The 57,671-nt window shown below is 39.8% G+C and carries 56 protein-coding genes and 1 tRNA gene (2 of these 57 running past the window's edge); 25 read left to right on the top strand and 32 right to left on the bottom strand.

The window, feature by feature from the left end; genetic code table 11:
• From J4856_RS08750 to sucD, 4 genes are all read left to right on the top strand, one after another.
• On the top strand, positions 1 to 223 hold the 3' portion of the coding sequence (locus tag J4856_RS08750; RefSeq protein ID WP_025838620.1) for a phosphate acyltransferase. Its footprint begins 713 nt before the window's first position; 223 of the gene's 936 nt are visible here — the last part of the coding sequence; the start codon falls outside the window, past its left edge; the stop codon is at positions 221 to 223.
• A gap of 6 nt (positions 224 to 229) precedes the next feature.
• Positions 230 to 1,294, top strand: coding sequence for a butyrate kinase (gene buk, locus J4856_RS08745; RefSeq protein WP_025838621.1), 1,065 nt, complete (start codon positions 230 to 232; stop codon positions 1,292 to 1,294).
• A 76-nt stretch (positions 1,295 to 1,370) separates the two neighbouring features.
• Positions 1,371 to 2,510 carry an ADP-forming succinate--CoA ligase subunit beta gene (sucC, locus tag J4856_RS08740; RefSeq protein ID WP_025838622.1) on the top strand — a complete coding sequence of 380 codons (1,140 nt, stop codon included), beginning with the start codon at positions 1,371 to 1,373 and terminating at the stop codon, positions 2,508 to 2,510.
• Between the two features lie 12 nt (positions 2,511 to 2,522).
• Positions 2,523 to 3,395, top strand: a complete 873-nt coding sequence (gene sucD / locus J4856_RS08735) for a succinate--CoA ligase subunit alpha (RefSeq protein ID WP_025838624.1) — start codon at positions 2,523 to 2,525, stop codon at positions 3,393 to 3,395.
• A 653-nt stretch (positions 3,396 to 4,048) separates the two neighbouring features.
• Here sucD and J4856_RS08730 read toward each other — a convergent pair.
• The 7 genes from J4856_RS08730 to dnaN form a co-directional block, all read right to left on the bottom strand.
• A tRNA-Arg gene (locus J4856_RS08730) sits at positions 4,049 to 4,123 on the bottom strand.
• An 88-nt stretch (positions 4,124 to 4,211) separates the two neighbouring features.
• The gene (locus tag J4856_RS08725) at positions 4,212 to 5,894 is read right to left on the bottom strand and encodes a tetratricopeptide repeat protein (protein ID WP_065367809.1); all 1,683 of its coding nucleotides are present in this window, start codon (positions 5,892 to 5,894) and stop codon (positions 4,212 to 4,214) included.
• 21 nt (positions 5,895 to 5,915) lie between these two features.
• Positions 5,916 to 7,586, bottom strand: coding sequence for a DNA repair protein RecN (recN, locus tag J4856_RS08720; protein ID WP_065367810.1), 1,671 nt, complete (start codon positions 7,584 to 7,586; stop codon positions 5,916 to 5,918).
• A 62-nt stretch (positions 7,587 to 7,648) separates the two neighbouring features.
• On the bottom strand, positions 7,649 to 8,545 hold the full coding sequence (gene porD, locus J4856_RS08715) for a type IX secretion system protein PorD (RefSeq protein ID WP_172823687.1): 897 nt from the start codon (positions 8,543 to 8,545) through the stop codon (positions 7,649 to 7,651).
• A complete protein-coding gene (gene coaBC / locus J4856_RS08710; protein WP_025838627.1) occupies positions 8,511 to 9,722 on the bottom strand; it encodes a bifunctional phosphopantothenoylcysteine decarboxylase/phosphopantothenate--cysteine ligase CoaBC in 1,212 nt (403 codons plus the stop codon). The genes porD and coaBC overlap by 35 nt, the downstream gene beginning before the upstream one ends.
• Before the next feature lie 4 nt (positions 9,723 to 9,726).
• Positions 9,727 to 10,581 (bottom strand): 3'-5' exonuclease, encoded by an 855-nt coding sequence (locus J4856_RS08705; protein ID WP_025838629.1) that lies wholly within the window; start codon positions 10,579 to 10,581, stop codon positions 9,727 to 9,729.
• 92 nt (positions 10,582 to 10,673) lie between these two features.
• Positions 10,674 to 11,798 carry a DNA polymerase III subunit beta gene (dnaN, locus tag J4856_RS08700; RefSeq protein ID WP_025838631.1) on the bottom strand — a complete coding sequence of 375 codons (1,125 nt, stop codon included), beginning with the start codon at positions 11,796 to 11,798 and terminating at the stop codon, positions 10,674 to 10,676.
• 208 nt (positions 11,799 to 12,006) lie between these two features.
• Between dnaN and J4856_RS08695 the strand changes: the two genes are divergently transcribed.
• On the top strand, positions 12,007 to 12,408 hold the full coding sequence (locus tag J4856_RS08695; RefSeq protein ID WP_025838633.1) for a DUF3127 domain-containing protein: 402 nt from the start codon (positions 12,007 to 12,009) through the stop codon (positions 12,406 to 12,408).
• Between the two features lie 1,166 nt (positions 12,409 to 13,574).
• Here the strand turns inward: J4856_RS08695 and J4856_RS08690 are convergent.
• From J4856_RS08690 to J4856_RS08640, 11 genes are all read right to left on the bottom strand, one after another.
• Positions 13,575 to 15,014 (bottom strand): NADH-quinone oxidoreductase subunit N, encoded by a 1,440-nt coding sequence (locus J4856_RS08690; protein WP_025838635.1) that lies wholly within the window; start codon positions 15,012 to 15,014, stop codon positions 13,575 to 13,577.
• Between the two features lie 12 nt (positions 15,015 to 15,026).
• Positions 15,027 to 16,538 carry a complex I subunit 4 family protein gene (locus J4856_RS08685; RefSeq protein WP_025838637.1) on the bottom strand — a complete coding sequence of 504 codons (1,512 nt, stop codon included), beginning with the start codon at positions 16,536 to 16,538 and terminating at the stop codon, positions 15,027 to 15,029.
• A 4-nt stretch (positions 16,539 to 16,542) separates the two neighbouring features.
• Positions 16,543 to 18,597: an NADH-quinone oxidoreductase subunit 5 family protein gene (locus tag J4856_RS08680; protein ID WP_025838638.1), complete on the bottom strand. Its 2,055-nt coding sequence runs from the start codon at positions 18,595 to 18,597 to the stop codon at positions 16,543 to 16,545.
• 14 nt (positions 18,598 to 18,611) lie between these two features.
• On the bottom strand, positions 18,612 to 18,920 hold the full coding sequence (gene nuoK / locus J4856_RS08675) for an NADH-quinone oxidoreductase subunit NuoK (protein WP_025838639.1): 309 nt from the start codon (positions 18,918 to 18,920) through the stop codon (positions 18,612 to 18,614).
• Entirely contained in the window at positions 18,917 to 19,456 is a 540-nt protein-coding gene (locus tag J4856_RS08670; protein WP_025838641.1) for an NADH-quinone oxidoreductase subunit J family protein, read from the bottom strand. Before J4856_RS08670 ends, nuoK begins: the two co-directional genes overlap by 4 nt.
• Positions 19,457 to 19,468: 12 nt before the next feature.
• A complete protein-coding gene (locus tag J4856_RS08665; protein ID WP_025838644.1) occupies positions 19,469 to 20,005 on the bottom strand; it encodes a 4Fe-4S dicluster domain-containing protein in 537 nt (178 codons plus the stop codon).
• Positions 20,006 to 20,010: 5 nt separating this feature from the next.
• Positions 20,011 to 21,108: an NADH-quinone oxidoreductase subunit NuoH gene (nuoH, locus tag J4856_RS08660; RefSeq protein WP_025838647.1), complete on the bottom strand. Its 1,098-nt coding sequence runs from the start codon at positions 21,106 to 21,108 to the stop codon at positions 20,011 to 20,013.
• A gap of 44 nt (positions 21,109 to 21,152) precedes the next feature.
• Positions 21,153 to 22,727 carry an NADH-quinone oxidoreductase subunit D-related protein gene (locus J4856_RS08655; protein WP_065367812.1) on the bottom strand — a complete coding sequence of 525 codons (1,575 nt, stop codon included), beginning with the start codon at positions 22,725 to 22,727 and terminating at the stop codon, positions 21,153 to 21,155.
• Between the two features lie 18 nt (positions 22,728 to 22,745).
• A complete protein-coding gene (locus J4856_RS08650; protein WP_025838649.1) occupies positions 22,746 to 23,669 on the bottom strand; it encodes an NADH-quinone oxidoreductase subunit B in 924 nt (307 codons plus the stop codon).
• Positions 23,660 to 24,010, bottom strand: a complete 351-nt coding sequence (locus J4856_RS08645) for an NADH-quinone oxidoreductase subunit A (RefSeq protein WP_025838651.1) — start codon at positions 24,008 to 24,010, stop codon at positions 23,660 to 23,662. Before J4856_RS08645 ends, J4856_RS08650 begins: the two co-directional genes overlap by 10 nt.
• Positions 24,011 to 24,907: 897 nt before the next feature.
• Positions 24,908 to 25,798, bottom strand: coding sequence for an ATPase (locus J4856_RS08640; protein ID WP_025838654.1), 891 nt, complete (start codon positions 25,796 to 25,798; stop codon positions 24,908 to 24,910).
• Positions 25,799 to 25,984: 186 nt separating this feature from the next.
• On the opposite strand from J4856_RS08640, the gene J4856_RS08635 reads away from it, so the two are divergent.
• Entirely contained in the window at positions 25,985 to 28,348 is a 2,364-nt protein-coding gene (locus J4856_RS08635) for a mechanosensitive ion channel family protein (RefSeq protein ID WP_025838656.1), read from the top strand.
• 617 nt (positions 28,349 to 28,965) lie between these two features.
• Here J4856_RS08635 and J4856_RS08630 read toward each other — a convergent pair.
• Complete coding sequence (locus J4856_RS08630; protein ID WP_025838657.1) at positions 28,966 to 29,523, bottom strand: outer membrane beta-barrel protein; 558 nt, start codon at positions 29,521 to 29,523, stop codon at positions 28,966 to 28,968.
• 271 nt (positions 29,524 to 29,794) lie between these two features.
• On the opposite strand from J4856_RS08630, the gene kdsA reads away from it, so the two are divergent.
• The 3 genes from kdsA to J4856_RS08615 all read left to right on the top strand — a co-directional run bounded on the left by kdsA (position 29,795) and on the right by J4856_RS08615 (position 32,959).
• Positions 29,795 to 30,553 (top strand): 3-deoxy-8-phosphooctulonate synthase, encoded by a 759-nt coding sequence (kdsA, locus tag J4856_RS08625; RefSeq protein ID WP_025838659.1) that lies wholly within the window; start codon positions 29,795 to 29,797, stop codon positions 30,551 to 30,553.
• Positions 30,550 to 31,521 carry a KpsF/GutQ family sugar-phosphate isomerase gene (locus J4856_RS08620; RefSeq protein ID WP_025838661.1) on the top strand — a complete coding sequence of 324 codons (972 nt, stop codon included), beginning with the start codon at positions 30,550 to 30,552 and terminating at the stop codon, positions 31,519 to 31,521. Before kdsA ends, J4856_RS08620 begins: the two co-directional genes overlap by 4 nt.
• Positions 31,522 to 31,606: 85 nt before the next feature.
• Positions 31,607 to 32,959 carry a phospholipase D-like domain-containing protein gene (locus J4856_RS08615; protein ID WP_143150346.1) on the top strand — a complete coding sequence of 451 codons (1,353 nt, stop codon included), beginning with the start codon at positions 31,607 to 31,609 and terminating at the stop codon, positions 32,957 to 32,959.
• Positions 32,960 to 32,977: 18 nt separating this feature from the next.
• On the opposite strand, the gene J4856_RS08610 is transcribed toward J4856_RS08615, so the two are convergent.
• On the bottom strand, positions 32,978 to 33,592 hold the full coding sequence (locus J4856_RS08610; RefSeq protein WP_025838664.1) for a response regulator transcription factor: 615 nt from the start codon (positions 33,590 to 33,592) through the stop codon (positions 32,978 to 32,980).
• A 75-nt stretch (positions 33,593 to 33,667) separates the two neighbouring features.
• A complete protein-coding gene (locus J4856_RS08605) occupies positions 33,668 to 34,624 on the bottom strand; it encodes a LuxR C-terminal-related transcriptional regulator (RefSeq protein ID WP_025838666.1) in 957 nt (318 codons plus the stop codon).
• Positions 34,625 to 35,139: 515 nt separating this feature from the next.
• Here J4856_RS08605 and J4856_RS08600 point away from each other — a divergent pair.
• From J4856_RS08600 to J4856_RS08590, 3 genes are all read left to right on the top strand, one after another.
• Entirely contained in the window at positions 35,140 to 36,288 is a 1,149-nt protein-coding gene (locus tag J4856_RS08600) for a replication initiation protein (RefSeq protein ID WP_025838668.1), read from the top strand.
• Between the two features lie 114 nt (positions 36,289 to 36,402).
• Complete coding sequence (locus J4856_RS08595; RefSeq protein ID WP_025838670.1) at positions 36,403 to 37,344, top strand: hypothetical protein; 942 nt, start codon at positions 36,403 to 36,405, stop codon at positions 37,342 to 37,344.
• A 15-nt stretch (positions 37,345 to 37,359) separates the two neighbouring features.
• Positions 37,360 to 38,061, top strand: a complete 702-nt coding sequence (locus tag J4856_RS08590) for a hypothetical protein (RefSeq protein WP_025838672.1) — start codon at positions 37,360 to 37,362, stop codon at positions 38,059 to 38,061.
• Between the two features lie 263 nt (positions 38,062 to 38,324).
• Here J4856_RS08590 and J4856_RS08585 read toward each other — a convergent pair whose 3' ends face one another.
• Together J4856_RS08585 and J4856_RS08580 are read right to left on the bottom strand one after the other, a co-directional pair.
• A complete protein-coding gene (locus tag J4856_RS08585) occupies positions 38,325 to 39,245 on the bottom strand; it encodes an IS256 family transposase, variant Zn-binding type (protein WP_428842432.1) in 921 nt (306 codons plus the stop codon).
• 814 nt (positions 39,246 to 40,059) lie between these two features.
• A complete protein-coding gene (locus J4856_RS08580) occupies positions 40,060 to 41,361 on the bottom strand; it encodes a M64 family metallopeptidase (protein ID WP_025838510.1) in 1,302 nt (433 codons plus the stop codon).
• 822 nt (positions 41,362 to 42,183) lie between these two features.
• Between J4856_RS08580 and J4856_RS08575 the strand changes: the two genes are divergently transcribed.
• Together J4856_RS08575 and J4856_RS08570 are read left to right on the top strand one after the other, a co-directional pair.
• Positions 42,184 to 42,396, top strand: coding sequence for a hypothetical protein (locus J4856_RS08575; protein WP_065367813.1), 213 nt, complete (start codon positions 42,184 to 42,186; stop codon positions 42,394 to 42,396).
• Positions 42,397 to 42,836: 440 nt separating this feature from the next.
• On the top strand, positions 42,837 to 43,490 hold the full coding sequence (locus J4856_RS08570) for a hypothetical protein (protein WP_065367814.1): 654 nt from the start codon (positions 42,837 to 42,839) through the stop codon (positions 43,488 to 43,490).
• An 85-nt stretch (positions 43,491 to 43,575) separates the two neighbouring features.
• On the opposite strand, the gene J4856_RS08565 is transcribed toward J4856_RS08570, so the two are convergent.
• Genes J4856_RS08565 through J4856_RS08555 form a run of 3 tightly spaced genes read right to left on the bottom strand, consistent with a single transcriptional unit; the run spans position 43,576 to position 44,967 of the window.
• On the bottom strand, positions 43,576 to 43,989 hold the full coding sequence (locus J4856_RS08565; protein ID WP_025001457.1) for a hypothetical protein: 414 nt from the start codon (positions 43,987 to 43,989) through the stop codon (positions 43,576 to 43,578).
• Between the two features lie 44 nt (positions 43,990 to 44,033).
• Positions 44,034 to 44,291 (bottom strand): hypothetical protein, encoded by a 258-nt coding sequence (locus tag J4856_RS08560; RefSeq protein ID WP_025838504.1) that lies wholly within the window; start codon positions 44,289 to 44,291, stop codon positions 44,034 to 44,036.
• A 10-nt stretch (positions 44,292 to 44,301) separates the two neighbouring features.
• Positions 44,302 to 44,967 carry a S24 family peptidase gene (locus J4856_RS08555; RefSeq protein WP_025838502.1) on the bottom strand — a complete coding sequence of 222 codons (666 nt, stop codon included), beginning with the start codon at positions 44,965 to 44,967 and terminating at the stop codon, positions 44,302 to 44,304.
• A gap of 138 nt (positions 44,968 to 45,105) precedes the next feature.
• Here J4856_RS08555 and J4856_RS08550 point away from each other — a divergent pair, with 138 nt between their 5' ends.
• From J4856_RS08550 to J4856_RS08500, 11 genes are all read left to right on the top strand, one after another.
• Complete coding sequence (locus J4856_RS08550; RefSeq protein ID WP_025838500.1) at positions 45,106 to 45,306, top strand: hypothetical protein; 201 nt, start codon at positions 45,106 to 45,108, stop codon at positions 45,304 to 45,306.
• Positions 45,307 to 45,422: 116 nt separating this feature from the next.
• Complete coding sequence (locus tag J4856_RS08545) at positions 45,423 to 45,800, top strand: hypothetical protein (RefSeq protein ID WP_025838499.1); 378 nt, start codon at positions 45,423 to 45,425, stop codon at positions 45,798 to 45,800.
• Positions 45,801 to 45,811: 11 nt separating this feature from the next.
• A complete protein-coding gene (locus J4856_RS08540; RefSeq protein WP_065367815.1) occupies positions 45,812 to 47,866 on the top strand; it encodes a DDE-type integrase/transposase/recombinase in 2,055 nt (684 codons plus the stop codon).
• A gap of 163 nt (positions 47,867 to 48,029) precedes the next feature.
• Positions 48,030 to 48,995 (top strand): AAA family ATPase, encoded by a 966-nt coding sequence (locus J4856_RS08535; RefSeq protein WP_025838498.1) that lies wholly within the window; start codon positions 48,030 to 48,032, stop codon positions 48,993 to 48,995.
• 4 nt (positions 48,996 to 48,999) lie between these two features.
• Entirely contained in the window at positions 49,000 to 49,608 is a 609-nt protein-coding gene (locus tag J4856_RS08530) for an ATP-binding protein (RefSeq protein WP_234967285.1), read from the top strand.
• A gap of 180 nt (positions 49,609 to 49,788) precedes the next feature.
• Positions 49,789 to 50,019: a hypothetical protein gene (locus J4856_RS08525; RefSeq protein ID WP_025838495.1), complete on the top strand. Its 231-nt coding sequence runs from the start codon at positions 49,789 to 49,791 to the stop codon at positions 50,017 to 50,019.
• Positions 50,020 to 50,025: 6 nt separating this feature from the next.
• Positions 50,026 to 50,316 carry a hypothetical protein gene (locus J4856_RS08520; protein WP_025838493.1) on the top strand — a complete coding sequence of 97 codons (291 nt, stop codon included), beginning with the start codon at positions 50,026 to 50,028 and terminating at the stop codon, positions 50,314 to 50,316.
• A 94-nt stretch (positions 50,317 to 50,410) separates the two neighbouring features.
• Complete coding sequence (locus tag J4856_RS08515) at positions 50,411 to 50,710, top strand: hypothetical protein (RefSeq protein ID WP_025838491.1); 300 nt, start codon at positions 50,411 to 50,413, stop codon at positions 50,708 to 50,710.
• Positions 50,668 to 51,066 carry a hypothetical protein gene (locus J4856_RS08510; RefSeq protein WP_025838489.1) on the top strand — a complete coding sequence of 133 codons (399 nt, stop codon included), beginning with the start codon at positions 50,668 to 50,670 and terminating at the stop codon, positions 51,064 to 51,066. Before J4856_RS08515 ends, J4856_RS08510 begins: the two co-directional genes overlap by 43 nt.
• A gap of 1 nt (position 51,067) precedes the next feature.
• Entirely contained in the window at positions 51,068 to 51,712 is a 645-nt protein-coding gene (locus tag J4856_RS08505; RefSeq protein ID WP_025838487.1) for a DUF3164 family protein, read from the top strand.
• 150 nt (positions 51,713 to 51,862) lie between these two features.
• Positions 51,863 to 52,162, top strand: a complete 300-nt coding sequence (locus tag J4856_RS08500; RefSeq protein WP_036889196.1) for a hypothetical protein — start codon at positions 51,863 to 51,865, stop codon at positions 52,160 to 52,162.
• Here J4856_RS08500 and J4856_RS08495 read toward each other — a convergent pair.
• The 6 genes from J4856_RS08495 to J4856_RS08470 form a co-directional block, all read right to left on the bottom strand.
• Complete coding sequence (locus J4856_RS08495) at positions 52,101 to 52,598, bottom strand: hypothetical protein (protein WP_025838485.1); 498 nt, start codon at positions 52,596 to 52,598, stop codon at positions 52,101 to 52,103. The genes J4856_RS08500 and J4856_RS08495 overlap by 62 nt on opposite strands.
• A gap of 2 nt (positions 52,599 to 52,600) precedes the next feature.
• Positions 52,601 to 53,209: a phage virion morphogenesis family protein gene (locus J4856_RS08490; RefSeq protein WP_025838483.1), complete on the bottom strand. Its 609-nt coding sequence runs from the start codon at positions 53,207 to 53,209 to the stop codon at positions 52,601 to 52,603.
• 129 nt (positions 53,210 to 53,338) lie between these two features.
• Positions 53,339 to 54,691 (bottom strand): phage head morphogenesis protein, encoded by a 1,353-nt coding sequence (locus J4856_RS08485; protein ID WP_025838481.1) that lies wholly within the window; start codon positions 54,689 to 54,691, stop codon positions 53,339 to 53,341.
• Positions 54,691 to 56,022 carry a phage portal protein family protein gene (locus tag J4856_RS08480; protein ID WP_025838479.1) on the bottom strand — a complete coding sequence of 444 codons (1,332 nt, stop codon included), beginning with the start codon at positions 56,020 to 56,022 and terminating at the stop codon, positions 54,691 to 54,693. The genes J4856_RS08485 and J4856_RS08480 overlap by 1 nt, the downstream gene beginning before the upstream one ends.
• Positions 56,019 to 56,459 carry a phage protein Gp36 family protein gene (locus J4856_RS08475; protein ID WP_025838477.1) on the bottom strand — a complete coding sequence of 147 codons (441 nt, stop codon included), beginning with the start codon at positions 56,457 to 56,459 and terminating at the stop codon, positions 56,019 to 56,021. The genes J4856_RS08480 and J4856_RS08475 overlap by 4 nt, the downstream gene beginning before the upstream one ends.
• Before the next feature lie 2 nt (positions 56,460 to 56,461).
• A protein-coding gene (locus tag J4856_RS08470; RefSeq protein ID WP_065367816.1) for a hypothetical protein crosses the window boundary here: on the bottom strand, positions 56,462 to 57,671 show its 3' portion. 320 nt of this gene lie beyond the right edge of the window; 1,210 of the gene's 1,530 nt are visible here — the last part of the coding sequence; its start codon lies beyond the right edge, outside the window; its stop codon occupies positions 56,462 to 56,464.

Here is a 57,671-nt window from a genome sequence, read left to right as displayed (position 1 = left end):
CGGTGGTGATACTGATGCTTTAGTCTTCCCTGACATTGAAGCAGGCAATCTCTTTTACAAGACGATTACACTCTTTTGTCATGCTGAAACAGCTGCTGTCCTTCAAGGAACATTAGCTCCAGTTGTTCTCCCAAGTCGAGGTGATACAATTGATTCCAAATTCTATAGTCTAGCACTTGCGAGTCTTATTTCAGATAGCTTATATAATAAGGAGGATAAATAAATTATTATGGCATACAAGATTTTAGCTATCAACCCTGGATCTACATCTACTAAGATCTCACTTGCTAATGATGATCAACTCGTTTTTGTCGCTGATATTGCACATTCCAGAGAAGAACTGAGTAAATTCAAACGTATCTCTGATCAATACCATTTTCGAAAACAGGTTGTTATTGAGGAGTTGAAGAATAGAAATATCCCTTTGAACTTTGATGCTGTTATTGGTCGTGGTGGACTTGCAAAACCCGTATCAAGTGGTGTGTTTACTATTACTGAACAGATGATAATTGATCAGCAACAAGCCATTCATCAGCATGTTTGCGACCTAGGTTGTATGATTGCATACGAAATAGCAAGCGATATCCCTAGCTGTAAAAGTTTCATAGCAGACCCTGGTGTTGTTGATGAAATGGAACCTGAAGCACGCATATCTGGCTCCCCTCTAATGCCACGAATGTGTATTTGGCATGCTCTAAACCAAAAAGCTATTGGTAGGCGTTTCGCAAAAGACATGGGAACGAGTTATGAGAAACTGAATCTTATTATATGTCATCTGGGAGGAGGAATTTCTATAGCAGCACATTCTCATGGACGGGCCATTGATGCGAACAACGCATTAGATGGTGAAGGACCTTTCTCACCAGAACGAGCAGGCTCACTACCAGCTGCAGATTTAATTCGTCTCTGCTTCAGTGGAAAGTTTACAGAAGAGCAGCTATTAAAGAGAGTGAGTGGACAGGCAGGTCTCATTGCTCATCTTGGAACGAATAATCTCAAAGAGATAATTAATTGGATAAAGGCTGGTGATAGTCATGCTGAACTAGTCGTTTCAGCAATGATATGGCATATCGCAAAAAATATTGCATCAGAAGGTGCAGTATTATGTGGTAATATTGATGCGATCTTGCTCACAGGCGGCATGGCAAAATCAGATTACATTATTGAAGGCCTCAAAAAACGCCTTAGTTACCTTGCTCCAATCTATGTTTATCCCGGTCAGGATGAGATGCAGGCATTGACAGAAAATGCATTAGCTGTCTTGCGAGGTGAGCGCATAGCACAAGATTATTGATCAACAAATAGGAAATAAATACACTTCATGAATCCTAAACAATTAAAACATATTATATAATTTAAAACCAAATCGTATGAAGGTACATGAATATCAAGCAAAGAAATTCTTTGCAAGTTATGGGCTTCCAGTAGACCGCAATATTATTTGCCGTACTTCTGATGAAGCTGTTGAAGCCTACAAGCAATTAGGTATTGAGAAAGCTGTTGTGAAAGCTCAGGTTCACACTGGCGGTCGCGGTAAGGCTGGTGGTGTAAAACTTGGCAGTAATGAGGCTGAGATTCGCCAGCATGCAGAAGCTATTCTGGGTATGAACATCAAGGGATTCATCGTTGACAGAGTACTTGTTAGCGAGGCTGTTGATATAGCATCTGAATACTATATGAGTATTCTTGTTGATCGTAAATCAAAGTGTCCAATGTTGATGTTAAGCCGTGCTGGTGGTATGGATATCGAACAGGTAGCAAAAGAAACACCAGAGAAAATTGAGAAGATTGTCATTGACCCTGTTATTGGCATGAGTGATTTTCTTGCACGTGAAGCAGCCTTCAAACTCTTTGATGATATGGCACAAGTAAAACAAGCTGTACCAATCTTCAAGAACATATATAAATTGTTTACAGAGAAAGATGCATCTCTAGCAGAGATCAACCCTTTGGTAATGTTGAAGGATGGTACGCTAAAGGCAATTGATGCTAAGATGACCTTTGACGACAACGCTCTTTTCCGTCACCCTGATGTTGCAGAACTCTTTGAACCAACTGAGGAAGAACGTAAGGAACGTGATGCAAAAGATAAGGGATTCAGCTATGTAAATCTTGGTGGAAGCATTGGCTGTATGGTAAATGGTGCAGGTCTTGCTATGGCCACCATGGATATGATTAAGCTCTATGGCGGTGAACCAGCAAACTTCCTTGATATTGGCGGTAGTTCAAATCCAGAAAAAATTGTAGAAGCTATGAAGCTTCTTTTGAGCGATAAGCATGTGAAAGTCGTTTTAATTAATATCTTTGGTGGTATTACACGCTGTGATGATGTTGCAAACGGACTTTTAGAAGCATTCAAGGTTATTAAGACCGATATTCCTATTGTTATCCGCCTGACAGGAACCAATGAAGCAGAAGGAAGAGCTATCCTCGAGGGTACACACTTCACTGTCGGCACAAGTATGGCAGATGCTGGACATAAAGCTGTAGAACTGAGCAAAAAACTTTAAAAAACAAGAGTTATGAGTATTCTAATTAATAAAGATACAAAGTTAATCGTACAGGGCATTACAGGTCGTGATGGTAGTTTTCACGCTTCAAAAATGAAGGAGTATGGCACTAACGTAGTCGGCGGTACATCACCAGGTAAAGCTGGGCAGGAAGTATGTGGTATCCCTGTATTCAACACCGTTAAGGATGCTGTTGCTGCAACAGGTGCCAATACATCTATCATCTTTGTCCCAGCACAATTTGCTAAAGATGCTATGCTTGAGGCTATTGATGGTGGTGTCCAACTCGTCATCTGTATCACAGAAGGTGTACCTACACTTGATGCTGTTGCTGCACAGCGTTATGCAAAGATTAAAGGTGTAAAAGTGATTGGCCCTAACTGTCCTGGTCTTATTTCTCCTGAAGAGAGTATGGCTGGTATCATGCCAACAAACATCTTCAAGAAAGGACATACCGGAGTTATCAGTCGTAGTGGTACTCTCACTTATGAAGTAGTTTACAACCTTACACAAGCTGGCTTAGGACAATCTACCGCAGTTGGTGTAGGTGGTGACCCAGTAGTTGGACTTTATTTCGAGGAACTTCTTCGTATGTTCCAAGATGATCCTGAAACTGATAGCATTGCACTTATTGGAGAAATTGGCGGTGATGCCGAAGAGCGTGCTGCTAAGTTTATCAAAGAACACGTAACGAAACCTGTTGCTGTGTTTATCTCTGGTCAGCAGGCTCCTCCGGGAAAACAGATGGGCCATGCTGGCGCTATCATTTCAAGTGGATCTGGTTCGGCAAGTGAAAAAATAGCTGCTTTTGAAGCTGTTGGTGTACCTGTTGCACGAGAGACTAGTGAAATTCCAGAGCTTCTTAAAAAGCAATTAAAAAAATAAGAACGCTTATAGTAGAATGAACAACTTACTATAAATATAATCTAAATGAAAGGGGAATCTAGCTAGGTTTCCCCTTTTTTCTGATCATAACAAAACAAAATGATAAAGTCTATAAAATTCTAACTTTGTTATTTTGTTTGTGAAACAAACACGATGATAGTTTTTATATAGATTTAAAGTTGGTCAAGTAGGGAAAAGGTATGAGAATAGTTACATAAACCTTGTTAAATAAATCACTACCAGACTTTGGAATAGTATATACTCGCCATATAAGCAATAACTCATTATAATACAAAACACATGAATTGTTTTATTTTATGTTACTGTCATTTTTAACATTTGCTATATTTCACAGAACTTCAACAAGTTAAAGCCCTAGCAAATATGAGTAGAATGACAGCATATTAGTTTTATGGATGACTCAGTAAAACATAAGTAGCTCCTTAAAGTAGATGTTTTCCCGTCTTTTTCGTATATATTTAGTAATGAACGTAAGTTTACCGATGTGATAGTCAAGGGCTGTCTTATCCCATTGTAGTAACGAAAATATTCTTTCACCATTCACCTACTGCGTATTACAGAATACTATAACATCTAGTTTAAAAATACAATAAGAGGAATACACTCATAGGTATTCCTCTTATAACACTCAGTGATTCCGTTGGGGTTCGAACCCAAGACCCACAGCTTAGAAGGCTGTTGCTCTAATCCAACTGAGCTACGGAACCATCATGCGGGTGCAAAGGTACAGATTTAATTCGATTCTACCAAATTCCATTCCATCAAATTTTGTGACAATAAACCTATCTGGTAAATTTATTTGTACTTCTGCAAGAAGGTATCAGCTTGCGTGTTGCCAAGTTCCTTAGCCTTTTGAATATTCTTAAGACCTTCTTCTTTCTGCTTACTTTCACATTGCGCAATACCAAGAATAAGATAGGCATCGGGTGAAGCGGCATCGAGTTGAAGCGCTTGTTGCGCAGCACTGATAGCTGCATCTATTTTGTTAAGACGTAACAGAAGGCTACCGGCCTCTGTCGGATATAAAGCTTCTTTTGGTTCCAGTCGAGAAGCGATCAGAATATCCTGCAGCGCTTGCTGCCACATACGGCCTTTTATCTCACATTGTTCACGCATATAATAAAAAGCAGCCCCAAGACGTCCTTGATTAAAATATTCATAGGTATAATAATCCTGTACTGCCTTTCTATACTCACCCATCTTCTCTAACTGCTGGCCACGTGTATAGAAATATGGTGCAGAAGTAGATACGTATGGTGTATCACACATTTCAATACTTTTATTAAGTAAGTCAAGAATCTCTTGGTCATTAGCCCCCAAATGCTGACGACTTTGCGCCATCTCTAAATAAAGTTCAGGATTATTAAACTTCGTCTTTGTCAGTGCCTCAAACTCTTCATACGCTTTTGTATAATCGCCTTTTGCAAAGGTTATCTGTGCTTGGAGATGGCGATAAGCATCATTTGATTTAGTAGATTGAGCCTTTTTTATTTCATCTAAAGCTTTGTCAAGCGTCCATCCAAGAGATTTTGTTTTTTCATCAGTCTCATGAGTAACTACAAAACGATAGATAAGACGAGCATAGTTATAATGCGCTTCATCCTTCGCTGTTACTTTCCCGATAGCTGTCTGCATAGTCTTGTCAGCATTAGCCATCTCGCCTTTGGCGATTTGTATGTTCGCTAAAGCATAATATCCATCGTTAGTTTGTGGAAACTTGGTGATAAACTCATTAACAACAGCCTCGTGAACGTTAGTCGGTTTCTCCGATGAGAGCATCAAGGCAACAACAGCTTCTTCAGTCGTGTTAGGCAAACCTATACGAATACCACTCTGACGAAGTGTAACATCATTCTGTGAAAGCCCTTTTAGCACAAAGTCTTTTGCATAGTTTACATCTGTTGCACTCTGTAAGTCACCTGATATATTAAACAAACCGACAACCTGTCCTTTGCTATTAACGACTGGTGCACCATTCAACTTATCAGTAGCTGATGACTTCAGGATTGCATAATTATACTTGTCCATGAACTTCTCAACACTAGAAACATCAGCCCTCTCTGCATTACCACTCTTTAATATCGGAGTTACCCATGCTTCTTCACCGGCAGCAACAACTGTGGCCAATGGCGCTGCAACAGTTTTACCAGTCACTTGAAACTTAACAATATCATAAATATCATTGGCACCCAGCAGACACTCCACCTCGTGTCTCTGACCTTTTGCATCAATAATAACAGCCTTTTCTGCTCCGACAAAAGGTTTCCACGGACTTATCGCAATACCATCAGTAGTAATGCATACGCCATTAGATGTTGCCAAGATACTGCCATCTGCCTTAAAGGTTGTTAATGTAAAAGCAGCATCTGCAGCCTTCTTAACCGCACCAGGTTGAGCAGAGATATTCGTAAAGACACCCAATATAAGGGCAATGGTCAAAATTAAAGTTTTCAGTTTCATGCTTATTATTTCTTTCATTGTATATTTTTGTAAGGTATTTTATTTCTTCATACTTAAATCTAATAGTTCACGAGCATTCTGTAAAGCTGCATCAGAGACATCAGCACCCGAAAGCATCTGTGCAATTTCATTCACACGCTGCTCTTGAGTCAGTTCACGCATGTGACTACGCGTTCCTTCTGTCGTCTCCTCCTTCTCAACCTTATAGTGTGAACTGCCCAAAGCAGCAATCTGTGGGAGGTGAGTAATGGAAATCACTTGACGATTATTATTGCCCATTTCTTGCATAATAAGTGCCATCTTCTGAGCAATTTTACCACTAACACCCGTATCAATCTCGTCAAAGATAATTGTTGGCAGCTTCACTGCCCCACTTACCATTGCCTTCAATGACAACATTACACGAGCAATCTCACCACCAGACGCTACCTGTGCAACAGGCTCCATAGCCGTACTTGTATTGGCAGAGAAAAGGAATTGGACCTTATCAGCACCATCTATTGACAAAGGCTTGAGTGACAAATCAACTTTAAACCTAACATTCGGAATACCCAATGGTATCAGTCGGCTACTCATCTGTTCCTCAACAATCTTAGCAGCCTTACGCCTGAGTGCGGTCAACTTCTCTGCTTGATTTTCACAAACAGTAAGTTTTGTCTTCACTTCTTGCTCAAGTAAATCCAGTTCTTCATCACTGTTATCAATATTCTTTAGCTGATTAGCAATGTCATCACGTATCTCGATGAGTTCTTTCTCTGTAGAAACGTGATACTTCTGCTCAAGTGTATTCAGCAAATCAAGCTGCTGATTAATGCTATCTAATCGAGAAGGATCAAAGTCAATATTCTCAACTTCACTACCAATCTCACCTGCAATATCTTTCAGTTCTATATGTACTGATGACAAACGCTGTGCGACTTCTTGTGCTTTAGGATATACCTTCTCGATATTGCCAAGACTATCCAGACATTGTCCTAACTTCCGGATAACTCCATTGTCGTCATCATTCAAAAGATTATCTGCCTCATAGAAAGCCGTTTTGATATCTTCTGAATGAGAGAGAGTTTCACTTTCTTGCTCAAGTTCTTCTTGTCTTCCTTCAATTAGATTAGCAGTCTCCAATTCATTGAACTGAAAACGCATAAATTCTTCATTTTCCTGTGCTTTGGAAATCTTCTCTTTCATGTCAGAAAGACGTCTTTCAGATTCTTTATAGTCTTGATAAGTCGAGCGATAAGCAGATAATTCCTTATTGTCTTGAGCAATAATATCCACAACATTCAACTGAAAGTCATCCTTCTGTAGCAACAGATTTTGATGCTGCGAATGAATATCTATAAGCTGTTCACCCAATGCACGCATCATTTGCAGTGATACAGGCGTATCGTTGATAAAGGCACGTGACTTTCCTGTAGCCGTTAGTTCACGACGGACAATTGTGTCTTCAGGTTCAAAATCAATATCTTGTTCTTCAAAGAAGGATTCAAAGCCATAGTTAGAGAGGTCGAAATGTGCCTCAATCGTACATTTCTTCTCCCCCTGCTTTATCTGTTTGCTATCAGCTCTATTACCCAATAACAATCCGATTGCACCCAAGATAATACTCTTTCCCGCTCCCGTTTCACCAGTAATCACCGAGAAACCTGAGTGAAAAGCAATATCCAATTGGTCAATCAATGTGTAGTTCTTTATATATAGATGTTTCAGCATATATTTGTCTTATAATATGTAAAGTTAAAGCAGAGGGACAGCTCTATCCTATAATGAGATTACTATTGTTTTATTTTATCCCATGTAATATTCTGACTGGCATTGATACCTAATAGAATATCATAAACCATCTCTTTTTCCTTTTGTGTTCCTTTGCCTTTATATATATTAGCCAACTCGTCCTTCTTGTAGTCTGTCCAAATTTGTGGTAGCATACTTATCGGACGGTTCTCATGTGCTTTCTTTAATCCATTTTCCAAGGCTGCTGTAATGTTTGTACGACCACGTTCTGCATTGTTAGCCATTTCATCCAAACCTGTTCGGTAATAGTCGTACTGCAATTGTCGGAAAGGCTTCATGGCACCATCAAGATAATCATTGATAATAGCAAAACGATTACGAGAGTTATCAAAAGCTTTCCATCCCGTAAAATTAAGATTTTGTGCATTATTAGTAAGAATCATACATCGTTGTAAGATGTCTTCCCCACCCATAGGAGAAAAAGAGTCCAAATCTAATCCAATAATAAGATATGCATAATAAGCGATAAGAGCGGTTAGCTGATTATCAACATTCTCTTCATTAAATTCAATTTGGTCAAACTGAGCAAAGGTGAAATTAAAATCGGCATCTTGATTATTATAGAGTGTTGAACTATAAGCCGCATTATATACAGGACGGTTTGCTTGTATCAAAGCAGTACAAGTAAAGAGGTTGTTACTTGGATCATATTTGCTAATGGTAATGTTAAAATTACAGTTTATGCGTTCATTTTTTTGAAACTGATAATGAGTCCATTGACGCGTATTAATAAACTGTTCCAACGTCTGTTGTAAATTCTCAAAGACAGAAGCATCCGTACCCTGAATCTGATTATGATTCATGGTTACTTTTGCGTTTAATTCTTGTGCAGATAGCTTTCTGTTAGAGAATAGCAACAAGCTCATCAATAATATCATGAGCCACTTCTGTCTTTGGTTTCTTAGCATAACTCTTCTTACCTTCTTTATTGATAATCGTTATCTGGTTATCATCTGCCTGGAAAGTCGTTCCAGGAATCCGCGTTGAATTCAACACGATAAAGTCCGCATTCTTCTTTTCTAACTTTCTTTGCGCATTACTCTCTTCTTCATTCGTTTCTAAAGCAAAAGCAACTATACGTTGATTATCTCTCTTCATACCACCTATGGTTGCAGCAATATCTTGCGTAGGTTTCAGTTTTAATAACAAATCGTCACCCTTACGTTTAATTTTTCGTTCCGCAACCACCTCTGGACGAAAGTCAGCAACTGCAGCACAAAGTATTGCAGCATCACATTCCGTAAATTCCCCAACTGCGGCATCAAACATTTCCATGCAACTTTCAACATCAATGCGATGAATACCGCTTGAACAAGTAAGGTTTACAGGTCCTGCTATGAGTACAACCTTTGCTCCACGTCGGTAACATTCTTCAGCGAGAGCAAATCCCATCTTACCTGACGAATAGTTACCTATAAAACGTACAGGGTCAATCTTTTCGTATGTTGGACCAGCTGTTATAAGAATCTTTTTATCTTTTAAATCTTCTGTATAAGACAGAAGTTCGACAGAACATGAGAAGAAATTATCCAAAGCTCTAACAATATTCTCAGGCTCCTCCATCCTCCCTTTTCCTTCAAGACCACTGGCAAGATATCCATTCCCGGGCTCAATAATATGATTGCCAAAGCTACGCAAAGTATCTATGTTTTTGAGTGTTGAAGGATGCTTATACATATCCAAGTCCATTGCGGGAGCAATGAATACGGGTGCTTTCATTGAAAGATATGTAGTAATAAGCATGTTGTCAGCAACACCATTAGCCATCTTACCCAATGTTGCTGCAGTACAAGGAGCAATAACCATTGCATCTGCCCATAATCCTAGGTCAACATGTGAATTCCACGTACCATCTTTTTGCGAGAAGAACCCACTGACAACGGGCTTATGAGTCAATGCAGACAGTGTGATAGGAGTGATAAATTCCTTACCTGCAGGCGTGATGACTACTTGTACCTCAGCCCCACTCTTTATCAGCTCTCGGATGATAAGACAACTCTTATATGCTGCAATAGAGCCAGTTATGCCTAAAACTATTTTCTTTCCTTTCAGCATTATCTTATTTATTATTAAACTCTCTGAGACGAATACGTGTCAAAACCTGTTTTGTATTGTAGGTGAAGTCACTTGCAAGCATCCAACTATAATAACCTGGATCTTTACGTAACACCTCCGCAACATCCCAACCTTTGTACTTACCAAAGTTAAATACTTCATGGCGACGTGGTTTCCCATCAGCAGTCAAAATTTGCTTTCCATCTTTATTGGTCATATCACGCCATATCATTCTACCTGCAAAATCGACAAAATCATTCATACGAGAAAATTCTGCAAGTTCATCCATATCGTTGTTTAACACACGATCATCTTCGTCATGTTTTTCAAGTGCATACATTTCAAGTTCACCCTGAAGCACACGCCAAGTAGCTTCAGTGTCCTGATCAGCTCTGTGAGCTTCAAAGTCATCTTCCATCTTTCTGCCACAATAGAATTTATATGCAGCAGCAAGATTTCGGCGTTCCATCTTATGATAGATATTCTGTGCATCAATTAGACGACATTTAGAGAAATCAAAATCAACACCTGCACGTAGAAACTCCTCAGCCAACATAGGCACATCAAAACGATTTGAATTGAAGCCTGCGAAATCACAACCAAAAAACCTTTCGGCTAATTCCTTTGCCTTCTGTTTAAAAGTGGGGGCATCAGCTACATCCGCTTCTGAAATACCCGTCAACATGGTTACTTCAGCAGGTATCGGCTTCTCTGGATTGATAAATATATTCTCTCTCTCTTCCTTTCCATCTGGAAAAACCTTGATGTAAGAAATCTGAATGATACGATCATTTACAAGGTCAAGTCCCGTTGTTTCCAAATCAAAAACAATCAGAGGCTTTGTCAAATTCAGCTTCATACGTTTATGTATAACCCTATATATAATGTAAAAGGAGGGTGGCTATATAGAAGATACACAGCCATCCTCCCCAAAAAATCTGATTATGTTATTTAATCGTTCAAAAGCATCGGCATAATAAGCATAAGGATATCCTCATTCTCTGGTTGAACACCCGGTACGATTACACCAGCACGTGATGGGTCAGCCAATTGGATGATAATATCATCGCACTCAAGGTTGTTCAAAATATCAAGCATACTTGAGCCTTTGAAACCAATGCTCATAGGAATACCACCATACTCACAAGTAACACTCTCTTTAGCACTTGTTGCAAAATCGATATCTTCAGCATTCAGTTCCAACTGACCTGTTGAGACATGGAAACGAACTAGCTGTGAAGAATCACTCGCAAAAGGTAACACTCGGCGTAATGCGCCAATCAATGACTTACGATCAATTGTTAGCTGATGAGGATTGTCCTGGGGAATAACACTATTATAATTAGGATATTTCCCCTCGATCAAACGACAAGCAAGATTACCTTCAGCAAAAGAAATCTCAGCTGAACGCTCATCGAATCGAATAACAACATCACCACCATCTTTTGAAAGAACATTCTTCAACAATGAAGCTGGCTTCTTAGGAAGAACAAACGATGCAGGAACATCATTCTTTATAGAAAAGATCTTATTTTTAACAAGCTTATGACCATCGCTAGCAACAACTGCTAAACCATCATCCTTTAAATCGAAATAAACACCATTCATCACTGGACGGAGCTCATCCTGCGCTGTTGCAAAAAGAGAGCGAATCAGGCTATCAGATAATTTATCAGCCTGAAAAATTATGGTTGTGGCATTGTCGGATATTGGCTGAGCCTTAGGGTATTCGTCAGCACCGAGGATAGGGAAGTTATAAGAACCATTCTGATAGGTTACATAAATGTTCATCTCATCAAGATTTACATCTAATGTTAATGGCTGTTCTGGCAATTCCTTCACAGCATCAAGAATCGTATGATGGTTTACCACAAAATCACCCTCACCTTCACAGCTCTCAAGATTCAATGTTCCGCGCATGACATTCTCACTATCTGATGCGGTAATAGTAAGCTGACCATCATGAACTTCAAATAAGAAGCAATCTAAGATAGGCAGAGAGTTCTTACTATTGATTACTCGAGAGAGAGTTAACAACCGGCTGCTCAATGCAGTGCTTGAAAGGTTAAATCTCATTAGTATCTATTTTAGTTAATATTCTGTTTACTATATATGTATTCAATGAATGGAACAAGTCCATAACAGCTTTCATCTTCATCGTACAAAAATACAAAAAAGGGATGTGAAAAACAAAAATTAAGTATAAAAGTTTCGGTTTTTAGAACTATTTTAGTAATTTCGCAAACAGAACAAAGTATTAAAATAACCAAAACAAGTAAGATAAATGGATTTACAAGGAAAAGTAATTGCAGTCCTTCCTCCACGTGAAGGAACTTCAGCTCGAGGACCATGGAAGTCACAAGAATATGTGATTGAGACACACGACCAGTACCCAAAGAAAATGGTTTTCAACGTCTTTGGTGCTGATAGAATTGAGCAGTTCGCTATAAAGGCTGGTGAAGAGCTTAATGTTAGCTTTGACATTGACGCACATGAATACAATGGCCGTTGGTTTAACAATATTCGTGCATGGAACATTCAGCGTGTAGATGCTACAGCTGCCATGGCTGGCGCACCTGTTGCAGCAGCTCCTGTTACACCACAGCCAACACCATCTGCACCACAGGCGACTCCATTCCCTCCTGCACAGACAGATGAAAATTCTACTGACGATTTACCATTCTAACAGAATTGTGAATTTCAAAATAAACTGACAGACTCTCTAGTATAGCGAGTCTGTTTTTTGTTTTATGAGACTTTGATTTAGGAGGATAAGATTGGGAAATAGAAGTACAAAACCTAGTAATAAAACCCCTTCTAAGCCTTGGAATAATAAATAATACCAAATAAGACAGATATTTTACCTTAAACAAGATTATTTTAATTTTTAGTTGCTGGCACTTTTAACAGTTCTCATATTTTTCTGTGATACAACAATTAAATTCACGACAACTATTGATATGAGTGACAGGAAATTAAACCTAATACTAATACAATGAGGTCGGATAACTTTAAGGTCATAATTATTACTTTACTTGTGATTATATACCAACATCTGTTGTTGTGCTGACTTTCTACTGCTTTAGTGCGGAGGCTTAACACACGTTGTGCGGAGGCTTGACACTATTGGTGCGGAGGGTATGCACAACATGTGCGGAAGATTATAACCACTAAGATTATGTACCATAGGAAATGCATTGTGTGAAAAGCGTTGCAAAAGTAAAGTTAACCAGAGGGTTGTTTAGTAGTTTGTATGGTAGGAAGCTATACTGTTCAAAAATAAAGGTTATCATGCAACGATTAGTATGAGATGACATTTGAAATCTCGTTTAGTTCAAAGCCCTTTCAATCTATAGATTAATCCGTCTTCTTACGTTCAGCAATAGAGCTATTAAACAAGGGGACGTTGGCAAAGAAAGAAAATGCTAACTATGCCAAAGTAGAAAGCATTATGATTATGATTGTGATATGCTTTATATATACAAATAAAATAAAGGTTCAATAACGAATCGTGTGGGTTGTGTGTTGATATTCCGCACGTGTGGTGCGGATGCTCAGCACATGTGGTGCGGGTGCTTAGCACATGTGGTGCGGATGGTATGCACAACATGTGCGAAGGATTAATACCATTGCTGTATATGGAAGGGTAGGATTTTAATGTGAGTTAAACGTATTAAAACTAAGGTCAATTTGGGGTTGTGTTTCGTTGGAGGCTATATTTTTGACAATATTTTTAGGTTCTATGACGAATTACCCACACAATTCGTTATAGAGCCACTAAAACAAAATCGCCTAAGAATCTAAATAGATCCTTAGGCGATTCATATTACTTAACTAATAATGTAGCGTCTATTAGACTGCAGCTGCAATCCAGTCATATACAAAACTGCATACACCGAAGAGGACGATACCAGCCATGCAAATAGCCAACGCAAACTTAGTGTTACAATCACTCTTGAAGGTTGGCAACGGATTGTCTGTGCGAACAATATACATTGCCTTTACAATCTTGAGATAGTAGTAGAGTGAGATAACGGTGTTGAGCAATGCAATGAAAACAACACCATATGCCCATGCGCCCATCGTCGTGTTAATGTCAGCACCATTAACACCTGACATGAAGATGAAGAACTTAGAAAACATACCTGCAAATGGAGGAATACCTCCGAGTGAGAACATCGCCAAGGTCATCAAAAAGCTCAGACGCGGGTTGGTCTGGTAGAATCCATTGTAATCATCGATATTGGTCTTACCGCCATTGTTCTGTTCAACAACAGAGATGATTGTGAAGGCTGCCATGTTTGCAACAACATAAATCAATATATAGTAGCTAAGAGCAGCAACGGAATTTGCCCAATTATTACCAACAGCTGCCAACATAATGTAACCCGCCTGTGAGATGGAACTGAACGCCATGAAGCGCTTCAACTCATTCTGACGAACGGCAAAGAGGTTAGCAATGGTAATTGAAAGAACAACAACAATCATCAGCAAAACGTGCCAATACTCCATAATACCACCAAAGACATGGAAGAGAATACTCAACAATGTGAAAGCTGCAGCACCTTTTGAGATTACGCTCAAATAACCAGTAACGGTTGTTGGTGCGCCCTGATAGGTATCAGCTGTCCAGAAGTGAAATGGAACAAGAGAAATCTTGAATCCAAGACCACTAAAGAAAAACACGAGCCCTATCACAACCATTGGAGTAGCCTCCATTCTTGCAGCAATGTCAGCGAAGTAAAGTGTACCGAACTGACCATAAAGGAAGCTGATACCATAAAGCATCACGCCACTTGAGAAAGTTGCGGTCAAGATAAACTTCGCAGCCGCTTCTGCAGAGTTCTTACGATACATGTCAAAAGCAATAGCACATGCCATTGGGACCGAAGCCATTTCAAGACCAAGGAAGAACATAACAAAGTTTCCAGCGCTCATCATGGCAAACATACCAAGCAGTGTTGAAACAATAAGCATGTAGAACTCAGCTTCCTTACCGCTCTTTGCGGCCCAAACACGACTCTGAATGACAACGATAAAGGTACCCATAGAGAGTATAGCCTTCATAACATCAACAGAAGGACTTGTTACATACATACCACCGAACAAACTCTGTGACTCCATAGGACAGAGGCACACAAATGTGTTCAGAAGCAAGAGTACTGAAGCCAGCGGATTGAACCACTTGCGTTCTTCAGTCTTTGCCGTTGCAAAGTCAGCAACGAACAAAACAATCAGGATGGCAACAAGACTTGCCTCCGGAAGCATCTTAAAGAAATCACTATAATTCATTTCGCCAGTTTATTAAAGATTACCCAAATTTGGTATATATGTGATAATGTGATTAAAGATAGGATGAACCGCATCCATAATCATATTCTCAAAGAAGAGCGGGCATAAACCTAAACCTGCAACGCAGAAGATTAGGCAGCCGATAGCAAAGCGCTCGTCCCATGTAGCATCATGCAACTCGAAGAACTTCTTATTTGGAATTTTCTGGAAGAGTATCTTTCCTACAACACGCAAGATATAAACAGCCGTGATAACAATTGCTGTACAAGCAATGATTGTTGCTACACGATGGAATGTACCTGCATTCTCAAATGAACCAATAAAGATTGTCATTTCGGCAACAAAGCCAGAGAAACCTGGTAAACCAAGGTTAGCAAGACCTGCTACTACGTAAGACACAGCCAAGAATGGGATAACTTTCATAAGACCTCCAAGGTAACGAACATCACGTGTTCCTGCACGGTGATAAATCATACCAATACATGCAAAGAACAAGGCTGTCATCAAACCATGTGAAAGCATCTGAAGGATTGCACCTGTAATAGCTGTCTGTGTGGTCATAACTAAAGCGAAGAGTACCATACCACAGTGAGAGACAGAAGAATAAGCATTGATATACTTCAAGTCAGTCTGTACACAAGCTGAAAGTGCACCATACACTACAGAGATTGTTGTCAATACAAGGAATACAGGTGCCCACATCTCCAAGGCGTCAGGCATAAGGAACATTGCAATACGCAAGCAGCCATAACCACCAAGCTTCATCAACACACCTGCGTGGAGCATTGACACAGCAGTAGGGGCTGAAGCATGACCGTCAGGTGACCATGTATGGAATGGGAACAAAGCACCAAGAACACCGAAACCGATAAATACCAATGGGAAAAAGATGTTCTGAATATTCTTTGGCATAGCATGCATACGAGCCAACTCTATCACATCCATTGTGGTAGCACCACTAAAGTAATAGATACCAAGGATACCGAGTACCAGAAGTGCAGAACCACCCATCAACATCAGAGTAAGTTTCATCGCAGAATACTCCTTTGGACCTGTACCCCATACACCGATGAGGAGGTACATAGGAATAAGTGCTACCTCATAGAACATGAACATAGTGAACATATCCGTAGAGATGAAGAAGCCAAATACACCTGAAGACAAGAGTACAAACCAAAGGAAGTACTCCTTCTTCATTGGTTCAAGCTGCCAGCTGGCAAAAGTACCTGTGAAAACAATGATTGCAGAAAGCAGAATCATTACGACAGAGATGCCATCTACACCTACCGAAAAGGCAATATTTAGAGGCTTAAACCACATGACAGAGTTTGTCAACAGCATCGCATCATGATTACCTGCGTTGCGCTGCTGAACAAAATAAACGGTCAGCCAGATAGCACCTATCAAAAGTGCCGTAGAGCCGGCTACCATCACGCCGCGTACCTGATTATCATTCTTGGCAACCCAAAGGCCACAAAGCATCAGGACGGGGATAATTACAAATACAGTTAATATCCAACTCATTTTCTTAAATCAAGCAAAGTAATACTAATGTTAATGCTACTGCACCAGTGATAAACCAGATGGCATACTGACGGACATCGCCACTCTGCCATGAACGGATAGACTCACCAGCCTCCTGTGTTCCCCAAGCCATGAAGTTGAAAGTTCCATCAATAACGTGACGGTCAAACCATGCAATAGGAATAGAGAAGCAACGGAAAACAATCTTATGAGTAAAGAATTGCCATGCGTTGTCAATATAGAATCTGTTGAGGGCAGCCTTGTGCAAACGTGGGAAGGTACGCTGCAAAGCATCAGCAACAGGTTGCTTCTTACCCATGTACATCCAAGTTGCGAGAGCAATACCGATAACTGCTGCAATAATACTGGTTGTAGCAATGTTCCAGTCAAGGTGGATATCATAGCTGAGACCATTAGCACTTACAAAGTGACCAAATGGAATCCAACCTGCCGTAATAGAGATAATTGCAAGGAATACCAATGGACCCCACATTACGAATGGTACTTCCTGTGGACGACGACGATTCTCTGGGTCCTGCTCATAGTAAGACTCACCCCAGAAAATGACGTAGTAGAGACGAAACATATAGAATGCTGTCATACCAGCTACGAGTGTCATAATCCACTTCAAAGCTTGTCCTTCTACACCAGGGAGTGCATTACATGCTGAGATAATCTCATCCTTTGAGAAGAAACCTGCAAATGGAGGAATACCAGCAATTGCCAAACAACCAATCAAGAAACAGATATTAGTAATTGGCATGTATTTGTGCAAACCACCCATATAATCCTTGAAGTTGCTACCAATGATAACAATAATAGCACCAGAGCAAAGGAAGAGCAAAGCCTTGAACATTGCATGAGTGAAGAGGTGGAACATTGCAGCCATATAACCGAGACCACCGTGGTGGAGATATTCTGCGCTATTGAATGAACCATGCTTGCTGTCATAGAAACAAACACCAAGTGCAACAAGCATGTAAGCAATCTGTGAGATAGTAGAGAATGCCAAACCACGCTTAATATCACGCTGAGCACAAGCTACTGCTGCTGCATAGAAAGCAGTAAACGCTGCAATCCAAGCAATCCAGTGGAGTTGCTCCTGCGCACCAAACTGTACATAGATAGGCAACAATGATGCAACTTGAAATACGCCAGCAACAACCATCGTAGCAGCGTGAATCAAAGCAGATACAGGTGTTGGACCCTCCATCGCATCTGGTAACCAAATATGCAATGGGAACATTGCAGACTTACCAGCACCACCAATAAACATTAAGAAAAGTGCAGTTGGTAATACCCAAGTTAACGCAGGATTACTTGCTAAGCCCTTCAATGTTTCAGTAAGACCAGGATTAACACTGAGGTCATAGTTGAATGTACCTACGTAGAAACTAAAGAACAAAATACCAATCAAGAAAAATAAGTCAGCAAAACGTGTGACAATAAACGCCTTCTTGCTGGCATGTACAGCAGTATGCTTGGGATAATAGAATCCAATCAAAAGATATGAACATACACCTACCAACTCCCAGAACAAGTACATCTGGAAGATGTTAGTTGAAACAACAAGTCCTAGCATTGACATCGTGAAGAGTGACAGATAGGCATAGAAACGCTGGAAACCATGTTCATATTCTTCAAACTTATAGTTCTCATCACGTTCAGCCATATAGCCGAATGAATAGATGTGAACCATCAAGCTGACAGTAGTAATGACGATAAGCATCATTACACTGATTGGAGAAAGACGGAAACCTATGTTAAATGTCAAAAGTTCAGTAAACTTCAACCATGTAATGTTGAAAACAGTAACAGTTGGGTATGTACCATTTGCTAAACGACCATTAGTTACGTTAAAGGTCTCGCCCATTGCTGTATATTCACCAGTATAGAAGAAATAATGATATGCAGTGTAGAGGCTAAGCACAAATAGTGTTCCCAACATACAGGTGCCGATAATACCAGCGACCTTGCGAGGCATCTTCATTCCGAACAAGCCAAGCACAATAGCGCTTAGGAACGGGAGAAGAAGTATTAAAAATGCGTAATCAAACATATTTGTTTCTCTCTTTATAATTTCATATTTTCAATACTGTTCACCTGATCGCTGTGGAAATGACGGTAAACATTGATGATAATAGCGAGTGCAACAGCTGATTCGGCAGCACTTACACCAATAGAGAAGAGTGTAAAGAACATACCCTCATATCCATCAGGATAAAGCAAACGATTTAATGCAGCGAAGTTGATATCTACACTATTGAGAACTAACTCTACAGAGATTAGCATTGCAACAAGGTTGCGACGAGTTACAAAACCAAATACTCCGATGAAGAACAACAGTCCACTAAGGACAAAGAAATATCCTACTGGTATCATTTGCTTTCCTCCTTCTTTTTGATATTTAGAATTACCAAACCACCGATGATACAAGCCAAAAGGAAAAGAGAGATGAACTCGAATGGGAGAACATAACCATACTTTTCAGCTGTCATCAAGTTTTTACCAATGGTTTCCATTGTAATCTCGTTAGATAAAGCATCTCCACTCACAGCGGCGTGACGCAGAACTTCAGTCTTCAAGAAAACTAAGATTACTGTTCCAAAACCTACTAAAGCAATGAAGGCTGCAAGCAAAGTATGCTTTCCAAACCAACGTTCAGAGAGTCCCTGTAATGTACGCTTACTTACCAATTGGATTGCAAAAACGTACATCATTGTGATACCACCAGCATAAATACTGATTTGGGTAGCACCAAGGAAGGTATAATCTAGCAGGAAGTAGAGACCTGCAACGCCAAAGAGTACGAACAGCAATGCTGTCGCAGCTCGCATGATACGTTTCGTCGATACGCAGAATACGGCCGAAGCCAGTATAATAACGGCGAGAACCGCAAACATAATTAATCTTGCCATATCTCTAAACCTTTATTTCTTTTTAGTATTGAATGTTCCAACCTTCCAGTCAGCACCACCATCAATAAGTCCAGGCAATGAACCGCCTTCATAGACTTCTTTGTCTAGGTGAAGAATTAACTTTGAACGATCGAAAACTGAATTCTCGAAGTCATTCGTAAACTCGATTGCATCGAAGTTGCAAGCATTAACACACAACTCACAGAACATGCAATCACCTAAGTCATACTCATAATCAACGAGCTGTTTCTTCTTCTTACCTGTCTCTTCATTGGTAACCATCTCAGAAAGAATCCTTATGGTACCATTAGGACAAGCTTTCTCACACATTGTACATGCCGTACACTTATGATTCATTTCTTCGTCACGCTTGAAAACCAAACGGCCACGGTGACGCTTGGCGACGTGAAGAGTTGTCTTGCGATTCTCAGGATACTGCTCGGTAGATTTAGGTGTGAAGTATTCCTTCATAGTCACCTTCATACCTGTAGCAAGTGTCTTGATAGCGCTCCCGACCTCACCAAAATATGATTGTTTTTTATCTTCCATTCTCTTTAACCATTAATAGTGAATGTCCAACCCATTGCTACACACACGGTCATCAACACGAGGATAACCAATGAAAGTGGCATAAGATACTTCCACTCTAATTTAAGAATCTGATCGACACGGAGACGTGGGAATGTCCACTTAATCCACATCAGTAAGAATACTACTACGAAAGTCTTACCGAGGAACCAAACGATACCTGGGATATAATTCATAACAGCATCAAAGCCTTCTAATCCAATGTTTAAAGGAGCCCAACCGCCTAAGAATACAGTCGTTGCGATACCTGATACAACAAAAAGATTAAGGTACTCTGCCAAATAGTAGAAACCAAATCCCATACCGCTATACTCTGTATGGTAACCTGCTGTCAACTCACTCTCAGCCTCTGCTAAGTCGAACGGACCGCGGTTAGCCTCTGCATTACCAGATACACAGAATACTAAAAAGGCCAAAATAGCTGGGATATGTCCCTGTACAATCAGCCATTGCCAAGGTCCAGTCTGTGCTTCAACGATACCTGAGATCTGCATTGTACCAGTTAAAACAACAGCTGAAATCAAACAAATGCCTAATGACAACTCATAAGAAATCATCTGGACGGCACCACGCATAGCAGAAAGGACAGAATACTTATTATTACTACCCCATCCCGCAATGAACACACCAATAACACCTATAGAGCTAATGGCTGTTACAAGGAAAATACCCACATTGAAATCAAGGATATGAGCTCCCTTATTCCAAGGAAGGAAAGAGAATGTACCGACAGATGCAATGATTACAAGGAAAGGAGCCAGATAATAAAGCAGTTTATCAGCCTTATCAACGACAAAGATTTCCTTAATCAACATCTTCAATACGTCGGCAAAGACCTGTAAGGTACCCCACCATCCTACTCTCACAGGACCGATACGGCACTGGAAGTAGGCGCAGACCTTACGTTCCATAAAGATAAGTACAATTGCTAGTAGCGCATAAGCAAGAAGAATTAGCAAGCCCACTGCAACGCACTCAATCAGAACGGTCCAAAAGTTACTTAAGCCACAAGTGACACGAAGCAACTCATCGAACCATGTTGTTACTATTCTAAAATCGAACATAGTATGATTTTAATTCTTAATTGATTACTTTAATGATAACCTTGTTAGCGATCAATATCAGGAATAACAAAGTCGAGGGCGGCACCTGTAGTCACCAAATCGGCAATCTTCTGACCACGCAACATCTTATCCATAGCACCAACAAGTGTTAATCCCATTGGGCGGAACTTCAAACGATATGCTGTCTTGTCACCACGTGAATCCAGATAAGCACCAAACTCTCCACTTGCACCTTCGACAGAGAAGTACCATTGTCCCTCAGGAACCTTGATAATTGGTTTCTGCTTAATATAGAATTCACCTTCAGGGATATTGTCGATGAGTTGCTCAATGATATTAAGACTCTGATAAATCTCCTGAATATGACAATAGTAACGATCCATAGAGTCGCCATGTGTCAAGGTAATCTGCTCAAAGTTAACTTTGTCATACATTGCGTATGGATGGTTCTTACGTACATCATTCTTCCAACCGCTTGCACGACCAGCAGGACCTGTCACACCATAACTGATGCAATCCTGCTCATCCATTACACCTACATAACGGAAACGCTTACGTGTAATTACATTATCACCAAAGACATCCAAATACTCCTGAACCATAGGACGTAGGTATTTGCAAAGTTCCTTTACATTTGAAACGAAGTTCGAATCAATGTCTGCCTGCAAGCCACCTATTCTATAGTAATTCTGAATCAAACGACCACCCGTTGTCTCTTCCATTACGTTCAGTACATGTTCGCGATCACGCATACCATAAAGGAAAGCTGTGAGAGCACCCAAGTCCTGAGCGCAGCAAGAAGTATAAAGGAGGTGATTATCAATACGCTGCAACTCATCCATAATTGTACGGATGTAGAGGATGCGATCTGACAACTCAATCCCCATACCTTCCTCAATAACGCCAACGAGCGCATGACGATGCATCATTGCTGACAAGTAATTCATACGATCAGTCAATGCCAAGGTCTGTGGATATGTGAATTGTTCACAAAGCTTCTCTATACCACGATGGATATAACCCAAGTGTGGATAAATCTTGGTTACAGTCTCACCATCCAATACCGTCTGCAAACGAAGCACACCGTGAGTAGATGGGTGCTGAGGACCAATATTCACAACGAAGTTATCATCAGTAAACAGCGGATGTTGTGTTTCAACAAGTTCACCAATGTCATTAAGATTCCACTCTGTTGTTGTATCAAGTTCTATGTCATCTTCCGTGGTATACATATTCTTCTCAGGACTCATATCATAATCCTTACGCATAGGATATCCTTGGAAGTCGTTTCTCAAATAGAGACGACGCATATCTGGATGACCGAGGAACTTAACGCCATAGAAGTCATAAACCTCACGCTCTAACAAATCGGCATCAGCCCAAATGTTGTAAACAGAAGGGATAACGGACTCTTCTCCTACTTTCTTTGCAAGCTGCTTTACAGAACAACGCTCATGTGTATTTGTATTCTCAAGAATATAGATACATCCAAGCCCTTCCTCTACACCAAAGTCTTCGCCGACAATAGTTACAAGGTAATCGAAATGCTTCTCATTCTTTAGCTTTGCCATTTCTGAAGCAAAACTATCAAAACTGAATTCTTTATTTTCTAATTTCATTCTCGCGTACCTTATATATTAATTGTTAGTAGAAGTCTCGTCCGTAGTCTTGCTTGCAGCATCTATCTGATCAATTTCCTTACCCAACTTCTCAACATCTTCTTTTGTTACAGGTTGGTTAACGACAATCGTCTCTTTCTTAGGAGAATTAGATTCTGTAGAAGGAGTAACAGTAGCATCTACCTTAGCCGGGGCATCAGCAGGTTTCGCAGCTGCAGTTGGTTTCACCACTGGACGCGCAGGCTTTGGAGCAGGATTTTTTAATGCGTCCCAAGCAGCCTCACGCTTTTCTTTGATTTCCTCTGGACGTATTCCTAACTTTTCATCGAAGATAAGTTCAGAATTACTCTTGCCCAGTTCACGTTCTTCGGAAGTCTGCTTATGGTTAACACCACCGAAGAATTTCTCAACTTTTACTTTGCGCTGAAGCTGCATCATACCATAGATGATAGCCTCTGGACGAGGAGGACAACCAGGGATATAAACATCCACAGGAATAATCTCATCGATACCACGCATGACGTGATAACTATCCTTAAATGGACCGCCAGAGATAGCACAACCACCAACAGCAATTACATACTTTGGCTCAGCCATCTGATCATAAAGGCGTTTTAAAGCTGGGGCCATCTTATTAGTGATAGTACCAGCACACATAATTAAGTCAGCTTGACGTGGTGAGTTACGAGTTACCTCAAAACCAAAGCGAGAGAAATCGTAACGGGCACAACCAACAGACATAAATTCAATACCACAACATGATGTTGCGAAAGTCAATGACCAAAGAGAGTTGCTTCGACCCCAGTTGATTAGCTGATCTAGATTACCAAGAACAAGGTTAGTTCCACCATCATTCAGTTCGCTTGCCATCTTGCTAAGCGTGTCGTTGTCTTTCCATTCATTGTATGGAAGAGACTTGATTTTTGGCTTTCTTATTTCCATTCAAGTGCTCCTTTCCGCCATGCATATGCAAGACCAAATACTAATACCAGCATAAAGAAACCAATCGTAGCTAGTGCGAGAGGTCCAAATGCTTTTACAACAACAGCCCATGGATAGAGGAAAACAGTCTCCACGTCAAACATCAAGAAGAGGATAGCAAAGAGATAGTAACCGATATGTACTGGCAACCAAGAGGTTCCAAAAGTCGGAATACCACACTCATAAGGCTCACCCTTCGCCGGATTGTATGAACGCGGACCAATCCACTTAGCAATAGCATAAGCTGCCACTACCAAGAATGCGGCCGTTATCAAAACGGTAACAAAAAGTGTGAAATACATAAACTTTATATAGCTATAATTTAATTGTGCAATCTTGCTCTAAGAAAATATGTTTTAAAACGTGTGCAAAGATACAAAATAATTTGATAACGTGCACAAATTAAGTAGAAAAAATACCACTTTTTGCAAACTCTACTTTACAAACTTTGTAAAACTTAACTATCAACCCCAAAGTAAGCTATTTTCTAATGCTATGAGGTTTCTTTTCATTGATCTCAGGTGACCTACCCTAATTCTGAGATGCTATGCTCCACAAACTATCACAACAGGAAAGATTAATAATGTAAGAAGGAGCTATTACAAAGCATGTGAGATGTTTGAACTCTGAAAATAGGTATCGATTGTAAATATGACAGGAACTTGTTTCTTCTGTTTGGTATTAGCGTTCCTGGATCAAAAGTTTACAAGCGAAACAAGAATCTTAAAACCATACAATATGATATAGGACCCATACCTTGTGTTACAGTATTAAGGGATTAAAGAAGTTTGCTAATCTTTTTATCCAAAACATTGCGTATTACAGCTAATGAATGAGGTCAAATAGAAATTGCTTATATTCATCTCTATCAATAAGATAGAATGGTGTATGAGCTTTATTAGTACTATGAATGTATAAGCTTACCATCAACTGCTGTTGTATTGATACACAACACATGTGGTGCGGAGGCTTAACACTTATGGTGCGGAGGCTTAGCACATAGTGTGCGGAGGCTTAGCACCACATGTGCGGAGGACAAGCGTCACGATGACACAATCCTGAGTAGGAAGAAGTCGTGGGAAGGACATTGTAAATCTGATAATTATTGAAATACACTAAACCAACACATAAAGTCTTTGTTAAAAACATTTTTATAACTCAATCGAGAGTAAATTACCCACACTAACTAATAAAGAGCATTAAGAATAGTATTCTATCAGTCCATCAATTGGCGAAGCTATCACCTTGTTGACTTGATAGTCAAAACGAGAAGCAGATGCTCTTAACTGATCTTCAAAAGCTGCCGCAATACCTCCAACAGCCGAGATAGAGCGAATAGAGGAATCAGAATATTTCAAGATGTTCTTCTGAAAGAAACTATCGAAATTAAACATTACTAAAGATTCTAATTCGGCGTATTGCAAATTCTCTTTTATAAACTTTGAGCAGCTGGCTAAGAAGCGATTTGCAAGTGGTTGGCGATAAACCTTATCAATGATTTTTGGATAAGTTAGTCCACTCCACTGTAAGTACAAATCACGTATCTCTACAGGTAAATCACCTTTAAATATGCCATTGAGTAGTAGCTTTCCTAGTACGGCACCACTGCCTTCATCTCCTAAGATGTAACCTAAAGGTGGAACATTTGCGACAATCTTTTCACCATCATATTGACAACTATTGGCACCAGTCCCTAAAATACAAGCAATGCCAGCCTTACGAACACAAACGGCATGAGCTGCTCCTAACAAATCACTTTCCACTTTTATTGAAGCAGAAGGGAACGTAGCTGTCAAGGCTTCACGCACAATCTGTGATAGCATTTCAGTACATCCTGCTCCATAAAAAGCTATTTTTGAAACTTTTTCGGCTATATCCGACTGGTCATAAAAGATCTTACTTGGGTTGGCTGCATTGATTAATGCCGGCATTAGTTCTTGTTCTAACGTGTTCAAGATAAATTCCTTGGACTGATGGAATGGATTAATTCCTTGCGTCCGGACTTTCAGAACAAACTTATGTGTATTTGTTGGCAAAGTCATCAATGCCCAATCAGTCTTTGAACCTCCACTATCGGCTATTAGTATCATAAGATGTTTTTTTCGTGCAAACTTACAGTTTTTTTTTTATTTATAAATCTTATGACCAAAGAAAAGCATACGTAAACACATCTTTAGTATCATTTTACATTCCCATGGAGGTCTAAATGACAAACTTTCCGTACCTTTGCACAAATTGAAATCAACATCAGAAATATTCTTTACAATAAAACAGACATGCACAAAAAGCTATTCTTCGTCACAATCTTCCTTTTCACTCTGATGCTTCCTGCAAATGCAGTATTACAAGAAGATTCATTAAGAAACTCACTTCAGGTGTTACGCCATGAATTAATTGAACAGCATCTCGAGCAGACGAAACAGCTGAATAATTCAAGATATGTTACAGAAAAAGTAACTAATCAGCTTAAGGAAATTGGAGAAAAATCTGCGCAAGTCTCACTGATGCTTTATTCACAGAAGACTGACAACATCTTTGACCTTACCTATGCTTGCCAACAAGCAACAGAGCTATGGAGAGACTTCCAAACACAGACTCGACCTTTCCATGATCTCATTACAGAAAGTAATGAAGAAATAGCGCGTTACGATTCACTTGTCAACGTTCTAAGCACTATGTACACCTTTGGCCTTACTCCTGAAATGAAGACTAATCGTAATGTATGTTTGACCCTTGCCGTTAGTATTCGAAGAATGTTAAAGGAACGCAGTGACTCTTATCAAGAGTACATCCAGTTCTACAGATACAGCCAGCACCAGTTGCAGGCACTCGATGCATACGCACAAAAACGATACGACGAGATTCAGTCTGGTATCTTTACAAACGCTGGGAACAATTATTATAGGATTCTCAAGACATTTGGTTTTCAGATTAGTCAGATGAAAACTTTACTCTCTGAGAAGTACTCACCAAATAGTCTTATAGTATCACAGTGGGATGTAAAATGGATTATCACCCTCTTCACTATGATTATACTCTATGGATTGATAGCCATTCTCATCAACTATCTGAGTATCCGATTCCTTGTTACAAGAGTCATGAAGACCAATCGATTCGAACAGAAGAGTCAAGCATTCCTCGCCAAGCGTACTTGTATTATTATGCTTGCGTCTGTTGTCACATTTAGCATCATACTTGTGGTTATCCGATTGTTCTCACCTTCCAACTTCGTACACATGGCGTGCAGTCTGTTATTGGAATATACATGGATGCTGTCTGTAATCTTTGCATCTTTACTCTTGCGTGTAGAGGGTTCACAAACACATAATGCTTACCGCATTTACTATCCTCTCATCATGATAGGCTTCTTTGTCATAACTTTCCGTATTGTTATGCTTCCAAGCTCTGTCATAACACTGCTGTTCACACCATTATTGCTCATTGACACTTTGTGGCAGGCAAGAATGATTTATAAGTATCACAAATTGGTACCACGCTACGACTTGAATTTTGCCTATATCTCTCAGTTTGTATTCATCTTCTCACTGATAAGTGCCTGGATAGGATACACAATGTTAGCTGTACAAGTAATAATCTGGTGGTCAATGCAGTTAGCTTGTATTCTTACAATCGCTTTCTTTAAAGATTATCTAAACCAGTACAGAGAAAAACATCCTATAAAGAAGCTATCGCCCTATAAGGTTTGGTTCCTTCGATTCATTGATATTGTCCTCATTCCAACAGCCTTGGTAATATCATTTATCATTGCTATTTACTGGGCAACAGATGTATTCAATCTTAGTGGCTTAACTTGGAACTTGTTCCGCACTAACTTCATTGATTCAGATAAGATACAGATTAGCGTTTACTCAATAGCTATTGTAACTATCTTATGGTTTATCTTTAACTATTTGAACTTAACAATTCGAGATGCTATTAAGTTATATCTAAAACGCAATGATCCATCTACAGCCGAAGCACGTGCTACGATGTATATTAATGTATTGCAGGTAATTGTATGGGGTTCTTGGTTATTGATTACACTTGGCTTATTCAAAGTTAGCAGTACATGGCTTGTAGTCGTAACAGGTGGTCTGTCAACAGGTATCGGTTTTGCCATGAAGGATATTCTGGAGAATATCTATTATGGTATCTCTTTGATGGCAGGACGTATCAAGATTGGCGATTACATTATCTGTGATGGCATACGTGGTAAGGTTAGTTCTATCAACTATACTTCAACAGTGATTGATGCGCTCGATGGTTCAACAATTGCTTTTCAAAACTCACAACTCTTCACTAAGAACTATAAAAACATGACTAAGAACGATGGTTATGAAGTGGGAGTTATTGAAGTAGGCGTTGCATACGGCACTAATGTAAAAGAAGTAAGAGAGCTTCTTATAGATGCGATCGCTAAACTTGGTATCACTAATGAAAATAAGGATATTATTGTCAGACTTAAAAGCTTCGACGATAGCTGTATTACACTGAAGATTCTTGTTTGGCTGAACGTGTTAACACAGACAAATGATATATCAGTTGTTATGGAATGTATCTATGACACGCTGAACAATAACGGCATTGAAATCCCATTCCCACAGCGTGAAATTACAATTAAGCATCAACAAGAAAACTAACACATTAGCCTATTTACTTTGGTAGAAGGACTATAGGTAGGCAAAATACACTCCATCTTGTTAGTCTGAATAGGCTTATTTCGTCATATATATGATGATGCTTATAAGCCTTTTACCCTTTCCTACGATTGTGTTGAGACTTAGCACATATGGTGCGAAGGGCAAACTCCAAGCTATATATTATTGGAGAGAATGCAATTCAACGTTTGAAACGATGATTAAGTATGTAATAACAAACTTACTACTTGTTATTTCAGCATATATCAACATCTATTATTCTGAAAAAACATTACAGAATAACAACATAGATTTTAATTAAAACAACTCAGGAATACGATTTTCAAAGATGCTTATAACTATCATAAAATCAACAAATTATATATTACAGAAGTAGAAGATGTTTGTTTAGCATTTAAAAGGGCGTTAATAAGAGGTCATAAGGGCATCTTTTAAAAGACAAGTAAGGATTAATTGAGATGTAGCAGAGTATTGATTAGACTTAATAAGAAGGGGAAATATTGACAAATTTGCATCTAAGAATTACTCTAATTACATTAAAAGAGGGATACATGATGTATATCCCTCTTTTAAATATTAAATTTCTTCAGATGATCTCTTTAGAAGTTGTAATAAACACCGAAGGTGATGTCGTTACCATTAAGAGATGCACCCCAAACATTATTTGCCTTAGCACCACTTACATCAGCTTTAACAGACTTCCAACCTACGAAACCAATGTGAGTTACAAAACTTACCTTTGGGCTAAGATTAACAGCAAGACCTGGTCTCAAACCAGCTTCCCATTCATTAATAGAAGCTGCAAGTGGGCCTTGATGTGCGTGATTATAATGAGTATAACCAAAACCACCATCAACGAAAGCATTTACATACTTAGAACGTACGAAAGTGTAACGTGCGTATGGTGCAAGCTTGAAATAGTTACGAGATTCTCCCTCATATTGAACAGGATTACCTTTACCCCAACCAACAACTGTACCAATTGACCAATTCTGATCAAGATTAACACCAATTTCTGGGAGGAACTGATAAGTTGTAACTGCATCAGCACCATCTGTCTTAGAAGAAGCAATACCTACGCTACCACCAACATAACCCTGTGCGCTTGCAGCAAGTGATACACATGCTACAGCAAATGACAATAAAATCTTTTTCATAATAGAAAACTTTTAAATTAATACTGAATTATATCTTCTTTTTACCTTATGCCGTAAACCGCTATTTAGCAGTAATGGACACATTTTCTAGGTGCAAAGTAAAGTGATTTAATTTAAACAACCAAATTTTAAAAACAAGTTTCACCCTAATTATGTAAATGTAGGTTAAATACTTGTCCGTTCACCTTATTATATATAACTTTGCATCACCTCCTGATAATATTTTAAGATAAATTCTGATAATAATAGGAGTACAATATACTATCAAAATATGATGAATAAATCTACTTTCATTGCTGGTCCCTGCGTTATTGAAAGTTCTGAACTGCTTAATACAGTTGCAGAAGAATTGGTTAGGCTAAATAGAAAATATGGTATTGATATCATTTTTAAAGCAAGCTTTGACAAGGCAAACCGCACAAGTATAAAATCTTTTCGTGGTCCTGGACTTGAAAAAGGTTTGACCATGTTGCAAGATATCAAAGATAAGTACGGCTTAAGATTATTGACTGATATCCATGAAAGTTATCAGGCTGAAGCCGTAGGTGAAGTTGTTGATGTTATACAGATTCCTGCTTTCCTCTGCCGTCAGACTGATCTCTTGGTCGCTGCAGCAAAGACAGGTAAGATTGTAAACATAAAGAAAGCACAGTTCCTAAGCGGAAGAGACATGCACTATCCGACACAGAAATGTCAAGAAAGTGGAGCTAAGGAGGTTTGGTTGACAGAGCGTGGAAACTGTTTTGGGTATAACAATCTCGTTGTTGACTTCCGTAATATCCCTGACATGAAGGAAATTGTACCTAATGTAATTATGGATTGTACACATAGCGTGCAGCGTCCAAGCGCTGGAGATGGGAAAACAGTTGGTGACCGAAAGTTTGTTCCTTCAATGGCTTTGGCAGCTAAAGCATTTGGAGCAACAGGCTACTTCTTTGAAGTTCACCCTACCCCAGATACAGGATTATCTGATGCTGCTAACATGCTGGAGCTAGCTAATTTAGATGTATTAATAGGAAAACTCGTATGAACGAAGCGGAACAAAGACTGACACAAGTCAGAGCGTATGCAACCCAATGTATTAAAGAAGAAGCTGATGCTACGTTGAACCTAATCAACCAGTTAGATGAGAACTTTGACAAAGCTGTTAGCTTAATGTACCATTGTACAGGTAAGGTTATTGTCACGGGTGTTGGAAAAAGTGGAAATATAGGTGCTAAGATTGCTGCAACTCTTTCTTCTACGGGTACACCTGCATTCTTTGTTAATCCTTTGGATGTCTATCATGGCGATTTAGGTGTTATGACAAAGGAGGACGTTGTATTAGCTTTGTCCAACTCAGGCCAGACAGATGAGCTACTTCGCTTTATCCCAATGGTACTTCACATGAACATTCCAATTATTGGGATGAGTGCTAACCCTCATTCGCTATTAGCAAAATATTCAACAGCTCATATAAAGGTTTGGGTTGAGAAAGAAGCATGTCCGCTCAATCTTGCTCCAACTAGTTCGACAACGGCAGCACTTGTTATGGGTGATGCTTTAGCCATTGCTCTCATGCGTGTACGCAACTTTAAGCCACAAGATTTTGCACAGTTCCACCCTGGTGGAGAATTAGGTAAGCGTCTGTTGACTACAGCTCAAGATGTTATGCGTTCTGACGATCTCCCTATTATTCCAAAAGAAATGCACTTAGGTGATGCTATCATCCATGTAAGTAAAGGGAAACTCGGCCTGGGTGTATCACTTGATAACGGAAAGGTAATAGGACTCATAACTGATGGTGACATCCGTAGAGCTATGGAGCGTTGGCAAGCAGAGTTTTTTGTTCATACTGTTAGTGACATTATGACAAAAGAGCCAAAAACCGTTTTGCCAACTACAAAGATTACGGAGATACAACATATCATGCAGCAGAACAAGATTCATACAGTGCTAGTCTGTGATAAAAAGAGACACTTACTAGGTGTTGTTGACCATTACAGCTGTATGTTGTAAAGATAGCTTAATCCTATCTTTTAGGTGATATTTATAAATGTGTAAATAAAGCTTCATGAATCGCATAAGCATTTATTTGCTGTTAATGAAAATGAGAGAAACAAAAGTGAGTTATAAAACAAAAAATGTCATCACTGCTGTGATGACATTCTCTTGCATATTATTCCCTATTCAAATTTTAGCACAAAGCAAGTCTGAAAGTACTCTGTTTGAAGAGTATAAAGAACCAACAGAGCGTGCTGATTCTTTAATAGTAAATCAACTTCGCCGGAAGGGAGTACATTTCTCTCATAATAATTCTGTTACACTTCTAACCACAGGAAAAGACAAGTTTAACGACCTTTTCAAGGCTATCGATCAAGCACGTTCAAGCATTCACTTGGAATACTTTAACTTTCGCAACGACTCAATCAATGAAGAGCTAATACGTCATTTAGCAGCAAAAGTCAAAGAAGGAGTTGAGGTGAGAGCCGTTTTTGATGGCTTTGGTAACGCAAGTAATAATCGTCCCATGAAGAAACGCCACTTGAAGGCGATTCGTGAAAAAGGTATTGAGATTTATGAATTCAAGCCAATGGAGTTTCCTTGGCTACACGACATCTTCAATCGTGACCATCGTAAGATTGTAATTATTGATGGCAAGGTGGCTTACACGGGTGGAATGAATGTGGCAGACTATTACATTAATGGCACGAAAGTCGTTGGTTCATGGCACGATATGCATTGTAGGATTGAGGGTGATGAAGTTAACACTTTACAGAATATATTTCTGAGAATGTGGTTTTTAGCATCAGGACAGAAGATACATGGAGCTAAATACTATCGTGGAATATCAAATCCCGATTATATAAAGGGATTGAAACCAGATACCTGTGGCAGTGCGGGGAATAAGATGGTGGGCATAATCAATCGTGAGCCACATGTTTCTAAAGATATCATTCGCTACTTCTATGTTAATGCTATCAATGACGCAAAAGATAGTATCAAACTAATCAACCCTTATTTCACATTAAGTAGAGCGTTGAAAAAAGCTTTGCGTAATGCAGTAAAACGAGGTGTGAAAGTTGAGATTCTGTTAAGTGTAAAGAGCGACATCCCACTAACGCCTAACTGTGGGTTCTATAATGCACACCAACTAATGAAAGAAGGATGTACTATCTGGATGTATGAGAAGGGGTTTCATCATACCAAGATTATCATGGTAGATGGTAAATTCTGCACAGTTGGATCTGCCAATCTTAACGCTAGAAGTCTGAGATGGGACCGAGAAGAGAATGCTGTAATCATTGATCCTTGTACAACGCATGAACTAGATAATCTTTTTGAAGCCCAAAAGAAAGGTAGCTTTAAGCTTACAGAAACAAAGTGGAAGCAATGGCGTACATCATGGCAGCGTTTTCGTGGATGGTTTGCACACCTGCTATCTCCATTTTTGTAACGGAGTAAAAAAGATGTATTATATCTTATTGATATCAATATAACCATGCATCACTGCATAGATGGTCAAGGCTGACACACTCTTCATTCCGAGTTTATCCATTATATTTTTACGATGTGTAATAACGGTAGTCAGACTGATATTAAGTTTCTCTGCAATTTCTTTGTTTATCAATCCTTGGACTATTAAGGATAAAACTTCTAGCTCTCGATTACTTAGAATCTTATTCTTTAACACTTGTGGGAGTTCAGGAAGATTCTTTCCACCAGAATGACCATATTGTACAATCTTCAAAATCGCCTTGACAAGTTCGTCTTCAGGAACATTAATACAGAAACTATGAAAACCTGATAACTGAGCATTTGGATCCTTCGAAAGCGTCAAAACAATGGTTTTATGGATACATTGAGAAAAGAATTGTCTATTTTCTAAGACAATTACTTGTGACACAAAATAATGATAATAGGAATTAGGCTGCGCTTTCTCAAAATCTTGAAAATTTGAAAAAGAATCAACAGTCATGATAGGCATCACGTTCTGCAATATATTCTTCAGACCTAAAACAACAAGCGTATTAGAATCTACTATTGCTATCTTAGGGCGCCCCATGTTCTTATCAGCTAGATGTTCCATCGTCTCATTCATAAAGTAAGAGAGTGAGTTATATTATGTGAAAGTGTAAGTAGCCCACTCTACTAGTTGTTTTTATCAAAGTTTCACGCTACTTATGTCCACAAGGCTATTCACAATTGCATAGATTGTTAATCCTGCTGGTGAATGAATCTGCAATTTACGAGCAATATTACGACGGTGTGTAATCACTGTGTTTGTAGAGATACAGAGATGATCTGCAATTTCCTTATTGGTCATTCCCTGGGCAACAGCAACAATAACATCTTTTTCGCGATCGCTAAGCACCTCGTTGGACGCAGGGCTCTTAGTAATCATATTCGAGATCTTCACACTCACATCATTCTGCTTACTCTTTTGTTCTAAGCGTCTGATAACAGGGATAAATATTTCCTCTTCTACCAAAGCATGTTGTTCAAGCCACGCTTCGCAGTTATAGATATCATACAAAGTGGCTGTGAGGCGGTTGTTGTGGTGTGCGTCAGAAGGCAGATATTTAATAATAATGCTCTTCAATTCACTTAACTTCACATCTGTTTGGCTGTGATGCTTAGAATAAGTCTCAATATCGTAAGTGTCATTCGATTCACCTTTCAGTAGTGTATCAACGTATGGGAAGACATTCTTCTCCTCATATTGCATGTGATTATGAATAGAATGAGCATATTCATCATAAAGACGAAGAATAAGACGAGCAAGATTATCAGTTTCATCCAATGCAGTCATCAACTCCTTTCGTATAAAAGGTAATTTATACTCAAGATAATAAGTATGACTAGCTCTAAGATATTGTATAAGAGTTGGTATGGACAATCTATCAACATCATCAACTCCCCTATAACCATTTATCGTAAAATTAACTACAGCTAGGAAAGTGTAAGTGTCAACATTTTGATCATCACAGACTTCTCGCACAGTTTTATCTCCAAAGCCCAAACTGATGCCAAAGCTCCCTAAGCTCTGTAATAAGTCATAATTATCTTTGATAAGATAAATCATTTTATCATCGGGCTCATACATTTTCTGATTCTTCATCTTGTCTTTTTGTATCAATATCGTATGCAAAATAACGAAAAAAAAGTCAATCATGCAATAGTTGTTGTAATGTATTTAGTTTATATCATTAATTATTATCAAAAAGAAAGTGCTACTTTTGAACTATTTAACGCTCAAGTATGTTGCATAGTCATATGCATAAACACTATTAATTAAGTGCAAACTGATAAATTATATCTAACCTTAAAAGATTATTTCAGAATCTTAACTATATCGATATTGAAGAAACAACCACCCTTTTTCCATCTTCAAACATTGTTTAAACACTGACCAGAGATTCTATTCTAAATCAACAGCAAAAGGACGAAGTCTTTGCTCCACACATAAGGTAATCAAGGTATATGCAACAAATACATTGGAGAATACCCATAGAAAGCCTTAGAATTAGGATGAAGAAACTATTTTTGTTTTTTAGCGTTATGTTCAAAATAAAAGCGGTATCTTTGTAGCTTGTAAAGTGTTATAAGATACATGACAAAGATAAGATAACAGATATGACAACAGAGAAAAAGTCAAATAAAAAGGTTACACGTAAGCGTGGAGCTAAAGCACAGAAGGCTCCACTAAAAAGCCGTACTATATCTAATGACCTTATTCCAATAGAGGAAGAGACATGGCTTCTTCAGCCAATTGCTGTGACTATGATGCGTCATGACTATTCACTTATCCAAGTACGAATTCTAGTATCTATTGTTGAGAGTTTACAATCTATCTTGCATGGTATTTTGAATAACAAACGAGGTTTTCAGCTTGACTTATTCCACACAGACGAGTTGGACGAAGACGGACGTATGCCGATTAAATTACCTTTTAAGGAATTAGGCGTTGACCCCAATCACTATCCACAATTGCGCAACTCACTGAAAATGCTTGCCTCCATTCCAGTAGAAATTCCTTATAAAACAGCAGAAGGAAGAAAATATACAAAGGCAACCAACCTCTGTGATGTTTATATACCAGAAGATCGCTCTTATAACAAATATGCAATTCTGAAGCTTGATCATAGTGTTGCTGAGCGTCTTGTCTCTTTGGACTTTGGCTATCATCGTTTGGGCAAACAGATAGTCTTTGCATGTAAGAACCGCTACACACAACGTATTTATATGTTTATTGAGTCATGGGTAGATAAAGGTCGAACTGTTATTAAAACTTTCGAGTTTCGAAAAATGCTTCGATTGGAAAATAACTATAAGAAGTTTTCTGATTTCTGTCGACGCGTACTCGACCCTGCTATGCAAGAATTAAAAGAACTTGCAGAGAAAGGCTTCTGTGATTGTCATTTTGAATATGAGAAGAAGTATGATCATGGTCAACGTGGTGGCGAGCCAGATGAGCTCATCTTCATCATTCACCGAACAAAGGATAAGATGAATCTACAGCTACAGGAAATGACACAGAACCAGCGTCGCCAGTTCCAGCAGTACCTCGTACAATACTTTGATTTCACACCAGTCAATGCACAAGCCATGGCAGATCGGATCACGGCAGAAACTTATCAAGAGGCTGTACAGAAGCTTATGAGCTTGCGTGACCGTTTTACCAAGACTTTTGTTAAAGACAAAGCTGCCTATACATTCAAAAGTCTTGATGAAATGTTGAAATCTAAAGAAGTACCTAACACTATTGTAGAGGAAGTGGAATAAATTATAGGAACATTCCCTTTGAGAATAGGAATTTACCTATTGAATATTTGAAACCAAAAGACTACTTTTGCAATAGAGATATAACATAAGTAGTCATTTTAAAAGGTTACGGATATGAAAAAGAAGATTATATATACATTCGCATTGGGTTGCCTAAGCTTTTCACTTTCTTCATGTGGTACATACCTCTCAGCAGGTGGTGGATATGGTGGTCCTATTTCAGTATATGATGATGGTTATAACGCTGGATATAGTAGCACATACGGCAGAATAGGCTATGAAGAGGCACGACGTCAAGCACTCTTCTTATCAGATAAGATGGCCTATGAACTGGGACTAAGCGATGCACAATATCAAGCTGTTTATGAGATTAATCTAGATTATCTCCTTAACATGCAGGGCGAACGCTCACTCTACGGAAACTATTGGACACGCAGAAATAGTGACTTATTCTATGTTTTGAATGCACGCCAATATAATTATTATATAGGTGAAGATTATTTCTACCGCCCAGTTTACTGGTACAATAACAATTATGCATATCGGGTTTACAATCGTTATGCTGACCGTAATTATTATTATCGTTCACGTCCAGCAGAATACTATACCTATCGTGGTGGTCGAAACAGATATAATGAGAGCTATTACGCAGGTAGATTCGGTGCACGTCGTAACCCACCAGTTGTAACTGAACGTACAAGAACACCTCAAGAAGTTTATCAAAATGGTGGTTCATGGAATAGTCCCCAGCAGAACAACGGCTATAGCAGCTTTGGCAATGCAAGAAGGGAGAATACAAACACTGCACCTAGTAGATCTTATGGTCAGCAATTTGGAGGAGTAAGAAGACAGCCAGAAGGACAGACTTACCAACCTCAACAGCAGCAATATTCTGCTCCAGCCCCACAACCTTCAAGGAGCGACAATAGATCTTCATTTGGAAATGCTTCACGCTCATCGGTACCAAGCACGCCTATGAATTCTAGTCAACCTTCATATGGTTCAACGCATTCTGATTTGCCTATAAACAATAGTAGATTCGGTGGACATAGATAGTAGAAAATAATTTATATGAGAGTAACAGACATAAATCGATCAAGAGTAGCCTCTGCAATGGTTAGAGGCTACTTTCATGCTTTTTTCTCTGGATTGGCAGACGCAATATATCCTGGGAAAAGACAAATAGAACCAAGGGAATATAAACAATTATTGGTTGACAACTTCGATAACCTTCCAGGCCACTTCGTGTCTGTACTCTTTCCTGTACTTATCCGACTGAATTATACAGACCTAGAGGAAGTTACGAAAGATATGAAACGACGTCATTTCTCGGAATCTACGTCAACAAAATTATTACTGCGCTATGCATGTCGTAGTAAAGGATTATATGACCTCGTTACTGCTGAATATCAAAAACAGGTATATGCTCTGTTAGAAGGTCACTTACAATCGGTTGAAGATTATCTTGCGAACTGCCCGGCTTTATCGCATGAGAATAGTGTCCCTGTCTCTCTAGCCATCCGTTCTGTTGTACGTGTACAGATGCAAGCCTATGCTTTGGGAATAACACAAGCAAAGACCGAGATAAATAGTTTACATCAAGCAACCGTCTACCGTTTGATGATTGCCGGAATGATGGCACTTCTACATGAAGACCCAGTCATCTTTGAAGATGAGAATTTGGAGATGATGTTCAGAAAGGTGGCATTAAATTCTGACAACTTTGAAAATCTAATGAATGAAATGAATCAAGCTTATGAAGACCTAATCTAAAAATAAGTTTACGTTAAGACCTTCGATTCATTCCTTTTCAATTTATAGAGTTTAAACATAAAAGGAAGCTAGATGTACCATCCTTCGTAATATTTTTGAGACTTGTATATAAAGTATATAAGCTCAATTCGCCTTGAGTCTCAATAACGGAGTTTGCTTTTCTTACGTATATAAAAAAGAGGCTTATGTGACAAAAGTGTGCTTATTTTAGCGTCGTTTTCTCTTATGTGACAAAAATGTGCTTAAAATCTCCCATTCCCCTTTTATTTCTTAGGAGAATGGGACTTTATAAAGTCTTGGATGAAGATCTTTCTTCTTTCCATACTGATCCCCTTGTGTAGGTTCAATTTTGTCTTTAAATCTGCATTGAGTGATTCAATGGCATTGTTTGTATTTGGCATCTTCAATTCAGGGTAATCATAGTATGTCCACAATGACGACATATTCCTTTTAAGGCTCAAAAAAGCACTACGTAGAGCTTTATGAGTATAATGTGATTTTCCATCTTCTGTTGTTGTCCGTTCCTTAAGAAAATCCTCCCACTTGGTGTACCATTCCTTTAAAGCCCCAATAAAGGACTCCTTGTCCGTATGACATAACATCTTGGATAATTCAAGCAGTTCTTTTGAAGCCTCAAGCTTGGGTCTTGAAGTTAGTTTTGTCTTTATAGTCATTACTTGATGGAACTGGCATAATTGGAATTTATAATTGGGAAAAGCTTGCCTAAGTCCCTTAAAACCATCGCATACAAGCCCTTGAATGGTATACCCAAGTGACTCCAAGTAGCTTATGCCCTCCTTATAGTCTTCAAGACGTTCATGCCTATTGATAAACTTAAACCAAAGTACATCACCAGACAATGAATCCTTCATGATAACGACACCAAAATTACGTCCCCAATAGGTGGCATCCATTAAAACCACTACAGGGCGAACAAGAAGGTTGGGAAGTTCTTCTTTATAAGATTTGGTGAGTTTTCTATAAATTGTCCTGGTTGAAACTCCGTACTCCTCTGATAGATCTTTGACTGTTAGATTACCCTTGGAATAACGATTATTGACAATGGTATTGGTAAGGCGATTATGTCCAACAAAGCTCCTCTTACAGCACTTACAATACCAACGTTGACTACCATTAAGATGACCACGTTTTATAGTCAATTTTGAGCCACAATAAAAGCAGATTTTTTGCCATAAAAATATAAATAAAACAAAGATAATGATTATTAGATAGTTACAAGGATTTTAAGCACATTTTTGTCATATAGGCCAAAAAAGATTAAATTTTATCTTTTATAGCTTGTTGAAACTTGGTACAATGGAGAGATATTGTGATATTTTTTGGCATCTTCAGGATCTAAGTATGAGTAATACGTTCTATTTAATACATAGAGCGAAGAGAGCGCATGATTGACATATCAATTTTCTTTTTGCTCTTATTTCAATTCCCCAAATTCGAAGTTCCAAGTTCAAAGGATAAGTCGTTATTATCCATCAACCCGGTCTTCCTGAAAGACTTTCTTCTTTATTGACAAGCTATATCAGTTTTATTCTGTATATTTGTAGGCAAGACAAAAAGGGGACGCCGCAACCACAATTACAAAGTAAAAAGGTATGCTCTGCGGCAGGGCTACTCTATGGAGGACATAACTATGAAACGTAAACCTAAGATGCACAAAGAACATGAATTTGATATGGACAACATCTACCAAGAAGATGAACGTCAAATTGCCGATTTGGATGACTATTCTTTTGACATGAAAAATAAATGAAGGATCCATCAATGCAACTTACAGTGCATAAATCTTTTGCAAGATTAACAAACAACCTTGTTATACACTTGAGGCATTTATTTATCGTAGATTGTATTAGATTGTAAGTTAAATTTGTCCAACGCATATAGAAAACGGCTTATACACCATAGCATAATCGCTATTGATGTATATGCCGTTTATTACTTCCACGGAAGTGCATTTTAAGTTAGGAATTCTAACCTATCTTATTCCCCTGTATAGAATTTTATCAGTTTTGTTAAACCTAAATTACAAGCAGGACAGAACTCTGGATGCATATTCGTACGCATACGACAATCAGGGAAAGCACGATAAACACCATGCTGTGAATAGCCTGCAGGTTCATATGCGCCAACTCTCCATTTATCATGACGAGCATTAGGCTTATCAAGATCTGCTGGTTGAGGAGTAGGAACAGGAGTCTTCTTGTTAATAAGATTCTCCCACTTTCCATGGAAATCAACCAAAGTTGTTAAATTAGACTCCCATGGTTCTACATCTGTAGGATACATATTAATTTGCTCTTTATCATAAGCATATTCATCACCAAGACCAGCAAAAGAATGACCAAACTCATGTACAACTACTGGTTTAAAGTAAGGATTACGTACCATTGAAAGATTATATGAGTTTAAGATACCACCTCCACCATATTTTTCAGTGTTTACAAGTACGATGATATGCTCGTAAGGTGTACCAGCTAACCAGTCATGAAGTTTCTTTAGATGCAACGTGGTGAGATATCGGTCACTATAGAAAGTGTCAAAATGGGAATGCAGAGCCGTATTTTTCCAAATTCCTTTTGAAGGTTCAGAAGTTCCACTTTGAGCAGATGGTGACTTAACTGCAATAACATTAAAACGTTGACACAATGACTTAAATGGGTCATGAGCAAAAAGAGCTTCACTAGCTGTCTGACAATCTTTTATAAAAGTAGGCATCTCGGTGTCAGTGTAACCTTCGGCTATAAAAGCAATATGAATACAACGTGTCGTATCAGCAGCCTTTTGTAAAGTTTCGTATGGCGTCACCGCATGTTCACCTATACGACGAATGAGAATGTCTCGTGGATCTACAAGATGTGTCATAGATACTGTCACTTCACGTCGGTTATTTCTCAGTTCGACCGTGATATCAACGGAATCTTTCGGAAATGGTACCAAAAACACATTCTCAAAAGACTTTTGTGATGGTTTCTTTGCTTCGTCGTAGGTCAACCATTCTTGAAAAAGAGTAGAAAACGAATTACGATAGATAACCTTTTGTGTACGATGGTCACAAACAATAACCTGACCGTTACCCTCTACAGGTACGTCAGCCAATCGTTCATGTTTACCATACCACCGCGGAATATGACATAACTCATCTACGGCAATAGTCTGATGTTTTGCATTACCAGCAAAGATATAATCTAGACGGAGTGTTGCATCTGTAAAATAAGAGTTGAAATCTTGCGCTGTAACTGTCATCATGACAGCTAAAAACAGAAGAGTGATAAATTTTCTCATAGGCGATATTAATAAATTAGATTTACTATTTAGTTATTTTAAGAAATTCATTATATACATCATTTAAGAATTGATTACAACTCCACATATTTGTCAAATACAAAGATATCAATAATAATGAAAAAGACAAAATATAACAAGGAAAATCATGAAACATTTTGGCTCGATAATGAATCAAGTGAGTAATTCGTCATAGAGCCTAAAATATTGTCAAGAAGTATTGCCTCGTACAAAACAAAACTCCAAACTGACCTTAGTTTTAATACACTTAACTCACATTTTATCCCTACCCTTCCATATACAGCAATGGTCTTAACCCTTCGCTGATTTGGTGCATACTATCCGCACCATAAGTGTTAAGCACCAGCACCACATGTGCTAAGCACCCGCACCACTTAAGGGGGGTAAAACGAAATGTGTAAATACGATGTTTGGGGGGACGTGATTAGATTGTTTGTTTATCAGAGAGTTGCGGGATATTAGAGGATAAATGGGGCGCAAAACGAAATGTTACAAGCGTGTTACATTTGCGTTACATTCGACGAGTGTTTGAACGGTGTTTGAGAGAATAATGTTACATAGGAGGGTAAATGGGACGATTTGGGACGTTTTAAGCCTGAGTGTGGGTACTTAATAGTGTAAGGAGTATTGACGGCGACAAAGGCGAAGGGAATAGTTGTGACAGGGTTGTTTTATGTATACATTGATGAGGTAGGCTATTTACAGCTTACCTTTTATTTTACGCATTTAGTAAAATACTATATACTTAAAATATCGTATATAGTAACTATTTTGTATATTTGCAAGTAAAAAGAGATAACTATGACAAAGGTAATACACGTACAATTGATAAAAGGGAGGAAGAATTATTACTTTGGTTCGATTCCTGCGATTTACAGCGTTCTTACAGCTGAGGAGATAGGTATTAAGCAAAGTTCGCTGGAGCGTGTAGGATTGAGCAAGGGAGGGGTTGTTCTGAACAAAAAGGCTTGTATCAGGGCTGGTGAGCTTATACGTTCAAAAGTGACAAAATAAGGGTGTGTTTGAACAGCTAAAACGCTGATTGAACGATAGTTGAACGGCTTTCAATACGTTTCTGAACGGTTGAAAGCCGTTTTCTTTATTTTATTGGGTTGTAAAGGTGTGTTTTTAAGGTAAAAAATGGCTTTGGAGTGACATTAGGGGTGACGATTGGAGTGACAGTGTAAAACGAAATGTGTAAAGAGGGGTGACATTAGGGGTGACACTTTTTTTATGTTTTTGACCACATTCACCCCCCTAATAAAGACGAAAAAAAGCGGATAGACCCTATTTTTAATCATTTACCCCCCCCATTTATTCCGTATAAGGAGGGGTATAGTACAATGAGATAAAATTAAAAACTTCCTGAAATGCCTGATTTATTGGGGATTTTGCTTATATTTGTGGTGTAAAATCATTAAAAAGTGTGTGCGTGGCGCATAAGGAGGTAAATTATGAATGATGATTATAAGGTGTCAGACGAGTTACGAGATAAACTTGATGAGGAGAATGCACGTTTTGTCTTATCACGCGCAGATTTACTTGTGAATAGTACGCTGGAACAATTACGTAAATCTACAGACCGAGTATATACTTTGTTTGGACTACTTATTACAGCCTTTTCTGGACTAATTGCATTCGTCTTGTCTACAAACTCTATTTATTTACTTATTCCATCAGTAATCTTATGTCTCGGTTTAGGTTCAGCACTTTATATTCTTTTTGTGGATGCAATATGGGTTCATTCGTATAGGGACGCAGGTAATAGTCCAGAGAACCTTCTTGTTGAAAAGAATATGACTTATCTATATAGGAAACATAAGAACAATAAGGCTATTGCTAATAAAGAACATCTCCTTAATATCATTTATGATAGTATAGAAGATGCTGCTTATGCTATTCGCGTGAATGACAAACAATTGGAGGAGCGTACAAAAACAATACTTAAAATAATGAAAATATTGAAGGCCACAATAGTTATTGCAGCCTTCGTAGCCTTAGTGAGTATGCTTTGTAAGGGTTTTGTCGGAATTTGTCATTCTTACCTCTCTTCTTTTTGTTGTAACCCACTGCTCTTTCGTCTTTTCTTCTTCTTCTTTCATTGTTAATAGAGTTTAGTTAATAAAAATATTTAGGATTATATAAACCTACTTAAACTATCGAAAGTATTAGACATACTATAGCTTAAGTATTTTACTCAACATCAGAAATGCTTATAACTGTGCCCAAGCTGTCAAGTGTAAAGATTTGGTTGTAGATTTGTGTTGCACCATATTGATTCTTTGCACGGTACTTATGACGTACTATGAACCATTTGGTGTGTGGGTTCTGTGATACTGGACTCCATTCAACACCATCATAGCTTTCAGGATCGTTCAGATTCTTTTTTAAGAACTGTTTTACCTGGCGTACTGAAGCATCTAATACATCATTGTGAACAACAGCTACAGGTTCTTTCTTCTCTTGTGGTTCTGGCGAGTCGCTAAATGCACCTGCAACCAATACTGATACTACGATTAAGCCAATAACCGCTAATATAGTAAGATTAAGCCTTGCCTTTTTCTTTTCTTGTGGAGTCCTCTCACTCCATTTCTTTTTCTCTTTCATATAATATAAACTTAAGTTATTAGACGTATTATAGTTGAATATAGTTATGCGTCAATCTCCCAATCTTTGTAGCCCTTTGCTCGCAGCTCTTCAAGGCGTTTTGTATAGGCTACAATATCATGAACTAACGGAGCCATTCTAAATCTTTTATAAAGCTGTTGCTTCTCATCATCTGTGAGTATGATGGGATTATCAGGATGTAGCTTGTTCCAATAGTTCTCAATAAAGAACACTGCATTACGTCGTGCTCTGGTATATTCTTTCAAGAACTCATCAAGTTCGGTCTTCTCTGGGTCAATCATATATTATTTTTTAAATGAATCTACTTACGTTACCAAGCACCTCGAAGATACGGAGGATACGTGAATTGTCGTATTCCTGCTCGTCGTAGTTATCCTCGTTGATAGGTACATAGCGCATCCTATCTGGATTATTGGATTTACGAAGTATCTTAACGGTACGTATGGTGTCAAGTACGACAGCATATATCTCGCCATATTGCACGTCCTCAAGTCTACATTCCTTAATTGCAATGATATCTCCGTGATTAATCCTGGGCTCCATAGAATGCCCTGTGATATTCACCCAGCTAACTCCCTGCTTATTGAACGGTTTGAAGTCAATGTTGTATTCAGGGTTGATAGTCTGATCGTTAAATGTGAAGTCGAAGCCTCCGAGGAAATCCACATCATAGTAAGGTGCGCCTTTATTAGGGGATTCTGAGCGGACTGGTTCTACTACCATTACTTCCTGCAATGCTGTTTTGAGCATGCCTCCCTTGCCTGTTAAGAGCCATTCCGCAGAGTATTGGGGATAATTTTCAACAAGAGATTCTATCCATTTAGCTTGTATGTCTGTACCCTTAGCTATAGCACGTGATAAGACACCTTTACTGGCACCTATTTTTTTCTCCAAAGCACCGATAGTTATCCCCTCATGCTTGGATAATTCCTCTATTCTTGATAAAATTTTACACATAAAATGAAAATTATCACCCAAAAAGTTTGGATGGTTGAAAATTATCACTATCTTTGCAGCGTGTTAAGTTTATTAACAGCGTCCAAAGATACAAAAAAGGGGCGTGATAGAAGAATGTTTTATTAAAAATATAAAAGTATGAAAACTTACGATGTGTATTTTGATGATGAAATGAGTAGCAACAATATGGGCTTTAAGTCAAGTTATGAATATTGCTTGAACTGGATTCAAAGCAATAATGGTACAAATCACAGCTACTTTGAGGACTATAAAGGTGGAACAGTAGCTATCATTTGTAACGAGACCGAGGAAAGAGTATATGAAGAGAAGGTAAGATAACTATAACAAAAAGGCGGCTACGTCCGAAATGGTAGCGGACACGGAATTAAAAGCATCGGAGCGACTGGGGTTCGATTCCCCACCGCCTACAAGATTAACATTATAAGAAAGGAATTATGGAAAAACAAATCTATGTAAGTAAGAAAGGTAAAGCTCACTTGTGTGAAGTCTTTAACTGCACCACAGTAATGGTATGGAAGGCTCTGAATTTCAAAAGTGATAGCGAGCTTGCAAGGAAGATTCGCTTCACTGCACTGACACAGCTGAACGGAACTCCTAATTGGAAGCAGGCAGAGGTTGAAACTACTCACGAGGAAGCAGAACAGACAATGACACAGACCTTCGGTGAGCGAGTGAAGTTGGTTTTCGACCGTAAGGATGGCAGCGTGAGTGTCTTTGTTGACGGAGTTGTGACACGTCGAGAGCAAGATATGAACATACCTGCCTTCATGGAGTTGCAGAGTGAGGTTGAATTGATGGCTATGAGCTTATAACTATATTTGGGATGGAATACTTCAACAAGATATTGTGCGTAACCTACGCGGAACTGACTGGAGGTAGTGATGCAGTTATTAAAGCTGCTACATTACGTCAGAACATGAGCCGTGGAAATATTGTCAGCGTACACCGTGGAGGTGGCGAGGGCGGTCAGGCACTCTACGCATGGAGTTCCATTCCTCAGAAATACAAGGCTCGGTATATGGAACGATACGGTGATCCAGAGCAGCGAATGAAGGAAGCGATGATGCGTGACCGCATCAAGCTGGACAGTGAGGCACGTGAGTTCTTTGAAAACTTCACTTACGAGAAGAACGGCAAGCAGGAACATCTTACAGAGAAGCTCATTGAAGAGTACACCATTAATGCGAGTGTTCTGAAAGAGCTGTTGAAGATGATGGCACAGCGTAGAGCTATTCGTCAGAGTTTGAACGGCAGCACTGCAGGAGCTTGGGAGGTAATCTATCAGAGTTCTGAAACTATGCGCAAAGAGTATCAGCACACCCTTCCACAGAATGAAGCACGACTGAAAGCAAAGATTAAGGCTTTCAAGGCAGATGGCTACAAGAGCCTTATCAGCGGTAAGGTCGGAAATAAGAACACACAGAAGATAACAGACGAGTTCGGACAGCTACTCATCGCACTGAAACGTTGCAGGGTTCCTGTCTACACCGATGCGCAGCTCTTTGAAGAGGCAAACCGCCAGGCGGAAGCAAACGGCTGGAAGCCACTGAAAAGCCTTAGCGGTATGAAACGTTGGCTGAACAGTGCTGCGATAATGCAACTATGGTACGATGCTGTGCATGGTGAGCAGGCAGCACGACAGAAGTTCGGACGTAAGCACCGTACGGCATTGCCAACGAAGCGTGATGCGCTGTGGTATGGTGACGGCACGAAGCTGAACCTATATTATAAGGATGATACTGGTAAGGTACGCACCACGCAGGTCTATGTCGTCATTGATGCGATGAGTGAGGTGATGCTTGGCTGGCACATTAGCGATAGTGAGGATTACGAGGCGCAATATCTCGCTTACCGTATGGCAATTCAGACCAGCAAGCACAAGCCTTACGAGATTGTTCACGACAACCAAGGCGGACATAAAAAACTTGATGCCGACGGACTGTTTAAGAAGCTTTGCCACGTGCATAGGACCACGCAACCTTATAACGGCGAATCAAAGACCATTGAGGCGGTGTTCGGTCGGTTCCAACAACAAGTGCTGCATAAGGATTGGCGTTTCACAGGTCAGAACATTACGGCAAAGAAGATGTCGAGCCGTCCGAACCTTGAATTTATTGAGGAAAACAAGGACTCACTCTATACGCTTGAGGAACTGAAAGATGCTTACGCAAAGGCTACTAAGGAGTGGAACGAAATGGCGCACCCTGCATACGGCAAGAGTCGTCAGGAAGCCTACGACAGCAGCGTGAATGAGGAAACGCAGCAGGTTACGGCACACGATATGGTGGATATGTTCTGGGTAACGGCTAAGCGTATGAGTACCTTCACCGATCAAGGTATCAATGTTACTATTAAGAAAGAGAAGCGACAATACGAAGTGATGAGCGAACCTGGTATGCCAGACCACGAGTGGCGCAGGCAGCACACTTACGAGCGGTTCGTTGTTAAGTATGATCCTTACGACTTCGGAAGCATTCGCCTCTATAAGAAAGAGGCTGACGGCAGTCTGCGATTTGAACGAGTAGCAGAGCCTTACGTTGTGATACATCGTGCGATACAAGAGCAGACAGAAGGCGAGGCTGCATTCATCAGACAGGAACAGGCTGCGAATACCACTGACCGCATTGAGCGTACCGTTGCAGGACGTGAGATTGAAAAGGCTCACGGCGTAATGCCAGAGCAGCACGGATTACGTAGTCCAAAGCCTAAGGGAATGACAGCAGCCGAGCGCAGACAGATAGAACGTCGTACAGGCATCTATAGCAAGTCGCCAGAAGAGTATAAGATAGGACGAAAGACGAAGCAAGTAAGCCTTGAAGACTGGGCGAATGTTGAGACGGCTGTGGTTGATATGGCTTCGGTAGCTGGGAAATTATAAGCAGCGAGGCAATGCCTCACTGGCAAGGACAAAATAAACCAATGATAAGTCATTCACTTACGCATCAAAAGTGGGTCACTTATGCACTGAAAGTGATAAGGTAATTATAAGCAGCGAGGCAATGCCTCACTGGCAGGAACAATAAATAAAAGACAACAATAATATGAAACTAACAAAGAACGAAAAAGGACAGATACAGGAGAGCTTGAAACAATATGTCAGCAAGTATCCAAGTCAGAACAAGGCTGCACAGAGCCTCACAGGAACAAGTAGCGCAACTGTGAGCAGCATTCTGCAGGGCAAGTGGGAAAACATCAGTGACGATATGTGGCGCAACCTTGCATCGCAGCTTGGCACAAGTGCAGGTACAGACTGGCAGGTTGTGGAAACGAAAGCCTATCAGGAAATGGTATTCGCTATGAACGATGCCCAGACAGTCAAGAATGTTACGTGGGTAGTTGGTGAAGCAGGCTGCGGAAAGACTACCACAGCCAAGCTATATGCAAGTGAGCATGGCGAGGTGTTTTATATTCTCTGCTCCGAGGATATGAAGAAGAGCGATTTCATTCGTGAGATAGCACGGCGTATCGGTCAGAAGACAGAAGGTTACAGCATCAGAGAGCTACTCGATCGCATCATTGATGACCTCATTCAGATGAAAGCACCGCTGCTTCTTTTTGACGAGGCGGACAAATTACCAGAGCGTGTATTTCATTACTTCATCGACTTGTATAACAGATTAGAGGATAAGTGTGGTATCGTCTTCTTCTCAACAAGCTATATCAAGCGTCGTATGACGATGGGACTGCGTTACAACAAGTGTGGATATAACGAGATACACTCACGTATCGGTCGCAAGTTCTTTGAGCTGGAGAGGACTGGTGCTCACGATGTCTATGCGGTTTGCATGGCAAATGGCGTGACGGACAAAGCACGCATATCAGAAGTGGTGAGAGATTCTGAAGAATACGAGTTTGACCTAAGACGTGTGAAGAAGAGTATTCATAGAGTGAAGTTAATGGCTAAAGCCTCTCCCAGCCCCTCCGAAGGGAAGGGAGCTCAAACAGTGGTAAAACAGTGTTTGAGTACCAAACGAAATTCAAACCATAAAGCTAAATGTGATGAATAGAGCAATGTCAGTAACCGATATGCTGCGCATGAAGAAAGAAACCTATCCATTTGAAGGAGACTGGGCGGAGGCCTTCGGAGCACCAGAACGAGGCGGTGTATGGTTCATCTGGGGACGAAGCGGAAGCGGTAAGACCAGCTTTACGATGAAGCTCTGCAAAGAGTTGGCAAAGTACGGAAAGATTGCTTATAACTCCTTAGAGGAGGGTTTCTCACTAACAATGAAGAATGCAATTATGAAAGCAGGTATGCAAGATGTTGCACGGCGGTTTATCCTCATCAGTGAGAGTATGGAAGATCTTGATGCACGTCTCAAGAAGCGTAAAAGTCCAGATATCGTAGTTATTGATAGTTTTCAATACACACAGATGAGCTTTAAGGAGTATCAGGAATTCAAGGCTCGACATCGTGATAAGCTGCTCATTTTTATCAGTCAGGCAGACGGCAACAAGCCTTCAGGTCGCACGGCAGTGAGTGTTATGTTTGATGCAGCACTGAAGATATGGGTGGAAGGTTACAGAGCAATCAGTAAAGGACGCTATTTTGGCAACCTTGGCTATTACACGATATGGAAAGAGCGAGCAGATATATACTGGGGTGAAACAAAAGAGTAAAGGCTATGGCAAACAAGCGAGACAACCTGTTGTACAAGCTACGGAAGAAAGGAGTGAGAGTACTTACACGAGAACGCACAATCTTCTTCGCTTTTGACAGAGAGCCGTTCGATGTAGTACAAGTGAAAAGGCTGTGCAGAGAGTATCATTTTAATGTTCAATTAGAGTTACAATAAAACTATGTGTAAGGAAAAACGATTTATTGAGATTAGTCCTGGTCTGGTGACTCCTGGTGGTAGGATGACAGACCAAGTCGAGAGTCAAGGGCACATTTGCCCCTACTGTCAAGGGAACGGATACCGTTGGCAGGAGGATGATTGGCAAGAGCGGTATAAGAAAGAGTGCCCAATCTGTAGAGGCAGTGGTAAGCTTGATGCAGTGATTAGAGTTGAGTGGAAGGCTTCAGAATAAACAACTATGGAAAGGTTACTATCACATTCGATAACACCAACCGATAAGCCTGAATGGCTGTTAAAACTGCAAAGAGCTATCAATCAAGGCTACTCTTTGCGAGGAATAGAAAACAGCGAGAAAGGATGGAGGGAGTTGAAAGACTTTGTTGATTGGTTTATCTATAAACTCTATGATCGTAGAGACATAACGGTAAGAAGTAGAATCACGTCCTACCTTATGATAGAGGGTGGTCAGACAGAGTTACACATTAAACGAAATAAAAAGACTATTCAAATATATTATATCAGTAAGTAAACGAGTAGACGAGTGAATGAGTAAACAAGTTATCAGTACGATTAACATGTCAACTTGTAAACCCATAAACTTGTCAACTAAAACAAAAAAGATTATGACTACATTTTTAGACAAAATCAAACGCAGATTGCAAGTATGGCACGAACAGCGTGCTGATCGTATAGAAACTAAACGGCAGGCACGGCTCGATGCAGAGGCACGTGAAGCCGTACAAGTAATGGAATTTAATGGTGAGCTATATGTGAGTGTACACGGCATACCATTGTTCGGTCAGAGTGACCTTAGCGATGATCTTACAGAGGCTGTAGCTTCTGGTCGTAAAGCATATAAAGATTGGAAGGAGGAAAAGCTATGGGAGCAAACAGGAACTACGCAAGGTTTTATACCCTGTTAAAGAAGATGCCTGGTGCTGACAAGGAAACGCTGGTCTATCAATTCACACAAAACAGAACAGTACACCTTCATCAGATGTCAGATAAAGAGTATGATGCTATGTGTAGACAGATGGAGGATATTACAGGATATGACGAGCGAAGACGTAAGCAGTATGATATCCTACGCAAGGCACGTAGCGGAGTTCTTCATCAGCTGCAGATATACGGCATAGATACGACAGACTGGAACCGTGTAGATGGTTTCTGTAAAGACCCACGTATAGCAGGAAAAACATTTAGAGCGTTGACAGCGGATGATCTCAATGCTTTGAACACAAAAATAAGAATGATCATCCGAAAACAAAAAACAGAATAATATGGTAAACATTAAGAATTTGAGCAAGGAAGAGCGTGCGAAGCTACTTGCTGAGTTACAGAACGAAGAAAAGCAGAGTCGTATTGAACGCCGTGAGACCTACGAGGGGCTACGTGCTGAGATGATGCACGATGTGTGGCAACGCTTAACACGTATCGTGACTGACGTGCGTGGATTCCACGACTGGTTACAGGGTGAAGTAGAGAGCTTTGTAAGTGTGATGCGTGATTATGGTCAGGTTCGCAAGAACGACCAGCGAAGCTACACGATTACTGACGGCGATTTCCGCCTTGAAATCTCAAGCAATAAGGTGAAAGGCTTTGATGAGCGTGCCGACCTTGCTGCAGAGCGTCTAATCGACTATCTCAAGCGTTATATGAAGCAAAGCGAGAAAGGTTCGGACGATCCAATGTATCAGATGGCAATGACACTGCTTGAGCGCAATAAGGCTGGTGATTTGGACTACAAGAGCATCTCTAAGCTGTATGAGTTGGAGGATAAGTTCGATAGTGAGTATTCAGAGATTATGACACTTTTCAAGGAGGCGAATGTGGTTCAGAAGAATGCTATCAACTACTACTTCTATCAGAAGAACCCAAAGACAAATGTCTGGGAACGTGTAGAACCAAGCTTCTGTAGGTTGTAACAGACAAAAATCATCAACTAACTCCTGTTTAAGAATAAAACCGTCCATTAGTGTGTACGAACACACATTTGGGCGGTTTTTATTTGTAATAAGCAGATAAAAAGGTGTAAATACTTGCAAATAAGATGATTATTTGTTAATTTTGCAGATATGAGTAAAGGAAGAGATAGTAAACTGATAGAAGCACGCAACAGAAGGTTATTTGAGCGTTACTTCTACTGGACGGAGGAACGACGCCTCCGTTTCGATGATACTATCCGCATACTTTCCAATGAAGAGTTTTATCTGTCTGAAAGCCGTGTGCTGCATATCATTCGTGATATGATTAAACGTGGCGAAACAGTAGATGGCAAGCAGATGAAAGCACCGCTCTTCACAGGCTTTCGCGTTACACCTTCACGCCCATCTTCACGCGTAAAGAAGGTTTCTGAACCGTCCTTGTTTCCTTAACCAATTCTGACACTGTACACTCGTACATCATCTCATACACTTTTATTCCGTGCTTCCAAGTAAAGAACTTGGAAGACTTGCGTATCAAAGGAGCATCAGTGCCAAGACAGGTTCCCTGTAGTAGCTGGTGCAACTGGTGACGCATTTCATTACGCTCTCTGACAGCCTGTGTTGTTCCACTCGTTGCATGAGTGTCATCATAGCAGTCTATGATAAGACGGATGCGAAGCCTACAAGTTCCTTTCTGTGCCAGCATTCCAATATCGCTCCATTCTGTCTGCGCTTCTTCTATAAGTACAGCAGGGAACGTTAGCGGATACATATCAGTATCCTCGTCCTCTATATTTTCAAGTTGTCCGTAGTCTTCGTCAATAACTGAAAGCGACGGCATTTTCTCTTTAAGAAAGTCTATCAGTTGGCAGAGTGTCTGTTCCATATTTATGTTCTACTTACAAGTTCTTTAATTTTCCCTAAGCTCTCATCAAGCATCTTGTTAATTTTTGCTGTCAGTTCACGGCTATCACCAATGAACTGACGTCGTGGAATGCGTGCTGTGATATTAAGCTTTGTCTTTTTCGTGAGTGCGAGAGCCTTCCACATCTTAGCTCCAGAAGGTAAGTCTTTTGGAAGTTTCCCTTTGCCTTTCACGCCTGATAGTGCATACACCTTAGCCCATGCCATACGCCGCATACGCTTTGTAATAGTTGGATGCGTTTTGATAGTACCACCTTCATTGTGAACAGCTGCGTAAGGTACAGGATTGGATATTGTAACTTGCCCAGGTGACGTTTCACTCTGTATTGAACGCATAAGATGATTGCGTCGAGAGGTAAGAGGAGAGTATTTTGCATCCGTCGTATTACCGTCCTGTCGTTTCGTACGTTTCCATTGGTGAACTCCTCCATCCGTGAAGCCACCATCTCGGAAGTTCTGCTTGAAGTGGTTTGCAGCCACGACACCGACCTTTCGAGGAAGTCTATCTGTCACCTCCTTTTGTATCTCGTCTTTGACACGTGAGATACGCCTTTCTATTTCTTTTGCATCCATTTCTTCACTTTTTTGTCGAAAATGTTTGTTGTATCAGAATAAATCATTATTTTTGCATTAGGATGAGAGTCTGCATATAAGTGCGATAACTTCAAGCTCCGCAGCCGTCCGACCATATAGAGCCGTATTTTACGGCTCTAATTGTTTTAGAACATTTTCTATTTCCACCCTATTCTGCGTGTAAGGTATAACCTTTACAGCCTTACCTTTATAAACAACATAGGTCTCCTTTATTATACCCTTTTCAAAGTCTGCTTTTCGCCTGTTCAGATACTTAGAAAGTTCAAATGTATTAAGTCGTTTTAATCTTGCATCCAAATCGATAATGACAATAGAACACCCTTGCTTAATAGCCTTTTGAAAAGCAGAGGTTATTCCTTTTTCTCCTCGTATCATCTTATTATCTGCAATCAACCCATTTATTTCAAGTTCAGGATTACTTACATCTTCTTCCAAAATATGTGGTCGTATTCTAATCTTCATATTTGGGAATGAAGAGAGAAGAGAATGTGAAACCTTAATATTTGCATTTAAGTCTTGCTTATCAGCAGTGTTACTTATTAGCAGCCTTTCTCTCATTTTTTTGTCCTGATAGAAGCCATTAGGGATGGCAGCATCTACATAAGGACAGTTATAACAATCCTTCTTCCTATTCATGAAGAGGGTCGTAATTCGCCCTTTAACACCAGGCTTATAAAAAGAACATTGACTACACTTATCAGGGAAATACGGATGAGTGTCGTTGAATATATGTCCATCTTTACCAGGGTTGTTTTCAAGTCCTTTTTGTGGCAGAGGGGTGTTCATATCAGCAGGATGATTTACAGGGTCGTCAGTAGCTTCAAGGGAACACTTACAGTTCCATCTGTCACCGGGGTGATGCGTGTTCCAAAAAGGATCATCAATAGGCAGGGTAAGCTTCGCCATCCAATAGTCACGATGACTCCCTTCAGGACTTGGTGAAGTCGTCGGCATCCATCGTAGGTTAGGCAGGATATCCTTGTTACGTTCAAAGTCACGCCAGTCTGCTGCGTTGTGTGCACGGATAACAGCAGTGTCATACTCCGTACGAAGCCACGCACCGACGTAATGTGATGTAATTCCCTTTACATCGTCAGCCCATTGACGGAAGGGTTTCAGTTTACCGTCACTGTCCAGCAATTTATTTGCGACCTCTCCAGCCAATGAATGTACTTTGAATGCAGCGAAAACCTCATTAGAATGGCGCAGGGCGCGATAAAACTTCTCATCATGTGTACTTGCAGCATTGCTCTGTGAAAGTCCCTCCACAGTCGCCTCGTTGATAACTTTAACGACAGCCGACCATAATCCAGGATCAATGCCTTCAGCTATTTCAGGCTTGTTATGGATTCTCTGTAGAAAAGCCTGCACAACATTAAATGAGATAGCTGGGCTTTCGTTGTGGAAATGACTATGCCCAGAGCAAGAGCAATGCTCACCATAATAGAGCGTATCAATCATCAGTTTGCCCCTTTGTCTGGGGCGAGTCCGAAAAAACTTTTCAAATGCTGTTTGAACGCTGTTTTATCAGTGTTTTTGTCTTGCTTCTTTTTGTCATCATCATTACCATGCATACCCAGTTGCTCTCTGAAAGCAGCCTTTGCTGCCTCCTTCTCCTCTTTCAGCTGTTTGTAGTTATCAGGCTTAGCAACGCAGAACGTTTCATAGAGGTAGTCGTCATCAATCGGAAGACCCATTGACGAAAGCTTCTGAACGATGTCTATCTGTTGAGCAGGGTTAATCTTGTCTTTCTTTGCATAGACGAACTCACCACCTTCCACATTGAAGCCAAGTGAGGCGAAAATAGGTCGCATATCATAATTGAGAATATCAAGAATGAAATCACGATCATCAGAGTTCATCTCGTCCTCTTCCTCCTTGTGTACAGAACCGAGTGCCTGCGTTCCTGTTGACTTAGCGTCTGTGGTGAGCGTGTTTCCCAGCACACGTATAGACATCTTTGAGTCCCAGTACTCAGCAAAAGTTTTATAAAGGTCGCTGGAACCAGTCTTGTTACCAGCCTCTACAAGTTTCAGCTCGCTTTCTTTTGGATGGATGTATGCTGCGTTCGCACCCTGTCGGCGTGCATCAGCGATGACACGACGGCGTGCGTCCTCGTCTCCAGCATCGTAAGTGTACTCACGAATTGGCATACCAAAGATGTTACAGAACTGTGCCCAGTCTGACATATCACCACGCTTATAGAGTACAGCAGGCAGAAGTTCTGCATAAATACCAAGGTCACGTTCGCTGCCAACAAAAAGCATATCAGGGAAGTCATCAATAGGCACGCCATCCATTGAACCTTGATACTTGAGTAGCTTACGATGTATAGGATCATAGTGCTTGCGATTAATAAGGTCATAACGGATATTACCTTCCTCATTGAGATAGAACTGTACAAGTGTGAAGCCCCAGAACTCTGACATAACAAGGTCTTTCCTCAGCTGTTTGAACCAGGGTGATTTTATCTGATTGTTGATTTCATCATCAGGTACACCATTTCTTCTAAACTCAATAGGAATCTTCGTAACACCTCGCATACGTTTTGCAATGACTCCAGACAGGTGAAGGTCAAGAGAAGCACTGTCATACATATCATACAGACGTGCTCTATTGGAGAAGTCTATTCCCTTTGCAGCCTTAACAGATTGCATATACGCATTCATGTCAAACATGAATATCTCAGGCATCTGTAGAACGATGTCTGGCTGTCTCATTCCTTGTGGAACGAGCATTCCACCTTGTATTATTTTGCCTTGCTTAGGGCTATTTTTTTTCTTTCTGTTCATAGCAATGTTGGTCTTAAGCCGTCAGCTTGTATCTGCCAACGACTATTATTTTTAAGTTTATCTTCAGGCATCAATGGAGCCCCGTCAATCGTTACGTCTCCTCCCATTACACCTTTCAACCATTCTATAGCACGCTCATATCTGTCCTGGCGTATCTTCGCAATCTTATAAGGGTTGTGTTGTGTAAAGATGTGATAGATAGCTATATCAAGTGCAAACATAAGAATGAGAGGGTGCCTATCTTCCCCTCTTGCGGAAAAGATAGCGTTACAATCATAAATCTTGTTCAGATATCCTCGCATTTCACTTACCGCTCTATCCTCACATATCTCAACTATCTGAGGATCATAAGTTGGACTTTCTTTACGCAGCAGCGCATCAAGTATCTCGCGGTGAATACTTGCATCGTAGTCTTCTATATTGATAAAGTTATTCATAATCACATCTTATAAGGATTTTGCTCATCCATTGTATGAAAACTGATAGTTATAGTTGGCTCAATCTCTGCCATCTTCTCATCTAACATTGTGATTCCACCTTCAAGAGAGTCAGGTCCATCAGCAGGGTATGGCAAGTTAAGTTCAAAGAGTTTGCATTGGTTGATAAGCTCCTGCATCATAGGATTGTCTTTTTCTTCTTCGTTGAATACCCATTGACAATTACGATCAATTGGTTCAAGGTTAGCTTCGATACGTGTCGCTTTGTCTGCTTTCTTTCGGCTGTCGCCACGAATAAAGAGACTTGTATTACGACGCTGCTGTTCCTCACGTAGAAGTGGTTTGAAGACCTGTTCGTAGAATGGGTCTTGTAGTTTATTGTTCTCTATATACCAATAAACCGTAGCCTTGCCCCCTACATACTTAGCAAGCTCAAAGTACCAACCAATGAAATTTGCATTTGTCTCGTGACCTAAAAAACCTTTGATAATGTAGTAGACACCTTTGTACTTGCCAATAAGCCAAAGAGACTTTGTTGACGACGCTTTCTTTTTACTGTCAGAATACGCAGGGTCTCCATATCCGATAAGGAACTTAAACTTAGACAAAGCAGGAACCTTTCCAAATGGAAGATTACGGAAGATCTTACCTTCTGAAACAGGATTATTGAAGTACTCTGCTTGTACAGCTCTTGCAGATATACCAGCAAGAACTGTATTAATCTGCTCCTCTGTGTTTTTTGCAGGCCAAGTAGATTTTCCACTCTTATCGCGGATGTTTACAATATCCCAGTTTTTTGCTATTGCTCCAGCACGTGCAATACAACAGTCTTTTGCAATGATATTACCACACCAAAGTATCAGGGTTGGCTCAGAGATAGAGCGTGTTGGATAGAGTGCACCTTCAAACCAATCCCACTTCTTTTTAAGAGTTTCAGGGTTGCGGCAGTCCTCATCTGTGTCATAGTCATCAAGATAGATGACGTCAGGTCGTACAGCTTCGTTTCTTGCACCACGTGGAGCACTACCAGCACCAAGTGCAACAAACTTAGCACCACAGCGACATGTGAAGTCTGTTTCTGTCCATTGCCCTACAAGCTGTTGAATGCCATAAAATTGCTTAATACGTGGGTTGTTCTCAAAATTAAGTCTGAAAGGTGTAAGTAAACGTGTTGCTGAAGTTATAGTTGCCGAAGCTAACACTATGAACTTC

Origin of the sequence: Prevotella scopos JCM 17725 (assembly GCF_018127785.1) — a bacterium.
Taxonomy (GTDB): Bacteria; Bacteroidota; Bacteroidia; order Bacteroidales; family Bacteroidaceae; genus Prevotella; species Prevotella scopos.
The sequence above is the reverse complement of the archived record's forward strand: the minus strand, read 5'-3'. Positions and strand labels throughout refer to the sequence as shown.

Bases quoted from the DNA above. Each gene is read 5' to 3' on its own strand.
- J4856_RS08615 (WP_143150346.1), top strand. From the start codon at position 31,607: ATGAAAATGAGAGAAACAAAAGTGAGTTATAAAACAAAAAATGTCATC.
- J4856_RS08480 (WP_025838479.1), bottom strand. From the start codon at position 56,022: ATGAACAGAAAGAAAAAAAATAGCCCTAAGCAAGGCAAAATAATACAA.
- J4856_RS08620 (WP_025838661.1), top strand. From the start codon at position 30,550: ATGAACGAAGCGGAACAAAGACTGACACAAGTCAGAGCGTATGCAACC.
- J4856_RS08545 (WP_025838499.1), top strand. From the start codon at position 45,423: ATGGAAAAACAAATCTATGTAAGTAAGAAAGGTAAAGCTCACTTGTGT.
- J4856_RS08630 (WP_025838657.1), bottom strand. From the start codon at position 29,523: ATGAAAAAGATTTTATTGTCATTTGCTGTAGCATGTGTATCACTTGCT.
- porD (WP_172823687.1), bottom strand. From the start codon at position 8,545: ATGATATTATTGATGAGCTTGTTGCTATTCTCTAACAGAAAGCTATCT.
- J4856_RS08685 (WP_025838637.1), bottom strand. From the start codon at position 16,538: ATGAGTTGGATATTAACTGTATTTGTAATTATCCCCGTCCTGATGCTT.
- J4856_RS08510 (WP_025838489.1), top strand. From the start codon at position 50,668: ATGGGAGCAAACAGGAACTACGCAAGGTTTTATACCCTGTTAAAGAAG.
- J4856_RS08725 (WP_065367809.1), bottom strand. From the start codon at position 5,894: ATGAAAGAAATAATAAGCATGAAACTGAAAACTTTAATTTTGACCATT.
- sucD (WP_025838624.1), top strand. From the start codon at position 2,523: ATGAGTATTCTAATTAATAAAGATACAAAGTTAATCGTACAGGGCATT.
- J4856_RS08515 (WP_025838491.1), top strand. From the start codon at position 50,411: ATGACTACATTTTTAGACAAAATCAAACGCAGATTGCAAGTATGGCAC.
- J4856_RS08645 (WP_025838651.1), bottom strand. From the start codon at position 24,010: ATGTATTTCACACTTTTTGTTACCGTTTTGATAACGGCCGCATTCTTG.
- J4856_RS08610 (WP_025838664.1), bottom strand. From the start codon at position 33,592: ATGGAACATCTAGCTGATAAGAACATGGGGCGCCCTAAGATAGCAATA.
- J4856_RS08705 (WP_025838629.1), bottom strand. From the start codon at position 10,581: ATGAAGCTGAATTTGACAAAGCCTCTGATTGTTTTTGATTTGGAAACA.
- J4856_RS08490 (WP_025838483.1), bottom strand. From the start codon at position 53,209: ATGGATGCAAAAGAAATAGAAAGGCGTATCTCACGTGTCAAAGACGAG.
- J4856_RS08520 (WP_025838493.1), top strand. From the start codon at position 50,026: ATGGAAAGGTTACTATCACATTCGATAACACCAACCGATAAGCCTGAA.
- J4856_RS08575 (WP_065367813.1), top strand. From the start codon at position 42,184: ATGACAAAGGTAATACACGTACAATTGATAAAAGGGAGGAAGAATTAT.
- J4856_RS08600 (WP_025838668.1), top strand. From the start codon at position 35,140: ATGACAACAGAGAAAAAGTCAAATAAAAAGGTTACACGTAAGCGTGGA.
- J4856_RS08605 (WP_025838666.1), bottom strand. From the start codon at position 34,624: ATGAAGAATCAGAAAATGTATGAGCCCGATGATAAAATGATTTATCTT.
- J4856_RS08650 (WP_025838649.1), bottom strand. From the start codon at position 23,669: ATGGAAATAAGAAAGCCAAAAATCAAGTCTCTTCCATACAATGAATGG.
- J4856_RS08570 (WP_065367814.1), top strand. From the start codon at position 42,837: ATGAATGATGATTATAAGGTGTCAGACGAGTTACGAGATAAACTTGAT.
- nuoH (WP_025838647.1), bottom strand. From the start codon at position 21,108: ATGTTCGATTTTAGAATAGTAACAACATGGTTCGATGAGTTGCTTCGT.
- sucC (WP_025838622.1), top strand. From the start codon at position 1,371: ATGAAGGTACATGAATATCAAGCAAAGAAATTCTTTGCAAGTTATGGG.
- J4856_RS08500 (WP_036889196.1), top strand. From the start codon at position 51,863: ATGAGTAAAGGAAGAGATAGTAAACTGATAGAAGCACGCAACAGAAGG.
- J4856_RS08475 (WP_025838477.1), bottom strand. From the start codon at position 56,459: ATGAATAACTTTATCAATATAGAAGACTACGATGCAAGTATTCACCGC.
- J4856_RS08695 (WP_025838633.1), top strand. From the start codon at position 12,007: ATGGATTTACAAGGAAAAGTAATTGCAGTCCTTCCTCCACGTGAAGGA.
- J4856_RS08655 (WP_065367812.1), bottom strand. From the start codon at position 22,727: ATGAAATTAGAAAATAAAGAATTCAGTTTTGATAGTTTTGCTTCAGAA.
- coaBC (WP_025838627.1), bottom strand. From the start codon at position 9,722: ATGCTGAAAGGAAAGAAAATAGTTTTAGGCATAACTGGCTCTATTGCA.
- J4856_RS08690 (WP_025838635.1), bottom strand. From the start codon at position 15,014: ATGAATTATAGTGATTTCTTTAAGATGCTTCCGGAGGCAAGTCTTGTT.
- J4856_RS08680 (WP_025838638.1), bottom strand. From the start codon at position 18,597: ATGTTTGATTACGCATTTTTAATACTTCTTCTCCCGTTCCTAAGCGCT.
- J4856_RS08540 (WP_065367815.1), top strand. From the start codon at position 45,812: ATGGAATACTTCAACAAGATATTGTGCGTAACCTACGCGGAACTGACT.
- buk (WP_025838621.1), top strand. From the start codon at position 230: ATGGCATACAAGATTTTAGCTATCAACCCTGGATCTACATCTACTAAG.
- J4856_RS08590 (WP_025838672.1), top strand. From the start codon at position 37,360: ATGAGAGTAACAGACATAAATCGATCAAGAGTAGCCTCTGCAATGGTT.
- J4856_RS08560 (WP_025838504.1), bottom strand. From the start codon at position 44,291: ATGATTGACCCAGAGAAGACCGAACTTGATGAGTTCTTGAAAGAATAT.
- J4856_RS08565 (WP_025001457.1), bottom strand. From the start codon at position 43,989: ATGAAAGAGAAAAAGAAATGGAGTGAGAGGACTCCACAAGAAAAGAAA.
- J4856_RS08555 (WP_025838502.1), bottom strand. From the start codon at position 44,967: ATGTGTAAAATTTTATCAAGAATAGAGGAATTATCCAAGCATGAGGGG.
- dnaN (WP_025838631.1), bottom strand. From the start codon at position 11,798: ATGAGATTTAACCTTTCAAGCACTGCATTGAGCAGCCGGTTGTTAACT.
- J4856_RS08525 (WP_025838495.1), top strand. From the start codon at position 49,789: ATGTGTAAGGAAAAACGATTTATTGAGATTAGTCCTGGTCTGGTGACT.
- J4856_RS08530 (WP_234967285.1), top strand. From the start codon at position 49,000: ATGTCAGTAACCGATATGCTGCGCATGAAGAAAGAAACCTATCCATTT.
- J4856_RS08640 (WP_025838654.1), bottom strand. From the start codon at position 25,798: ATGATACTAATAGCCGATAGTGGAGGTTCAAAGACTGATTGGGCATTG.
- J4856_RS08550 (WP_025838500.1), top strand. From the start codon at position 45,106: ATGAAAACTTACGATGTGTATTTTGATGATGAAATGAGTAGCAACAAT.
- recN (WP_065367810.1), bottom strand. From the start codon at position 7,586: ATGCTGAAACATCTATATATAAAGAACTACACATTGATTGACCAATTG.
- J4856_RS08595 (WP_025838670.1), top strand. From the start codon at position 36,403: ATGAAAAAGAAGATTATATATACATTCGCATTGGGTTGCCTAAGCTTT.
- J4856_RS08535 (WP_025838498.1), top strand. From the start codon at position 48,030: ATGAAACTAACAAAGAACGAAAAAGGACAGATACAGGAGAGCTTGAAA.
- J4856_RS08580 (WP_025838510.1), bottom strand. From the start codon at position 41,361: ATGAGAAAATTTATCACTCTTCTGTTTTTAGCTGTCATGATGACAGTT.
- J4856_RS08505 (WP_025838487.1), top strand. From the start codon at position 51,068: ATGGTAAACATTAAGAATTTGAGCAAGGAAGAGCGTGCGAAGCTACTT.
- nuoK (WP_025838639.1), bottom strand. From the start codon at position 18,920: ATGATACCAGTAGGATATTTCTTTGTCCTTAGTGGACTGTTGTTCTTC.
- J4856_RS08670 (WP_025838641.1), bottom strand. From the start codon at position 19,456: ATGGCAAGATTAATTATGTTTGCGGTTCTCGCCGTTATTATACTGGCT.
- kdsA (WP_025838659.1), top strand. From the start codon at position 29,795: ATGATGAATAAATCTACTTTCATTGCTGGTCCCTGCGTTATTGAAAGT.
- J4856_RS08635 (WP_025838656.1), top strand. From the start codon at position 25,985: ATGCACAAAAAGCTATTCTTCGTCACAATCTTCCTTTTCACTCTGATG.
- J4856_RS08495 (WP_025838485.1), bottom strand. From the start codon at position 52,598: ATGGAACAGACACTCTGCCAACTGATAGACTTTCTTAAAGAGAAAATG.
- J4856_RS08665 (WP_025838644.1), bottom strand. From the start codon at position 20,005: ATGGAAGATAAAAAACAATCATATTTTGGTGAGGTCGGGAGCGCTATC.
- J4856_RS08485 (WP_025838481.1), bottom strand. From the start codon at position 54,691: ATGATTGATACGCTCTATTATGGTGAGCATTGCTCTTGCTCTGGGCAT.